Below are 57,671 nucleotides of genomic sequence, written 5' to 3'. Positions count from 1 at the left end.
GTCGCTCGATTACACCTCACCGGACTTCGGCGGACGCCGCCCGGACCTACCCTTTTCGGATGAGGCCGGAACCGGCGTTCACGGGTTCACCGAACGGCATCCGCCGAGACGCACGACACCGCTTCCGTGCGGTCGAGGTCACCGCCTCCAACAGCGAGCGTTATATTCTGCTTGCTGCAGGTGACAACAGCGACGGTCTTCTACGGCGTCAGGGTCGGGCGGAGTCAACGGTGTCAGACGAACTGGCGGACGGTTCCGGAGTCGGTGACGCACCGGGGCCTGCGTCGATCACCGGAACCATCCGGGTGTTCCTTCTTGACGACCACGAGGTGGTGCGTCGCGGGCTGCGGGATCTCCTCACCGACGAACCCGATGTGGAGGTGGTCGGGGAGGCCGGGCGGGCCGATGAGGCGGTCGCCCGGATCCTGGMTCTCCAGCCCCACGTCGCGGTGCTGGACGCACGCCTGGAGGACRGCAGCGGTATCGAGGTCTGCCGGCAGGTCCGGTCGAGCGATCCACGGATCGCCTGCCTCATCCTGACCTCGTTCGACGACGAGGAGGCGCTCTTCACAGCGATCATGGCGGGCGCGGCCGGCTACGTTCTCAAGCAGATCCGGGGAACCGCCCTCGTGGACGCGGTGCGCCAGGTGGCGGCGGGCAAGTCTCTGCTCGATCCCGCGGTGACGCCCCGGGTCCTGGTGCGGCTGCGGGAKGGACCGGCCGAGGACGAACGGCTCTCCGGGCTCACCGACCAGGAGCGGCGCATCCTCCGGCTGATCGCGGAGGGGCTCACCAACCGCCAGATCGCCAGCCGGATGTTCCTCGCCGAGAAGACCGTGAAGAACTACGTCTCCAGCATGCTGTCCAAGCTCGGGCTGGAGAGCCGGACCCAGGCCGCGGTGTTCGCCACCAGGCTGAACCCCTGAACCCCTGAACCCCTGAGACTCTTGAGACTCTTGAGACTCTGAGGCCCGGGGCTCCCCGCAACCCCGCCGCACCCGCTAACCGAGGACGCCCCATCCCTCGCCGGAGTGCACGCGAAGCTCGGGCAACGGCGCGATCACTGGAACCTGCCAGGTCATGGTGGTGCCGATGCCGCCCGCTCCCGGGCCGAACTCCATCCGGCCGCCGAGGTCGAGCGMACGGTGTCGCAGGTTGGCCAGCCCGCTGCTGCGCGAGGCCTTGCCAGGGCCGCGGCCGTCGTCGCGCACCTCGACCAGGAGGTCAGCGTCGGTGACCCGCAGCAACACGTGGATCCGGGAGGCCCGCGCGTGGCGGGCGATGTTGGACAACGCCTCGCGCAGCGCCGCGAGCATGTGCGGGCGGATGGCCGCGGGGACCCCGCGGTCGATCGGTCCGTCCAGCCGGACCGTCGGGGTGATTCCCAGGGCCCGTTCGGCCTGGGCGATGACCGCTTGGATCTCGGCGCGCAGATCGGTCTCCTCAGCAGCGTTGGAGGTCAACGAGAAGATCGTCTGACGGATGTCGGAGATGGTCTGGTCAAGCTCGCCGGCGGCGGCGTCCAGCCGCTCGGCCGCCCGGCTGTCCACGGCCCGGGCGAGGCTCTGCAGGTGCAGACCGGTGGCGAACAACCGCTGGATCACGACGTCGTGCAGGTCCCGAGCGATGCGGTCCCGTTCCTCGAAGACGRCCAGACGCTCCCGGTCGCGGTGCACCCGGGCCAGTTCGAGGGTGAGCGCGGCCTGCCCGGCGAAAGCCGCGGCCATCTCCAGGTCCAGACCGCCGAAGGAGGCCGAACGCCCACCCGAGCCGAGGACAAGGATGCCCAGCGCCCGGCCACCCGCCATCAGCGGCACCACCATGCCGACCTTCACCGGGAGGTCGGCATGGTCCGCGCCGAACAGCGGACCGCCCGGGGAGTCGGCGGGCACGAGCACGGCCCGGCCGGTGCGCATGGCCTCGTTCAGGCGGCGGTTGTCGGCGAAGACCCGGCCCCGCAGGTCGTCGTCCCCCTCCCCGTCGACAACCCCGACGACCAGGCCGGCCTCGTCGGGGACGAGGATCGCGGCGAGCCGGGCCGCAGTCGCCTGACGGGCCCGCCGGGCCACCAGGTCGAGCGCCTTCTCGGGCTCCGCAACCGACAGCAGCGCGGTCGTGATCTCCGCGCTGGCCGAGAGCCAGGCCTGCCGGCGCCTGGTCTCCTCGTACAGCCGCGCGTTCTCGATCGCGAAACCGACCGCGGCCGCCAACGCGCACGCCAGATCCTCGTCCTCCTGGGTGAACTCGCCGCCGCCGCGCTTCGCGCCGAGGAACAGCGTTCCGAACGCCGCGCCCCGCACCATGATCGGGACGTTGAGGAAGGTGTCGAACCGCGGGTGCCCGCCGGGAAACCCGATCGCGACGGGATGACGGGCGACGTCGGCCACCCGCAACGGCCGCGGGTGGCRCAGACTCTCCCCGATCAGGCCGCGCCCCTCGGGAAGCCTGCCGATCATGGTGGGCACCTCGTCAGGGAAGCCCACGTGGATGAGCTCCGAGATCTCCCCGTCGTCGCCGATCACCCCGAGGGCGCCGTACTTGGCCCCCACGAGCTGGCAGGCGGCCTGCGCGATCCGGCGCAGGGTGACCGGCAGGCTCAGTTCCCGGGCCACGTCGACGACCGCGTCGAGCAGGCCACGCATCCGGGTCTGCACGGACGCCACTTCGTTCACCTGCTCGGAGAGCTGGATCAGAAGCTGTTCGAGCCGCGTGGGATCGACATCGGGGACGGGTCCGCTCATCGGCCCAGGCCCAGGGCAATGACCGAACCTTCGTCCGGGTATCGACGGAATTCGACGAAAACCACCGCGCGTGGCACCTCATTTCCGGTCCCTCGCTCCAGCAGGGTGACGCGCGGGCGCCTGCCCAGGCGGAAGGATTGCCTGCCATGCAGGATATCCGGCAAACACCCACTCCGTGGAGCCGCGGGCGGAACGCCATGACGGGCACCGGCCGGGTCTCGGGAGGCCACAACGCGCCGGGCTACCTCCAACGTAGAGTGTTGTTCATGGCAGTGCCCCACCTCTTCCTGCACCGCGACCGTGTGACGGACCTGAGCCGGGTCGTCAGCGCGGCGTGTACCGGGCGGGCCTGAGCCAGCGTCATCCTCCCGCGGCGCCGCCGGCGGCGCCGGTGGCTCGTCGCCTGCCGTCCCTGGCTGGCTGATCGGCTGGTCCAGCTGACAGTTCCGTCGCCCCGCCCCGACGATCCGTCGGCCGCGCGACGCCACGCTCAGCCCGTTCGCACCGTGATCTCCACCGCTCCGCGCCGTCGCGCTCCGTGCCTGCGTCGCGGCGGGCCAACGCCGGCAGGACATCACCATCGTGCTCATTCGATGCGGTGACCCGGCGCCTCAGTCCCGCGCGCGGCACCGCTTCTCCMCGCCCGGCCGTGTCCGGCAGTGTGCCGGCGAACGCCACCGGCATCACCCGCGTCCCGGCATCACCCGCGTCCCGGCATCACCCGCGTCCCGGCATCACCCGCGTCTTGGGAGTGACCCGTGCCCCTCCTMCACCCGGTCCTCATCGCCGACCCCATCCGCATCGCCGACCCCACCTGCATCGCCGACCCCACCCGCAGCGCCGACCCCTTCGTGCCGGCCTCGTGCCTGAGCGATGAGCCGGGCCTCATCGACCTGGTGACCCTGTGCGAACTGACCGCCGCGCTCGCGGCGACACCCGAGGTCTGGCGTCCCGTCATCCGTCACCGTCCCGACCGCCGGTGGTACACCCGGCTGCTGCTCTCCGCGACCGTGGAGGTGTGGCTGATCGGCTGGTATCCGGGGCAGCAGACGGAGGTACACGATCACGGCGGCGCGCTGGGGGCGCTGACGGTCGCCGAGGGTTTCGTGGAGGAGGACCAGTACGACCGGAGCTGGACCAGCTCCCAGGTGCACCGGCACGGGACCGGGGCCGTGGTCGGCTTCGACCCGACCCACATCCACCGGGTCGCCAACCGCGGCCGGCAGGTCGCGACGACGATCCACGCCTACTCCCCACCGGAACTGTCGATGCGGTTCGCGCCGGCGCCGGCCGATGGCGGYCGGGCGGAGGATCCGCGTGCCGTCGAGATCCCACCCGCGGCCGCGGCAGCCGCGACGGTCCTGGGCCCGGCCGTCACCATCGGCGCGGYCACCGCGGCGATGGAGGCGGGCAGGGGCGACCGCAGGGCTCCGACCCACGCGGTGGCCGGGAGCGGCGCATGACGGCAACCGAGCACGCCACAGCCACACCACCGAGCCGGATTGACGCGATGCTCGCGGCGGCCCGGTCCCGGCTGCACCGACTCGAACCGGCGCAGGCCGCGCGTGCCCTGGCCGAGAACGGCGACGCGGTGCTGGTCGACATCCGACCCGCGGCGCAACGCGCCGCGGAGGGGGAGATCCCCGGCGCCGTCATCGTGGAGCGCAACGTCCTCGAATGGCGGTTCGACCCCACCAGCGACGCGTGCCTGCCACTGGCGACGGGGGACGATCTGCAGGTCATCGTGATCTGCTCAGAGGGTTACACCTCCAGCCTCGCAGCCGACTCGTTGCGACAGCTCGGCCTGTGGCGCGCCACCGACGTGATCGGCGGATTCCACGGCTGGGCGGCGACCGGGCTCCCCACCTGCCCGGCCCGCTGACCGCCGCGACCCGCCGGCCCGACCGAGGCTTCGACCGGGCCGGCGGGTTTACCCAGAGGGTCTACCCGGGGGGTCTACCCGGGGGGATCCCGGTCGTGCCGGCCACGTCATCGCCGCCCCTGCACCCCGCAGAGGTCAGGGGCGCATGCAGCGGCAAAAGCATCGGATGTGGTTCTGCGCACATTTCTCTACCGAAATCATCCCCCGAGAACCGGGGTAAGCGGACCTTCGCGGGATCGTCACCCGTACGCAATCGAACCCGGGTACCGCTCCAACCTTGATCGACGATGCCCCGCCGACGCCCCTCCCGGGCCGCGCCGGCCATCCGGCAACGATCTTCATGCAGGMTGTTTCCGCTGTCCAGTAGCGCTTCCCCGCCCATCCGGCGGTACCCGGCGAGCCCGGCACCGGCCGCCGTGGCGACCGAGCCCGACCGACGGCAACACCGATCCCGCCCGACGGCAGTCATCTCGGAACGCGCACGGTGCGTGACCATCTACCTCGGCACACGCCGGTACGGAGCCCCGGACGTCCGCGTTCCGGAACCCTTGCTATCCGGTCGAGAGACGTCTACGTTCCTCGGTTAACGAGACGAGACGGGATCGTTTCCGAGCGGGGCTCCGGCCAYGGTAGGCCAACCGAAAAGGCAGCGTCGACGGATTCCACCCGGAACGCCCGAGGGCTTCTCGGCTCGACCAGGTCGACCTGCCTGTCTGGGTGTAGACAACACCGGATTCGGCGGTCTGGAAAAGCAGTGTGTCCGCCTTTGCAACGTCAGCAGGAGACGGTATGCCCAGTCAGCCCAGCGTGCTACCCGCTCGAAGCTTCGCCACGCTCAGCTCCCTGTCCGCCGCGTGTCACCACGTGTCCGGCGGTGCACGATGAGCGCCGGCGTCCCGGTTCTTCCCGGCCGTGATCTGCCGCCACAGCCGTTCGGAGCTGGTTGGCCCGCCTACTGGCGCCAGGAAGCGGCATGCCGCGACGGCGACCCGGACGCATTCTTCCCGCCGGACGGYCGCAACACGAAAGCCCGGGCCGCGGCCGAGAGGCGGGCCCGCAAGATCTGCTCCGACTGCCCGGTGCAGCGCCCATGCCTGGCCACCGCGATCTTCTGTCAGGAAGAGCACGGGGTGTGGGGCGGCCTGACCTCGGACGAGCGTGCTTCCGTCGTCCCCCGCGGGCGGCTGAGCGCGGACGACGCCCTGGTCTTCGCCGACCGGCTGCTGCTGTCCGTGTCGGTCGCGAGCTGAGCGGACCGCGCCCGGTGACCCCGGGCGCGTCCCGCAGCGGTGATCGCCCCCTGGTCACGCGGTGGCTCCTCACGCCGGCCGATCTGCCCGGATATCGGCGGCGATGATCAGGATCATGGTTCCAGACGGCTCGGCCGCGACGCCCTCGCTATCCGGTCGGGCCATACCTCATTGACGGACCCRGCCCATCCTGGGCAGTCTGCATGTCATCACCTCACGCCGCGGGGCGTGCGGCGCGGCGGCGCGGGGACCGGACGCGGGAGGGCGCGGTGGGCACGGGTATGGCTCCCGGCGAGGCCGGATTCGACGATCCGGGCGGTGGCGGCAAGAAACCCCGGGCCGTGCTGCCACAGATAGACCCTGGGAAATTCGCCGGAAAATTCTTTTCCCTGAATATCATACTTTATATCGAACCAGCCCTGCAGGGTCCTGCTCGCCGTTCCGCGCCCGCCACGCCAGGTACGGATTCCCGGCAACTCCGGCTGGAACGGCAATTCCGGCTGGAACGCGACGGACGTCGCGCCGTCGATTTCCTCCCCGTACGGCGGAGAGTTCGCTCGTGAAACCACGGCGGCGCCTTCTTCTGCTGCGGCACGCAAAGTCGGACTGGGCCGAAGGGTCAATCCACGACGCCGATCGACCGCTGTCCGGATCGGGCCGGCGGGGCTGCGAGCTCATCTCGCGCTACCTCACGGACAACAAGCTCGCGCCCGACCTCATTCTGTGCTCCTCCGCGCTGCGGACCCGGCAGACCGTCGAGGGCCTCGCGGATGCGCTCCCCCCGAACGTCCCGGTCCTGACCGAGGACCGGCTCTATCTGGCCGAGGCGCAGGACCTGCTGGACCGGCTGCGTGAGATCGACGACGGAGTGCCCAGCGTGATGCTCGTCGGRCACAATCCCGGTATCCACACGCTGGCCGTGGCCCTGCTGCCCCCGGYCGAGCGATACCGGATCTCCACGTTTCCGACGGCGGCACTCGCCATCCAGGATCTGACCGTTACGCGCTGGGCGGAGCTGGGTCAGGACTCGGCCCGGCTCGTCTCCTTCGTCACGCCGCGGGGCCTGCGGGAGGCCGTCGGACCGGCAGGGGCCCCGAAACCCGGCCCGCCGGCCTGAGTCGGGAACGCCGCCGGCCTGAGCTCGGCCGGCGGCCGAGCGCCGCGGCGCGGCAGCCCGATGAACTGGTAGGTGCCGCGCCAGGCCTCGTGAACCAGATCGGCACTGCACTCAGTAGGCCTGCTCCATGATCTTGGATGCGAGGGCGAAGACGCCGCCAACGACCAGCAGTGCGCCAGCCGCGATCCACAACGGCACCGAGGCGAGCGGGAGGGCGAACGTCCCGACAACAAAGCCTACGATGATCAGAAGTACCGCGGCCCACGAACCCGTGTTGGCCTTGTGGTGACCGGTCTCACTAGCCACGTCCACTCCCGTTCGTCCTCATCGGGGCCGCCCGGCGACCCGATGCACATCGTTTTCCGGTGCGAGACTACCCGCGATCGGCATGTCCGATCCCGGATGGCGATGTACCTTTGCCCAATCTCGCCATTCTGCCCGATCTTGCCATTCCCTTCCCGCGCCGGGAGCCCGGTCACCCGAATCCGGCGACCCGCCGCAAGTCCACCAACTGGTCGTCGAGCCAGCGCCGCACGTCGTGGGTGCGGACCTGTCTGGCGGCCGCGGCGAGCCGACGATGGCGCTCCTCCATCGGCATCGTCAGCGCGGTGTACAGGGCGTCGGCCATCTGCTGCACGTCGAAGGGGTGCAGGGTAACGGCGAACTCGCCCAGCTCCTCGTGCGCCCCGGCCATCTCCGACAGCGCCAGCACGCCGCCACGCCGGTTGACGACCGCGACCTCCTTCGCGACCAGGTTCATCCCGTCGGCGATCGCGTTGACGATCAGAACGTCACAGATGGAGTAGGCCGCCACGGCGAGCKGGAAGTCYTCGACCATCCGCAGGTCGATCGGCTGGCGCCCCTCCTTGGTATGCCGGGCGTTGATCTCCGCGACGACCGCGCCGATCAGGGCGATGTAGTCGGCGTACTCCGGCACGTCGGTGCGGCTGGGCTGCAGCAGCGCCAGGAAGCTGACCTTGCCCACCAGCTCCGGATGCTGATCGAGTAGGGTGCCGAAGGCCAGAAAGCCACGCACGACGTTCTTGCTGGGGTCGGTGCGGTCCACCCGCAGGATGAGCTGACGGTCATCGTCGAGGAAGATGTAGCGCAGCATCGCCACATGCGCCGCCACCTCCTCAGAGGCCTGCGTAGCGTCCAGCGCCGCCGGGTCGACCGAGATCGGGTGGTACCGGGCGCGGACCACCCGATCCGCCACCGTCACCGTCAGCTGCTCCAGGTCGATCGGCAGRCCGAGCAGCTCCTGGGCGCACAGGACGAAGTTGCGGGCGTAGCGCCGGGTATGGAAACCGACCACATCACTACCGAGCAGCCCGCGCAGTAGTCGCTCCCGGATGTCGGCGGGCAGGATGCGCCACTCGTCCGGCCCCGGCCAGGGAATGTGGATGAAATGCGTGAGCACCGCATCCGKGCACTGCTCCCGCACCCAGTCAGCCACGAGGTAGAAGTGGTAGTCCTGCAGCAGGACAAGCGCCTTGCCACCCCGCGCGCGCACCTCGTCAACCACCGCGTCGGCGTAGGCCCGGTTGACCGCCGCGTAGCCGTTCTCGAAGGCGTCGTGCTCGGCCCGGGTGAACACCGGTGACAGCGACCGGCCGTAGAGGCCGTGCTGGATGAACCACAGGACCGGGTTGGACCACACGCTGTAGAAGTCGGCGTAGGCGGTCGGATCGGTAACGACGAGCCGGACCCGGATGGCGGGGCCGTCCGGGTCGCCCTCCACGAGCCGGGGCGAGGGATAGGTCTGGACGAGGATGGAGCTCCCGGCGCTCTCCCCGGCGACGGCGACGTCCTCCTCGCTGGCTGCGCCGCACACCCACACCGCGTCGTCGAGATGCTCGGCGAGTCCGGACAGGGCCGAGACGAGGCCGCCCGCCCCCCTGGTGACGGTACGACCGGTGGCGTCCCGGTCGAACCTGACCGGACCGCGATTGGACAGCAGCACGAGCGGCAGGTCGAGCGACAGGTCGAGCGGGTTGAAGTCCGACACGGCGGATGCGGCCTCCTGGTCACGGGCGGTACTCGGCGTCCGGCACCGCTGAACCCGAGCGCCCGAGCGCACGGGGACAATCCRGACTGTAGTAAGCCCGGCTTTCGGATGCACCGCGTTGYAACGCGGCTAGGACGTTGTTACCCAGACCTTCATCTGGTTACTGCTCTCACCCGAAAGGTGTCCTCCTGTAATCAGATGCCCCGGCAAGCCGCAACGGGGAGATCCCGTYCCACGTCGGGAGGCGTGCCGTGCCTCACCCCAGCCGTCTACAGACCGTCCCGGTAGTCCCGAACCTCCTGCACGGCCGATCCCAACGACGCCAGCGACGTCTGCAATGTGTCGCGTGTCTCCACCAGCGCGCTGGTCAACTGTTCGACCGCACGGTGCTCACTGCCGTCGGTCGCCGCGATCACCATCGCCTGCGCCTCCTCGATCATGCTCAGCGCGCCCTCCAACTGCCCGGCCACCTCCTCGGTGCGCCGGAACGCCTCGTCGAGCTGCGCCTTGACGTCGGCGATCGTGCCTGACACCCGTCCTCATCCCTTCCTGGAACCACCGCTCCTGGAACCACCGCTCTTCGATGCGCCGGCCGAAGCCTGCCCGCCGCCGAGGCCGAGACCGAAGCGGACCGCCACCGCGAGCGCGGCCAGCGACGCGATCACCCCGACCGGTTCCATCGGGGCGAGCCGGAACGTAGCCAGCACCATCACCGCGGCCGTGCCCGCGCCCAGGGTGCCCGCCCGCAACACCGCCTTCGCCCCATCCTCGCCGCCGGCCCCGAGGGCGACCAGAACGGCGGCGGCCACTGTCGACCCGACCAGGCATGGCAGCGCGGGCGCGGCGACGAAGGCCCGCAGAAGTCCGACGATCCCGAGGATGAGCAGGCAGGCGAGGGCGGTCAGCAGCCCGGCCGACGCCGGGCCGGTGCCCTTGGAGACGGCCCGCAGCTCGGCGGCCTTGCTCATCGCGTCCAGGCAGAGCTCGTATGCCTGGCGCGGCGCGGTCCGCGGGTCCACCTGCGCGGCGGACGGCTCGTGCGGGCCGCCGGCGCGGCCATCCCGCGCAGCCCGGCCCGCCCCCAGCGGCAGGCCATCCGACCGGTGCCGCTGCCGCGCGAGCCCCCGTCCCGTGCGGTCGGCCTCCCGTCCGGCCTGTGCCAATGATCGGCCCCGCCGATCGCCCGGTTCGGCCGGGACGTACCCGCCCCCGTCGCGGTAGAGGCCGCGATCCGCCGTCCCCTTCTTCGCCAGGCCGACCCGCGGGACGGCGGCAGCCGCTTCGGCCGAGGCGTCGCCGRCCGCCGAGCGCAGCTGGTCGAGCTCGGTGAGCCCATACTGGGCGAGGGGCTCGGCGACCTGGTCCCAGACACTGCGGACCCTGGCCCGGATGTCCTGGGCGGCGTCCCGGTGCCGACGCGCGGCCGCCCGGCCGTCCTGCCGTCGGTCGCGGGCGTCGCGGCCGGCCCGGGCCCGGGCCTCGTCGGACGCACCGAGCAGGCGCCGGTACTGCATCGCCGCCTTGGCCGGATCGTCAAGATCCGGGTCGCCAAGGCCCGCGTCGCCAAGGCCCGCGTCGCCAAGGCCCGCGTCGCCGAACAGGTCGGCGAGATCGGACGCATCCACCGGCACAGATCCAGCCACGATCCCGTTCCGTCCTCTCCCGGCGCCTGCTCGGCCGTCGATCCCCACGTCGCCGACAGCCGCCACGTCGCCGACAGCCGCCACGTCGCCGACAGCCGCCACGTCGCCGTCGCTTCCCGCCCCGTCGTCGGTCCGCATCGGACTACCCCTGATCCAACGGCGCGAACGGCACCACGGTGCGCGGTTCGGCCTGGACGTGCCGGTCGAACAGGACCGCCCGATTCGGCATGGTCCCACCGGTCACCGACCGGTGTCCGGCCAGGACGAACAGGTCGCTGCCGGGTACCCCGGCCGCCACCCACGCGGCGATGTCGTCCCGGTTACCCGGACCGAGGTCCTCGGCCAGCCGGGACACTCCCCGCCACCAGCCCAGCAGGTGCACGCGCTGCGCCGGTCCCCGGCGGGTGAGCGTGCGCAGGTCGTCCAGTCCGGTGCGACGGGTCACCGGGTCACGCGCCTCCAGCCCGGCCCGGCCAGCGTCCATCGCAAAGACGACGACGAGCCGCAGCGGCGGCGCGACCGGGCCCACGCTGCCGGTGAGTGCGGACTCCTCCCGGACACGGGTCTCGTCGGCGGCACCGGCCAGCACCGACCGCAGGCCGGTGACATCGGCGACCCGAACGGGATGCCCGGCCCGGCGCACGCGCGCCGCGAGCACCTCCGCGGCGGCGAGCGCCATCGGCTCCGCGACGATGATCTCGACCACCAGTCCACCGGCCGGGACCTGCGCGGCGACGCTGGCCGCCGCCGCCTGCAGGATGCCGACCGCCTCCCGACGCAGCGGACCGAGCACGGCGAGATGCCGGCCGGGCAGCGCGGCGAGCCGTACCCCGACCGCGGGCGGCGCGAGGTCCAGGGGCACGCCAACCAGCGCGAGGGGATCGACATCGTTCTCGGCACCGTCCCCTGAGCCGCTCCCGGAACCGCAAGCACGCCCCGGCGACGCATCGCCCGCCAGCAGGCTCGGACCGGTTTCGCCACCGTCGCCGATGATCGCTTCGGCCGCAACCGCCTCGACGGCCGTCGGCGCCGGACGCCCGTCCAACGCCTGGTAGATCGGGTTGTCGTCAAGAACCGCGGGGGCGTGACCAGCAAAGACCCGCGGGGGCCTCGCATTCGGCACACTGCGCGCGGTCGTGGCCGCCAGCCGCCCACGCAGCACGCCTATCGCCGCCGGATCCGGGAAGGCGACCCGGACGAGTTCGTTGCCCGCAGGATGGCCGTTGCGCCGGTTGACGATAGCCTCCCCGACGCCCGAGAGCGCGCCGGCAGCCTCGTTCGCCGTGGACAGCAGGACCCGTGACTCCGAGATCGAGGTACGCAGCGCCACGCGCAACGCGAACTGCCCGAAGATCGAACCACGCTTCCCGGCGGTGGCATCGAGCGCGTCGATACCGGACAGCGTCTGGCTGGCGAGCAGCAGATGGACCCCGTAGGCGCGGCCCTGGCGGGCCAGGACCTCCAGGTGCGCGACGGCCTCCCGCGCCACCGAGTCCATCGGGGTGAGCATCACCTGGAACTCGTCGACCACGACGATGATCCGCGGCCAGGCCGAGCTCCGGTCGGCCGCCCGCAGGCCTCGCAGGTCGCGGGCGCCGACCGCGCGCATCGCCACGGCGCGGCGGCGCATCTGTTCACGGACCGCCCGCAGCACCGCGACGCCGAACTCGCGGTCGCTCTCGATGCCGACGGTGTCGGCGTGCGGCAGGTAGAACGGGTCCGTCGGACCGGCGGCAAACTGGGCGAACTCCAGCCCCTCCTTGAAGTCGAGCAGATGGAAGCGGACCTGGTCGGGCCCGTAACGCGCGGCGATCCCGTAGATCACGTCGAGGAGCAACGTCGACTTGCCCGACCCGGCCTGGCCGCCGACGAGGGCGTGCACGGTGTCGTCGTCGAAGGTGAACCCCACCGGCCCGTCGGGGCCCTGCGCCACCTCGACACCCACCCCGGCTGCGCTGTCGAACTCCCACAGGCCGCGGGGCAGCATGTCGCTGATGGCGGGCGGGCGGGCGGCCTCCCGGGTGGYCGCCGCGGCGACCTGAGCCGCGACCGCTGCGACCAGCATGGAGTGCGGCGGCGGGTCCAGCTCGACCCGCAGCAGACCGGTCAGCGACGTGCGCCAGCCTCCCGCGGCGGCCCCGCGCCATCCCGGCCGATCGGCGAGGAGCTCGACCGCGGTGAACACCACCGACCTCGGCAGGGGTTCCGTCACCGAGTCCTCGTCCTCGTCGGCTCCCAGACCGCCGACGTCGGGATCCAGCGGCGTCACCGCATCGGGATCGTCTCGCGAGCCGCCCAGGACCGGCTCCACGCCGGACGGCCGGACCTCCACGATGGAGATCACCACCACCCCGCAGGACGGGCCCTGGGCCGCGATGGCGGCGAGCGCCCGCGCGCCCTCGTCGTGCAGCCGGGGCTCACCAAGCAGCACCAGGACGCGCCAGGGCTCCGAACGCGGAAGCCCGGCCTCCTCCCGCTCCCGCAACGAGTCGAACCGGCCACCGAGCCGGTCCACGGTGATTCTTCCCACCTCCGCCGACAGCTCCGCGAGGACCTCCTCGAGCCGGGCCCGCGTCGTGAGCGTGGGGGTGGCCACACCGGCGGCACGCAGCGGCGCAAAGCCGGCGAGCCCGGCACCGAACTCGTGGGGATCGTAGACGACGAGTCGGACCCACCCGGCCGGCGCCGCGGCGAGGACGCGGGTCAGCAGGCCACGCACGAGGTCGACCGCGGCGGGCCGGCTGGACCGGGTCGTCTCGATCCGCAGGTTCAGGCCGTCCAGCAGCGGGATGGCCAGTGGCACCGTCCGGTGCTGCGCCGTGGGATCGTCGGGCGGCACGATGACCTGACCGACCTGCCACAGAGCGGGCCGGAAACGAGCCCGGTCGCCGACCGGGGCGACGCCGAAGGGGCCGTGCCGCCAGTCGGGCGCCGCCCAGGACGCGCCGGCGAATCCACGCGCCCGGGAACGGGCGATCACGGCGGCCCGGGCGAGCTCCCCGGCGACGTCGAGCCGCCCCGCGCCGGACTCACCGGGGCCACCGACCTTCCCCGAGGCACCGGCCTTCCCGGAAGCACCGGAGCCCACCTCGGTCTCGATCCGGTCCGCCTGCTCATCCAGCCGGTCGGCGAGCGCCAGTGCCGCCCCCAGCGAGGACTGGATGCCGGCCACGAGCGTGCGCGCCCGCCGGGTACCCGACACGTCGACCTCCCCACACTGTGTGTTGCCGTGCTCGGCGTCGAGCCCCCCGACGACCATGACACGTCCGACGGAGCAAACATCCCAGAACGCGCCGACCGGCCGAACTGGCCTGCCGGCGCGACGGTCTGGACACAGGGACATCGCCGGACGAAAGCATGCGACGACATCGGCGACGTTATCGGTACAACCACCCRCCGCCTGGCCGTTCCGGACGACGGCGACGCCGGGACCACCCGAGCGGGCCACCCCCGACCGGCACCAAACCAACGGCGCCGCGCGTGTTCAATGATCCGTCGGGGCAACCGTCCCGGTCAGGTAAGCCAGCGCACCGATCGAAGGGGCGAAGGTCGGCGATGAGCAGGTGGAAAGGGAACGTCGGTGACGGACGCGGCTGACACGGCTGACACGGCGGGCCGCACGGAGACGGCGGGTCCGGCAGGTACGGCAGGTACGGCAGGTACGGCGGCGAAACAGCGACCGCTCGCCRTCATCGACGTCGACGGGGTGGTGGCCGACGTCCGACACCGATTGCGCTTCCTGCGCGCCAGTCCCAGCGACTGGGAGGCGTTCTTCGCGGCGGCGCCCGCCGATCCCCCCCTGGCCGAAGGGGTGGAACTGGCCCGCAAGCTGGCCCGAGACCACGAGGTGGTATGGCTGACCGGCCGGCCGGAGCGTTCCAGAGAGGCGACGCGGCGCTGGCTGACCGAGCAGGATCTGCCGCCGGGTGAGCTGCGGATGCGTCCGGACGCCGACCGTCGGCCGGCTCGGGTGTTCAAACGCGCCGAACTTCGCGAGCTCGGCGCCGGCCGTCGGGTCGCCGTCGTGGTCGACGACGACCCCGCCGTGGTGGACCTGCTGCGCGCCGACGGCTGGCCGGTCCTGCGGGCCGAATGGCTCGCCTACGAGGCGACGCTGGGCAACGCCCAGGAGACCGAGGGCCGCACCTGACCATGAGCCGCGCCTCGGCGATGTCGGGTACGGCCCGCGTCCGGCGGTCGGGCCCGCCGGTCAGCGCGAGGCCGACCGCCGGTACACGCGCGCGGCGAACGGCCCGAACACCACCAACAGACCCAGACACCAGGCGAGGGACTGCAGGAGGACGGAGACGACCGGACCGCCGAGGAACAACGCCCGCACGGCGTCGACGGTCACCGTCACCGGCTGATGCCGGGCGAACGCCTGCAGCCAGCCCGGCATGGTCTCCACCCGGGCGAAGGCCGAGCTGGCGAAGACCAGCGGGAAAATCCAGATGAATCCCGCCGACTGCGCCGCCTCCGCGCTACTCACCGACAGCCCGATGACGGCGGACAGCCAGGAGAAGGCGTACGAGAACAACAGCATCAGCCCGAACCCGGCCAGCGCCGCCGGCACCGTGGTCTCCCCGAACCGGAATCCCACGGCCAGACCTACCAGAAGCATCACCACGACGATGAAGACGTTGCGGGCGAGATCGGCCAGGGTACGGCCGGTGAGCAGCGCCGACCGGCTCATGGGAAGGGAACGGAACCGGTCGATCAGGCCCCGCTGACGGTCCTCCGCCAGCCCCACGCCGGTCAACATCGACCCGAAGATCACCGTCTGTAGGAAGATGCCCGGCATCAGGTAGTCCACGTACTTGACCCCGTCACCCACGTTGATCGCRCCACCGAAGACGTAGGTGAACAGCAGGACGAACATGACCGGCTGGATGGTCGCGAAGATGACGAGCTCGGGTATCCGCCAGGTCTGGATCAGATTGCGCCGGCACATCACCCACGCGTCAGCGACGGCCCACGACAGCCGCCCGCGCCCCGCCGGAGTCAGCTCGATGGTGCTCATATGGTCACCATGTCCTTGTCATCCTTGTCATCCTTGTCATCCCGGTCGTCCTTGTCATCCCGGTCGTCCCGGTCATCCCGGTCATCCCGGTCATCCCGGTCATCCCGGTCATCAGGGTTGCCGGTGTCGCCACGGCCGTCGCCGCCCGCACGTGCGGGCGGCGTCTCGCTGCCGGCCGAAGCGCGCCCGGTCATGGCGAGGAAGACGTCGTCCAGCGACGGCCGGTGCAGGGCGACGTCGGAAATCGGCACCCCCAGCTCGTCGAGACCCCGGACCACATCGGACAGCACGCTCGCGCCCGGTACCGGCACACTGACCCGACGCGTCTCCCCGTCGGCCGTCGCCGCGCCGGATCCGAACCGGGCGAGCACCGCCCGGGCGGCCTGGACATCCTCGGCGGCGTCACCACCGACGACGATGTCCAGCCGGTCGCCACCGACCTGCGACTTCAGCTCGTTCGGGGTACCCCGCGCGATGACCCGGCCGCCGTCGACCACCGAGATCCGGTGGGCCAGCCGGTCGGCCTCCTCCAGGTACTGCGTCGTGAGCAGGACCGTCGTGCCGTCCCGCACCAGATCGGCGATCACCCTCCACATCGCCGAGCGGCTGCGGGGATCCAGTCCGGTGGTCGGCTCGTCGAGGAACAGCACCGCCGGGTTGATGATCAGACTGGCCGCGAGATCGAGCCGCCGCCGCATCCCGCCCGAGTAGGTACGCGCCTGCCGACCGGCCGACTCGGCGAGCTCGAACCGCTCGAGCAGCTCGACCGCGCGGGCCCGCGCGACGCGGCTGCGCAGACGGTAGAGCCGCCCGAACATCTCCAGGTTCTCCAGGCCGGTGAGCCGCTCGTCGACCGCCGCGTACTGGCCGGTCAGACCGATCCGGGCACGCAGCGCGTCCGCCTGCCGGACGACGTCCAGACCGAGGACCCTGGCCTGGCCGCCGTCCGGGCGCRGCAGGGTCGACAGGATGCGTACCGCCGTCGTCTTGCCGGCTCCGTTGGGCCCCAGCACACCGTGCACGGTGCCGGCATCGACCCGCAGGTCCAGGCCCACCAGCGCTCGTTTGCCGCCGTAGCTCTTCTGCAGGCCCTCGGTGAGGACCGTCGGGTTGTCTGTCACGAGGCGGACCGTACGACGAACCACCGACAGTTCGGAACCGAATAAGGGCGGGGGGCTAGGCCGAGCTCCGCCGGATCCGACGACTGGCCAGCTCGTCGCCGGGATGGGTCGCCGGCGGATGACCAGGCCGCTCGCAGGGCAGTTCGGCCAGCTGGCCACGCATGTCGCGCAGGGCTCGGCCGACGGCGATGGCGAACACGCCCTGTCCACCCCGGACAAGATCGATCACCTGATCGTCCGAGGTGCACTCGTACACGGTGGAGCCGTCGCTGATCAGGGTGAGCTGCGCCAGGTCGTCCACGCCGCGGGTACGCAGATGTTCCACCGCCACCCGGATGTTCTGCAGCGACACACCGGCCTCAAGCAGCTTGCGGACCACGCGCAGCACCAGGACGTCACGAAAGGAGTACAGCCGTTGGCTGCCGGAACCGGACGCGTCGCGGACGCTGGGGACGACCAGAGCGGTCCGAGCCCAGTAGTCGAGCTGGCGGTAGGTGATGCCCGCCGCGGCGCAGGCCGTCGGCCCCCGGTACCCGACGTCGTCCCCCGGCGGTTCGRGAATCTCATCCGGAAAGAGCTGGCCCTGTTCGATCATCGCTGTACGCACTTCGCCGCCATGCCAGCCCCATCCTCTGGACCGTTCCGGATCCGTCCCGACCGCCGACGTCACCCGACGCCGCCATCCCGGACACCCGGCCCGATCGAACCGTTTCCACTGTCGTGCGGCCTGCCACGATCACCTCGACCRCACGACTCCCCGACCACCGACGGCCGGCGAGGCCGCGGCGTGGCACCCCTGTGCCCGTAATCCGGGACCGCCCGTCCACCCGTCGGCACGGAACCGGGCAGAGCACATCACGCCGTTGCCACGGCCCGGCAAGGTCAGAGCCGGAGAGAGCCCGTTCCGCCACGTCTACCGCGGGCAGGGGCACGAACTCTACGGTCGGGCTCTCCCGACCGTAGGAGCGACGCGCGGTTCCTTCAATGATCTAAGCCGGCGTGTCTGGAGTCCAGCGGACGTCATTCAACAGATCGGTCAAATCGGAAGCTCGCCCCGATACTGCCCGCACTGTGGATCACAGTGGATCACAGCCGACCTCGGCCACGGCTCGCTGAMAGTCTCAGCGGCCGACCTGCTCCCAGGCGGGCACGCCAAGGGCTGGGAAGCCTCGGGAGCCGGGAACCCTCAGGAGCCGGGGGTGTTGAAATCCTCCGGGGAGATCGTGTCAAGGAACTCCCGGAACTTCTCCAGCTCGCTCTCCTGTTCTTGTTCCTGTTCCTCGGGAACGGTGATCCCGGCCTCGGCCAGGACCGCCTCGACCCCGTAGACCGGCGCTCCCATCCGCATCGCCAACGCGATCGCGTCGGACGGCCGGGCGGAGACCTCCACCCCGTTGCCGAACACGAGCGTGGCGAAGAAGACGCCGTCCTGGAGGTCGGTGATGGTCACCCGGGTCAGGTCCGTCTGCAGCGCACGCAACACGTCCCGCATCAGGTCATGGGTCATAGGTCGAGCCGTCGTGATGCCCTCCTGGGCGAAGGCAATCGCCGTCGCCTCGACAGCACCGATCCAGATAGGCAGATACCGCTCACCGCCCACCTCCTTGAGCAGGACGATCGGCTGCTTCGACGGAAGCTCGACTCGCACGCCGACGATGTCCAGCCGATGCACCGATCTACCTCCTCGCAGGTGGGGCGGGGCGGGATGTTGTGACCGGAGCCAGAAAACCCCACAGGGGAGACAGTATCCCCGCTTCCGTCCGGCGTCAGCGCGCCCACCGGTTCGGCTGTCCGGCAAGGCACTMCGAGCGCAGCCCCGACAGCCTCCTCACCTTGGTCTCAACTCGATCGTCCCGCCGCCAGCCGGGAGCGCAACAGGGCCGCGTGCAAGCGGACCAGCAACGCCGCCAGCTCATCGGCGGTCTCGGCGTGCCGTCCCGAGCCCTCACCACCGCGCTGGCCCCGCAACGGGGCGACGGCGGCCTCGATGAGACCAGCCTCACGGTCGGCCACCGTACGGGCGGCCCGCAGATGCCGGGGCTGCACGCCGTGGCCGGCCAGCAGCGCCACGGTCCGCGCGACGAGCAGGGCGTCGGAATCGTAGTACCCGCCGCCGGCGATCGGACCCACCAGGCCGTGCTGTTCCAGCTCGGTCAGGGCCTCGTCGCCGAGCCCCGCGGCGGCGAGAAGCTCCCGGCGCGACATTCTGACCCTTTCCGCCCCGAGGAACGCGTCCAGGCCGGTAGGGGCCGGATGCGGGGGCAGCGCGCGGGGTCCAGGCCGATGCACCGGGGTCTCACCGCGGTCGAGCGACGCCAGCTCCTCCTTGATCACGCGCAGCGGAAGAAAGCGCTCCCGCTGCGCGTGCAGGACGTAACGGAGCCGGGCGACGTCGTCGACCGAGTACTTGCGGTAGTTCGCGCTGGTACGGGCGGGTTCGACGAGTCCCTCCGCCTCGAGATAGCGGATCTTCGACAGGGTGATGWCGGCGAAGTCCGCCCGCAGACGGTCGAGAACCTGGCCGATGTTGAGCACCTTCGCGTTCTGTCCGGCCTGGTCCGAGCGCGTTGCGCCCGAACGCGGGGCCGACGATGCCGCGGCGAGGCCGCCGCTCACCGTGGGTCCTTCCTCGTCACCGTGCCGCTGACCCCCCGTAGCTCGCGCCAGTCAGGAACACCAGTCGGAACTTGCCGATCTGTACCTCGTCGCCGCTGGTGAGCTCAGCCGAGTCGATCCGCTCGCGGTTGAGGTAGGTACCGTTCAGGCTCCCGACGTCGCGAACCGAGAAGCCCTTGGTGTACGGCGAGCGATGGAACTCCGCATGCCGACGGGAGACGGTCACATCGTCGAGGAAGATATCGCTCTCGGGATGGCGGCCGACGGTCGTCATGTCGGCGTCCAGCAGAAAACGACTMCCCGCATTCGGCCCCCTCTTGACGACGAGCAACGCCGAGCCGGGAGGTAGCGCGTCAACGGCGGCCACGGCGTCCCGCTCGGTCGACTCGTCGACGTGATCGCCCTCGATGCCGGACAGCGCGGCCGCCAGGTTCAGCGTTGACGTCTGCTCCGCGGGTCTCTCCGGCGCCACGGGCTCACCCGGACGTACCAGAGGAGACCCGCACCGCGCGCAATACAGCGCGTCGGACGGGTTCTGCTGTCCGCACCTCGTGCAGAACACAGTCGCGTCCGCTTCCTGCCGGGATCCCGCACGGGCGGGGTACCCCAGCCGCTTCGGCCGCCACCGGACGGGCGGCGGGAACGTCTCTGCCAACACTGCGATGGTGKTAGCCAGACGTCCGCAGCCCACCCCCATCACCAGGATGATCACATGGCGACGGTCGGGCCGTCCACGATCRTGCCCCGGTGCACTCCGAGGCTAGTGCATCGCGGGCACGGTCGTGAAAAGAGTGCGACCCGTGTTGTTCGGCGTGGCGTGGCCCACCACCCACCAGAAGCACCAACCAGATACTCTCAGTTTTCCTTCACGTGCTCCGCGTACTCTTCGGCGGTCAGTAGGCCGGTGACGTCGACGACATCCGCGACCGTGAGCTCGACGAGCCAGCCTTCCCCATAGGGATCAGAGTTGATCAGTTCCGGCGCACCGGCAAGTGCCTCGTTGCGCGCCGYCACCTCTCCGGCGATCGGCGCGTAGATCTCGGACACGCTCTTGGTCGACTCGACCTCTCCGAAGGACTCACCGGCCTGGACCGCGGAGCCGAGGTCGGGCAGAGAGACAAAGACGATGTCGCCCAGCGCCTCCTGCGCGTAGGACGTGATGCCGACCCGTGCCGTGCTCCCGTCGAGCCGGATCCATTCGTGCTCACGGGTGTACTTCAGGTCGTCCGGGTACACCGGAGATCGCCTCCCCTTGCTCTGACCACTGCGCGGACCGCTCTGCGCCGCCCGGCCCGACGCCATACCGTGCCGCGCCGCGCCGTGAACTCCACCAGGAACCACGTTCCTCGGCTGGCCCGGGGACAGGGGGTCTCCTATCCGGCCGGACGGGCGTAGCGAGGACTCGGAGCGGGTCGCAGCGCACGGATCTCGATGTGCTCGGAGGTCCGAACGGTCGCCTGCGCCCCGTCCCGTGCCGCTACCGTATCGAGCACCCCGCCGGGGATCCGCATCGCCTGGTCCAGCGTGTGGGCGTCGCCCACCACCCGCAGCACGTACGGCGGCGCGATCGACGTGCCGTCGACCACCAACCCCCGCCCGGGCTCGTCGGCCACGTAGGTCGAGACGACCGCTCGGACCCCGGCGATCTCGATCGCCTCGGCGCCCGCGTCCCGTAGCTCCTGCAGGGCGTCGACGAGGATCGAGGCGTCGACCGCGCGGTGAGGGTCCTGGATCGTCAGCTCGAGCCCCGATCCGGTGACCGGCACCATGCCGGTGAGGATCGCCAGCCGGTCGGCCTCGCGACGCACCTCGTCCGGCCCGGCCGCCGGGGCCGGCACCGACGTCGGCACGGGCGGCATCATCGGTTCCGCCTCCCGGCGGAGCTGCTGCTCCCGGGCTGCCAGGGACCGGTCGACGGCGCCGATCGCACCGAGGGTCGCGGCGAGCTCGTCCGGCCGCGCGGTGGCGAGTCCGAAGGACGGCTGCGCGGACCGGGTCGCGGCGACCGCGGCGAAACCGAGACCGGCGAGCAGGACCAGACTCAGGGCACGCCGCGTCCGGGCACGACCCGGCCGGACGTGCCCCGGAACCGGGCTCGGTGTCGGCTCCGACGCGACAGGGACCACGACGGGCGACGTGGGCGGGTCCGACGGCGCATCGGAGACCGGCGCATCGGAGACCGGCACCGGATCGGGCTTCGGATCGGATGCGGACTTCCGTCCGGGCCCGGATTCCGAAGGGTCGCCTGTCGATGTCACCGCCATCGTCAGACCTTGATCAGATGTTGGCGCAACGCGGTCGCGGTGGTGAAGATGCGGATGCCCAGCACCACGACCACCGCGGTGGACAACGCGCCGCCGAACCCGATCAGGTCGCCGAGCAGCACCATCAGGACGGCGATCGCGACGTCGAAGACGAACGAGACGATGAACACCCGGTCGTCGAACACCCTCTCCGCGACGGCCCGCGCGCCGCCGAGAGCAGCGTCCACCGCGGCCACCACGGCGACTGGGAGGTAGGGATCCATCCAGTCGGGGACGGTCGGGCCCAGCACCAGGCCGGCCGTCACGCCCAGGGCAAGGGCTACCACGGCGATCATGATTCGCTCCGTCGAGCATGCCGCAGCACCTGGGGATCGGCCGCGGGCAGGGTCAGGTTTCTGACGGTGACGACCGACAGGGAGGTCACCGGTGAGTCGGGACGATGCCGCAGCCGGTCGATCACGGCGGACTCCTCGAGACGCCGCACGAGATCGTCCGGATCACCCACCGCTTCGACGGTGTACGGCGCGATCATCGGTACGAATCCGACGAGAATGAGATCACCGGCCGCCCGGATAGCGCTRAGARCCGTCAGGCGGACGCCGTTGACCGCGACAGCCTCGGCACCCGAGATCCACAGCACGTTGACGAGATCGGCAAGATCTCGATCTTGAATCCGGGTCCAGCCGGACGCCGGTGCGGGGTGGGGACCGGCGAGCCCGGTCAACGGGCGCAGCGGGGTGGGTGCCGTTGACGCACGAGGTGCCGACGGTGCCGACGGTGCCGACGGCCCGGGGGCGGTCCGGTCCGCGAGCTCGATCCGGGCACCCGGTCCACGCACGGGGGACCAGCCTGCCGCCGGCCCGAGATCCGACAGCGCCGCCGTGGCCCAGGCCAGCTCACGCTCGGCCCGGGCGCGCTGTTCCCGCGCCGTCTTCACCCGCAGGCGCAGCTCGCCGACCCGGGTCGCGGCCGCAGTGGTCACGGCGGATCGCTCATGTATCTTCGCGCGCAGGGCCGCGACGAGCTCCGCACGTTCCCCGGCCGTCGTCGCGGCACGCCGGGCCCCGGTCGCGATCACCAGGCCGAGCAGGCCGAGGACGAGGGCCAAGGCGAGGGGACGCTGCCAGGGGCGACGGGGCCGCCCGGAGACGCCGCAGGGATCCGAAGGGCCGGCGGCCCCGGGGCATACCGGCCCTCGGCGTGGCCATCCGGTCCGTTCTCGCACATTCGGCATTCTGACCGACCGGACACCGAGCGCCGCCGACCAAGGCCTCGCCGCGCGTGCCGCGGCTACCGCGCCTCGACCACCTCGACCCAGCGCCGCAGCAGCACGTGGGCCTCCTCGATGTCGGCGCCCTCCGACCACAGGTGGGTGACCGCCTCGCTCGGGTCAGGCAACACCAGGATCCAGGAGCCGTCCGGACCGACGATCCGAACCCCGTCCGTGGTGTCGATGACATACCCCGTATCCGGGTCGACCGACTCCACCACGCGACGCATGACGGTGCCCTTGACCGCCCACGGGGTGGGCACTGAACGGCGCAGGATCGCCACCGAAGGTATCCGGGCGTCGATGGTGCTGAGTGTCAGCCGGGTCCGTGCCACCAGGGCCAGCAGTTTCACGAACGCCGCGATCCCGTCGATCGCGGGGGCGAACTCGGGGACGATGAAGCCGCCCCGCCCGTCGGCGGCGAAGACGATGCCGTCGTCACGGGCGACCCCGGTCAGCGCCGCCGCCGACAGGGAGGTCCGGCGTACCGTCAGCCCGTGGAAGCGGGTGACCTGGTCGGCTACCCGGGTGATGGTCACCGGGAGGGCTACCTCCGCGCCGGGATTCTCCGCCGCGACGAGGTCGAGGAACACCAGCAGGGCCCGGTCATCGTCGATAAGGTCCCCCCGCTCGTCAACGATCGTGACGCGCTCGCCGACATGATCGAACCGCACGCCGAAGGCCGCCCCGGAGCTGGCGACGAGGGCGCCCAGGCGGTCGGTGGCCCGCAGATCCTCCAGGGCGCTGCGGGGCGGGATGGTCTCGTCAACGCGTCCGTTGACGGTGAGCACGTCAACGCCGAGCCGGCCGAGCAGTGTCGGCAGCACCAGGGACGCCGAGCCACCCGAGGAATCAACGACGATCTTGAGATCCGCCTCGGCGACGCCGGCGGTATCGACCCGGTCGAGCAGATCCTGGATGTAGAGATCCATGGTACGGGCCGGGAAACGCAGGTCACCGATCTCACCGGGAAAGGCCCGGCGGAACTCCTGGCGGGAGAAGACCCGGTCTAGCTTGCGCTGTGCCACCGGGGAGAGGTCGTCGCCGTCGGCATCCAGGAAGATGATGTCGATGCGTTCCGGGTCTCCGGGGGTGGTGCGCAGCATGATCCCCCCGGCGGCGTTGGACGAGCGGACGTCGAAGCGGGTGACYGGCATCGGTGCCACCTCGAGATCACGGACGTTGATGGCGCCGGCGGTCAACGCGCTGATGACGGCCCGCTTGAGGGCCCGGGCGGCGCGGGAACCGTCCCGCGCGGTGGTGACGGTGGCCCCCTTCTTCAGGGTCGTGGCGTAGGCGCCGGCGAGGCGCACCACCAGCTCCGGGGTGATCTCCGCGTTCACCAGGCCGGACACCCCGCGCGGCCCGAACAGGGTCCGCTGGCCGCGGGACTCCCAGATGACGGAGGTGTTGACGACCGCGCCGGCCTCGATCGTCTTGAACGGATACACCTTCACGTCATGGGAGACGAACGCCTCCTCGCGGACGACRCACTCGTCTCCGACGACGGCGCCCTCCTCGATCCTGGCCGCCCGCAGCACGTCGGTGCTCTTGCCGATGACGCAGCCGCGCAGGTTCGTCTGCGGGCCGATGAGCGCGTTGTCCTGGACGATCGCCCGGTGCAGGAACGCGCCGCTCTTCACCAGCACGTTGCTGCCCAGCACGGAAAACTCCCGCAGCTCGGCGCCGGCCTCCACCTTGCTGTAGTCACCGACCACGAGCGGCCCCTTGAGGATCGCCTCCGGATGGACCTCGGCGTCCTCACCGATCCACACCCCGGGGGACACCTCGAAACCGCCGATCTCCACGTCGACCTGGCGGTTGAGCACGTCGGCCTGGGCCCGTTGGAAGCTCGCGATGGTGCCGACGTCCWCCCAGTACCCGGACGCCACGTAGCCGTACACCGGGGCACCCGCCTCGACCAGCCGGGGGAAGATGTCGCCGGACCAGTCCACCGCCTCGCCGGGCGGCACCTGGGCAAGCACCTCGGGCTCCATCACGTAGATGCCGGTGTTGACGGTGTCGGAGAACACCTGCCCCCAGGTCGGCTTCTCCAGGAAGCGCTGGATCCGTCCGTCCTCGCCGGTGATGACGATGCCGAACTCGAGYGGATCGGGGACGGATTTCAGCGCGACGGTGACGAGCGCGCCCTGACGCCGGTGGAAGGCAACCAGGTCGGTGAGGTCGATGTCGGTCAGCGCGTCCCCGCTGATGACCAGGAACGCCTCGTCCCGCAGGGCGTCCTCGGCGTTCTTCACGCTGCCGGCGGTGCCCAGCGGGGTCGTCTCGGTGGCGTACGACAGGTGCATCCCGAGCTCGTCACCGGAACCGAAGTATGTCCGGATCATCGAGGCCAGAAACTGGACGGTCACCACCGTCTCGTCGAAGCCGTGCCGTTTGAGTAGGCGCAGCACATGCTCCATGATCGGCCGGTTGACGACGGGGAGCAGTGGTTTGGGCAGGTTCGCGGTCAACGGACGCAGCCGGGTGCCCTCGCCACCGGCCATGACGACGGCTCTCACCGGTCACCTCCCACTTGCGCTGGTCCGGGCGTCCGCCCGGAAGCGCCGGACGAGCTGGCCGGCCTGGACGAAGTACAGAAGACCAGACCACCAGTACAGGGCAGTACCCCAGATCGCGAACGCCCATCCGACCGGGCGTGCCGCGGTGGCCAGCCAGGAATCCCCGGCGGACAGCAGCAGGAGAGGGAAGGCGTACAACAGGTTGAACGTCGCAGCCTTGCCCAGGTAGTGCACGGGCAGCGTGACGCCGACCCCGATCCTGCGCAGCAACGGCGGCAGCGCCAGCAGCGCCACGTCGCGGGCAAGGAGCAGAACCGCGAACCAGACCGGCACGATCCCGCGGAGGGTCAGAGCGACGATGGTGGCGAGGATGTAGAACCGGTCGGCGAGGGGATCCAGCAGGACGCCGAGGCGACTCGTCTGGTTCAGCACCCGCGCGAGCTTGCCGTCCAGGTAGTCGCTGATTCCGGCGAACGCGAGAACGCCGAGCGCCGCACCGTCCGCCTTCGGACCCAGCACCAGCCAGAGGAAGACCGGCACGCCGAGCAGCCGCAGGGCGGACAGYGCGTTCGGAACCGTCCAGATCCGGTCCGAGGCGGTGGGCATGGTCATGCGGCCGTCTCTCCTCCACCGGTTGGGCGGCGCGACGCGCCGCGAAGGCGGTGAACGGCAGCCCACCGCACCCGGCGCTCCCGCAGGTCCCCACCCGACGGGTTCGGCGCCAGTGGGGACGTCCGGGCCCGGTGGGGGCCGCAACGCCCCGCCGACGGGCCGGACATCGCTGACGCTAGCGGATCGTGGGACACGGGGAGCGGAGAGGGATCCGCCGGCGGGGTACCCCGGCGTTCGGACCGGGTCGGATGGGACCGGGCTCAGAGGATGCGGCCGACCTTGTAGGTGGAGCTGTAGATGGGCCGCAGCGACACGACACCGCCGGTCTGCGGGGCAGCCCACATATACCCATTCCCGGCATAGATGCCGACATGGTAGATATTCCCAGGAGTACCGTAAAAGATCAAGTCGCCGGRCTGCTTGCCGGACTGGGGCACCTTCATCGAGACCCGGTACTGGTCCTCGGCCACGCGCGGCAGCGAGCGGCCGAGTTGTTTGAAGACGTACTGGACGAGTCCGGAGCAGTCGAACGAGTACGGACCCTCCGCGCCCCAGACATACGGCTTACCCTTGTTCAACGACGCGAGGTAGACGGCCTTCTCCCCGATCGAGCTACCCGGGATGACCTTTGGGATCGCCTGGTCGATGACGGAACCCGACCCTCCCGAACCCGACCCTCCCGAACCCGACCCTCCCGAACCCGACCGTCCCGGACCCGTCGGACTCGCGATCGTCACCGTGGCGGCACCGGCCACGGAGGGACGCAGGGCGTTCGATCCGTCGAAGACCGCGGTGATCGTCGTCGTGGAGAGCAGGCGCGCGGTGATCTGCGCGGCGCCGTTCGCGTCGGTCCGCAACCTCGTGGAGGTCTRCCACTGGGGACCGTTCACCACGACGATACGGACGTCCTGGTTCGCGAGCGGGGTGCCGCTGTCCGATTCCAACGCCCGCACCGTGAGCACCACCGGGGTGTTGGGCGCGACCGAGGTCTTGTCCGCGGCGATCGAGACGCTGGTGAAGACGGGGTCGTGGTCCGCGATGGCGGTGGCCAACGGGGCGAGCCTGCGGGCCGAGGCCGCATCGCCGCCGGTGGCGTGGTGTCCCGGGACGAGCGCGGCTTCCTGGGTGAGGGAGTTCGACTCCAGTGACGAGGTTCCGTCGGCGCCCCCGGGGACGGTGGCCGCGAAGGCGGCGGTCGAGGCCGCGATCGTCCCGGTGGTGAACGCGGCGATGGTGACCGCGCGTCGCGGAGGAGGAGTGGTACGGCGGCGAGCCGCGCCGGAGCCTGAGGAGCCGTGGGGCGCCGGCGGGCGCTGACGATTCCGGACGAACTGGTCCCAGTCCTCCGGAAGCCAGGCCATACCACGACGGGGCAAGACGTGTCCTTCCCGTGCGCCTACGAGGGAGCTGTCGGGTTCGGGCTGRCCAGCCCGGCGGCCGACGACCCGGTCAGTGCCGTCACCGCCAGAACGCGGCCGGATCCRCCGGCCACACCCGGAACCACGGCTCCCCGCACCTGCCCCGACATACTCGGAGGGGCCGCCGAACCGGGGGCAGGACCAGGCACATCGGTCCGACGGGTATCTCTATCAAAATAGGTATATCTGTATGACATGTAGCAGACACTTCATAATCCGGACACCTATGGATCGGTAGAACAGAAGTGCCGTTGATGACCATAGTGGACATACCCGGGCGGCTCGCAATCACCCCCACCCCAACGCTTGAACACGGCACCAGAAGACCGTCGCTACTCGGCAAGAAGTACGGATGCCGTCACGCCGGGTGTCCGTCGGCGGCTTGATCACGCCACCTCGCGTCAGGTCGTCACGACGCCCCGAGCATCGACGTGTCGTAGATCTCGCCGGCTGTCTCGTCGGCGATCCGGCAGCGGAACGGGCCGGGTCGTCAGGGTGCGGGCGGCGGGTTCACGCTCGGGACGGAACCGACCTGCGCCGGCGGCTGCCCGGGCGACGGCTGCCCGGGCGATGGGTGCCCGGGCGATGGGTGCGCGGGCACGGGCCCCCGCGACGGATCCGGCGGAAGCACGCTCGCCGCAGACCGGGCCGGCACGACGGGCGCGGCTCCTGCCGAGGATTCGGCGTGCGCGTACACCACCAGGTTGTTGAGATAGTGCCTGGCCTTCCGGTCGAAGGCGCCCCCGCAGGTGATCAGGCGCAGTTCAGGGCGGATTACCGGTCCGTAGACCCGGTTCGTCGGGAACCTCGACTTCACCACGTTCTCCGCGCGATCGACGACGAACGTCGTGGACACGCCGGTCGGCGAAGCGACCTCGATACGGTCGCCGGGCACGAGCTCGTGCAGCCGGTAGAAGACCGCCGGGCCGGTGGTGGAATCGTAATGGCCGACGAGCACGGCAGGGCCGATGCCACCAGGCGCCGGACCGCGGTCATACCAGCCGACATCTCCCCATGCCTTGGGCACCCCGAGCGTGCCATCCGGGTTCAGACCCAGATGAATGATCGGAGCGTCCACCCTGATCCGGGGGATGCGCAGCCGGGACGGATTGTTGACGACCACCACTGGCTGCTCGGGGACGGCGGGAGGTAGCCCGAACCGGCCGGTCGTCGGCACGGGGGTGGGCGGCGGCGGGACGTCGGCGATGTCGGCCGTCGCGTCCGCCCCGGGAGCGCCATGGACGGCATCGAACGCCGGTTCCGCCAGCCGGAAACCGCTGCCGAGGACGAGGACCGCCCCGACGAGGAGAAGCCACCGCCAGAGCGGGATGCGCCGACCCGCGACGGGTGTCCGGACGGAGAAGGCCGTCGGTGCGCCGTTCGCGGGCCGCTGGTTACCGCCGCCCGTCCCACCTTTCACAGCTCCTCCCGCCATCCCGCCCGTCGATCGTCCACGTACGCGTGCGGATCGCTCCCGAGGTGGATCGTCCGGCGCCCCGCCCGCGGCTCCGAACCGTCACGTGCCAGGGTCACGAAACCACCGACGGTGACTCTACCAATCAGTGAAGATACTTTCCGTGAGCGGCATGCTTGTGAGCGAGGTGTACCGGTCTCAACGATTCCGAGATCACCGAAAACTGGACGAACTAGACCGAAAAAGCAACCCGATCGCCGCCACAAGGAGGTCGATCCGGCCGCACCACGCCCGGGCGGTTAACCCGCATCCCCACACTCAGTCGCTATGGTATCACTCGCAGTAACGAATAGATCACCGTACGTGAGAGAGGGGACCAGATGAAGAAAGGTATGGGTCGAAGCGCCGCCGTTCTCGCGATATCAAGCGCGGCGAGCGTCACCCTAACCTTCGGGCCCGGCCTGGCCGCTGCCCACRCCCTCGACGACAAGGACAACCACCGGTGCGACGACAAGAAGGACGGGTGGGGCCTCTTTGGCGACAAGGACAATCTGGACGRCAAGGACCGCGACCGCGATGACAAGATCGACGGCGACAAGMGGATCCGGGCCGATCGGATCGACGACGGCAGGGACGGCCTGGACGGCAAGAACGGCAAGGACGGTCTGGACGGCAAGGACGGTCTGGACGGCAAGAACGGCAAGGACGGCAAGGACGGCAAGGACGACTGGTTCAACTGGGACGACAAGAAGCGCGACTGCGCCATTGCCGGCGTCGGTGCCGGCGTCGGTGCCGGCGTCGGGCCGGGGGGCGGGCCGGGGGGCGGTGTCGCCGCAGGTGGCGGCGGGATGGCCGACCCCGGGTCCTCGCCCCTGCTCCCGCTGGCCGGTGCGGCAGTGGGCGCCCTGCTGATCGGCGCCGGGGTTACCCGACGGCGCGCCCAGGGTGCGAGCTGACCCTGCTGTTCGGCGGCCCTGCGGCGTGCGGACACCCTCGTGGGTGACGGCCTCGGCCTGGTCCCACGCGGGGCCCACGCACGAGGGTCGGGGGTCGCGTCGTCAACGACGCGACCCCCGGTCACCGTAGTGGTCGCCGGTACGGTAATGTGGCTGCTGTACGGGACGTGGCGCAGCTTGGTAGCGCACCAGACTGGGGGTCTGGGGGTCGCAGGTTCAAATCCTGTCGTCCCGACAGAGGTGGTAAAACCCGTTGCTCAGGCAGGTGAGCCTGCTCAACGGGTTTTTTCGTCGTAAGCCGCCGTCACGCCGGTCCGGCCGGACCGGAAAGCCCACCCGGCTGACGGCCGGAACCCGGTCCAACCGTCAGCCGCCGCCCCTGCGGTCGCCGCGTTCACGCACCCGCACCGAGATCGAGATGGGCGAACCGGCGAAGCCGAAGTCCTCCCGGAGCCGGCGTTCCAGGAATCGACGGTAGGACGACTCCAGAAAACCCGTCGTGAACACCACGAACCGCGGCGGGCGCACTCCGGCCTGGGTCGCGAACAGGACCTTCGGAACCCGCCCTCCACGTGCTGGCGGCGGGGTCGCGGCGACGACCTCACCCAACCAGGTGTTCAGCCGGCCGGTCGGGATCCGGGTACCCCAGGACTCCAGCGCGGTGCGCAGCGCGGGGGCGAGCCGGTCGGTCGCACGCCCGGTACGGGCCGAGACGTTCACCCGCGGCGCCCACGCGACCCGGCCGAGGTCACGGACGATCTCCCGTTCCAGGGTGAGCCGGCGGTCGGTGTCCACCAGGTCCCACTTGTTGAAGGCGAGGACGAGGGCCCGTCCCGCGTCGACGACCATCGAGATGACCCGCTGGTCCTGCTCGGTCACCGGCTCGTCCGCGGCGAGCAGGACGATGGCGACCTCGGCGGCTTCCAGGGCCGAGGCGGTGCGCAGCGACGAGTAGTACTCGGCGCCGGAGGCCTCCCGGACGCGACGGCGCAGCCCGGCGGTGTCGATGAACATCCACTCCTCGCCGCCGACCGTCACCAGCTCGTCGACCGGGTCCCGGGTGGTGCCGGCGACGTCGTGCACCAACGACCGCCGGCTGCCGGCGAGCTTGTTCAGCAGACTCGACTTGCCGACGTTGGGCCGGCCGATCAGGGCGACCCGCCGTGGGCCGTCGGACTCGGTGAGGATCTCGCGCGGCGCCTCGGGCAACGCGGCGAGCACGGCGTCGAGCAGGTCTCCACTGCCCCGGCCGTGCAGGGCCGAGACCGGGTGCGGCTCGCCGAGCCCGAGGCTCCACAGCGCCGCCGCATCAGCCTCGAATCGTACGTCGTCGACCTTGTTCGCCACCAGGATCACCGGCAGCCCGCAGCGGTGCAGCACCCGGGCGACCGCCTCGTCGGCGTCGGTGGCACCGGTGACGACGTCCACGATGAACAGCACCGCATCGGCGGTGTCGAGCGCCGCGCGGGCCTGCTCGGAGACCTGGGCGGCCAGCCCCGTCGCGTCGGGTTCCCAGCCGCCGGTGTCGACGAGGGTGAACCGCCGCCCGCTCCAGACCGCGTCGTAGGCGACGCGGTCACGGGTCACCCCGGGGACGTCCTCGACGACCGCGGCCCGCCGGCCGAGGATGCGGTTGACCAACGTCGACTTGCCCACGTTGGGTCGCCCCACGACGGCCACCACCGGTTGACCGATCCCGGGGCCCGCGAACTCGCCGTCGAGCTCGCCCGCGAACCCATCGGGGCCGCCGACGTCATCGCCGAGGCCACCGTCGGCAAACCGGTCGAACCCGGCCGCGCCGAGGTCCGTTGATAGGTCTTGTCCGCTCATCACTGTCACTGCCAACTGTCATCGTGGGACGGGGATCGCCTGTGATTCCCGGGCTCGGCGCCGGACACGCGAGCGTGGTCGGATCGCCGGGGGCTCTCACCCGCCCGTCCGGAGCGAGCAGCGATCTTGCTCAGATTACCCGGCGCCGGCCCGGTCAGCTCCGCCGGTCCCGCCCGCCTCGCCGCAGGCCTTTCCGGCCCGGACGGTCGCCAGATGGTCGAGCAGGCGCACCCGGATGTCCTCCGCGACGGCGGCCAGCGCCTTGCGCGAGCGTGGGTTCGCCGGGACCTCCACCGCGAACGGCGCACCGAAGACCACCCGGATCGGCACCGACCGGCGCGGCCAGCGCGCCCCCCGGGGCAGGGCGGCACCGGTGTTGATGCAGGCCACCGGTAGGACGCGGCAGCGGCCGTGCACCGCGAGGTAGGCGATGCCGTGCTGGACCGCCGCCATCTMCCCGCTGCCCCGGGTGCCCTCGGGGAACAGCCCGATCGCCCCGCCACGGGAGAGCTCGTCCAGCGCGGTGTGCAGGGCTTCCCGGTCGGCCCGATCACGATCGATCGGAATCTGACCGCTGAACAGCAGCGCCCGGCCGAGCACCCCCCGGTACATCTCGACCTTGCTCAGGCAGCGCACGGTCCGTGGGGACTCGATCACCACCAACGGGCCATCCAGCCAACTGCTGTGGTTCCCAGCGAAGATCAACGGCTCGTCGAAGGGGACGTTCTCAAGCCCCTCCAGGCTGATCTGCATGACCACCCGGTTGAGGAACCAGCGGACCCCGGGCTTGAGGACGCGGTGCGGGAGGTCGTTGTAGATCGGTGACGCGGCACCCCGGTGGACCGGTCCACGCGCCACCCGGGCGGCCCGCCGGGCCGCCTCCGCGGCACGTTCGCCGGCACCGTCGTCCGGCCGAGCGGCCTCAACGCGGGGCGCCTCAACGCGGGGGTTCGACGTGGTCATCTCGTCCGGTTCGGCAGCTGCTCGCAACGCCGAAGCACCTCGTCGACGACTTCGGACACCGACAGGGCCGTCGAGTCCAGAACCACCGCGTCGGGCGGGATGGCCAGCGGGTCCGCCGCCCGGTTGCTGTCGAGCGCGTCGCGCCGGTCGAGTTCGGCGAGGGTCCGGGCGACGTCGTCGACGCCCTTCTCCCCGAGCTGGCGGGAGCGACGCAGCGCACGGACCTCGGTCGAGGCGGTGAGGAAGACTTTGATCTGGGCGCCCGGCGCCACGACCGAGCCGATGTCGCGACCCTCCACGACGATGCCGCCGGCCGGCAACGCGGCGGCGATCACCTGACGCTGTTGGGTGACGAGCAACGCCCGCACCGCCGGCACCGCCGCGATCGCACTGACCGCGTTGGTCACCGCGCGGGTGCGGATCTGGGCGTCCACCCCGACACCGTCGATGGCGATCGAGGGCTCGTCCGGGTCCGTACCGACCGAGATCACCGCCCGCTCGGCCAGCTCCGCGACCGCCGCCGAGTCCTCGATGTCAATCCGCTGTTCCAGCGCGAGCTGGGTGACCGCGCGGTACATCGCCCCAGTGTCGAGGTACCGCAGGCCGAGGCGGCGGGCGATCTCGCGGGCCACGGTGCTCTTCCCCGACCCTCCGGGACCGTCGACCGCCACGATCAGACCCTCGGCCCCGCCTTCGTGGACCGCGGGACCATCTCCCTCGGACCCGAGCGGCGCAGACGTTCCCTCCCGGCTGTCGGTGACCGTGCTTCCCGCCGACAGCGCAGACCCGTGGTCGGGCTTCACCCGATTCCTCCGTCCCGGTCACATAAAGAGTCGTCGGATCGCGCCCCCGCGGATGCCGACATGTGYAACCCGGATCAGGCTACTCGGTACGGCATCAGGATCGCCGGTATGCCGTCCAGCCGTTGAGCGTCAACCGGTCGACGAGCTCGTCCGCGGCCGTCGGATCCACCGCGAGCTCGACGATGCCGGCGGGTGCGTCAAGGCTGTGCTCGAAGGGCCCGACATCCTCAATGTTGATCTGCCACTGGCTGATGAAGCCGACGAGCGCGGCGAGCTGGCCGGGTCGGTCGTCGAGCACGACCCCCACCCAGCCCCAGGACTGCGCCGGGGCGCCGGGCTTGCGCGGAAGCAGCGCACGGCCGGCCTGGCCGCCCCGCATGAGCCGGGAGACCGCGGCGGTGACCTCGTCACCGGAACCGGTGTCGAGGACGTCGGCGAGCGCGGTGAGCTGGGCGCCGAGGGAACGCACCCGCTCGGCGATCGGGCCGCGGTTACCCTCGATGATCCCCGACCACAGCTCGGCGTCGCTGTCGGCGAGCCGGGTGGTGTCGCGGAACCCCTGCCCGACGAAGGGCACGTCCCGTTCCGGCAGCCCGACGAGCGCCCCCGCGAGCGCGCTCGCGACGATCTGGGGCACGTGGGAGACCGACGCCATCGCCGCGTCGTGACGCTGCGGGGTGGTCCGCACCGGCGTGGCCCCGCAGGCGAACGCCAGCGCCACCGTGGCGTGCACCGCGGCCGACCCGGTGTGCGGGACGGGACAGACCGCCCAGACCCGCTCGGCGAACAGGTCCGCCCGGGCGGAGACGGCCCCGTGCCGTTCCCGGCCGGCGATGGGGTGGGCCGGGCACCACGTCGTGAGGTCGCAGCCGAGCTGGACTCCCTCGACCAACGGTCGGACCTTGACGCTGCCGGCGTCGCTGATCGTGTCCGCGAGGCCGGAGCGGGCCAGGGCGCGTACCTGGACCGCGACACTCGGCAGTGGGGTGGCGACGACCGCATGATCGACCCGCTCCCCCGCCCACGGCCGCCCGGCCCCCATCTTCTCGGCAAGCGCGACCTGTGCCTCGTCCACGTCGCGGAGCAGGACCTCGACGCCCCTTGCCGACAGCGCGAGACCGATGCTGGTCCCGATCAGGCCCGTGCCGACGACCCCGACCCGGCGCAGGCGCGGAAGGCGTGCGGCATCCCATTCCAACCCGACCATGGCCTTGATCCTAAAGCCTCGGGCCTAGAGACCGACGCCGTGATACAGGGCGCCGATCTCGTGACGGGTGAGGTGACGGGCCCGCCCGGCGCGCAGGGTTCCCAGCGACACCGCCCCGAACCGGGTGCGCACCAGTCGATGCACCGGGTGGCCGACGGCGTCCATCATCCGGCGGACGACGTGCTTGCGCCCTTCGTGCACGACGACCTCGACCATCACCCGTCCGTTCGCGTTGTCGACGATGCGCGCCGAGTCCGCGCGCACCGGGCCGTCGTCGAGTTCGACCTCCGCGCGCAGCTGGCGCAGGACGTCACGGCGCAGCGGACCGGACACCTCGACGAGGTAGGTCTTGGGGACGGCGAACGAGGGATGGGTGAGCCGGTGCGCGAGCTCTCCGTCGTTGGTGACGAGCAGCAGCCCCTCGCTGTCGGCGTCGAGCCGGCCGACGTGGAACAGCCCGCCGCCGAACTCCGCGAGCAGATCCGCGATCGTCGGCCGACCCCGGTCGTCCGACATCGCCGAGAGCACCCCGCGCGGCTTGTTCAACGCCAAGTGGACCAGGCCCGTCCGGGTGACGATCCGCTCACCGTCGACCTCGATGAGGGCGGTTTCGGGATCGACCCGGCGGCCCTGCTCGCGCACCACGGTGCCATCCACCCGGACCCGACCGGCAGCGATCAACTCCTCGCCGTGCCGGCGGGAGCCCACCCCGGCGGCGGCCAGCACCTTCTGCAGCCGGATGCCCTGGTCCTGGGGCCCGTCCGGGCGGTCACCGCTACTCATGACGGGAACCTGGTACTCATGACAGCAGCCCGATACTCATGACGGGAACCTGGTACTCATGACGTAACAATGTCATCAATCTCATCGATACCGGGCAGCAGGGGGGCAAGCGGCGGCAGTTCGTCGAGCCCGCGCAGCCCCATCCGTTCGAGAAAGTAGTCGGTGGTGCCGTAGAGGATCGCGCCGGTCTCCGGATCGTGCCCCACCTCCTCGACCAGGCCGCGGGCGGTGAGGGTGCGGATGACGCCGTCGGCGGAGACACCCCGCACCGCCGAGATCCGCCCCCGGCTCACCGGCTGCTGGTAGGCGACGACGGCCAGGGTCTCCAGCGCGGCCTGCGACAGCCGGGCCGACTGGCCGGCGAGCACGAAGCGCTCGACCCAGGGGGCGCACTCGTCCGCGGTGTAGAAGCGCCAGCCGCCACCGGTGTGCCGCAGTCGGAAGCCACGGCCGTCGCGGACATACTGCTCGGCGAGCTGCGCGAGCAGCCGCTCGACCTCCAGCGCCGGGGCGCCGAGGCCAGTCGCGAGCTCCGCGACGCCGACCGGCTTCTCCGCGACCATGAGGACCGCCTCGAGCAACGCGCCCAGCGGCGGCCGGGCCTCCCCGGCAGCCCCGGCCTCCCTGGTCACGACGCCACCTCCCGCGACTCCTCCTGCGCGTCCCCACCGTACCGATCAGATCCGAACAGCCCGTGGCCGATCGGCGGGGCGTCCGCCTCGACCGCCGGATCCAGGGCGATCCAGCGCACCGTCAGCTCGCCGAGCGGGACCTGCTGGTCGAAGGAGATCCGGCCCTCGCGGAAGAGCTCCAGCAGCGCCAGGAACCGGGCCACCACCTCGATGGTCTGCCGACAGCCGACGCACAGCATCCCGAAGGTCGCGGTGCCCACCTCGCGCAGCATCGCGATGACGGCGAGCATGTGCTCCCGCACGCTGATCCGGGGCAGGTGCACGTGATCGGTCGCAACCAGCGGCGGCAGCGGCGGCTCACGCAGCCGGGCCGCGAGCGCCGCGAGCTCCGTCGGGCCGATGCCGATCTGGACCTCCGGCAGCGCGGCGGCGTAACGGGGCTCCAGGGGTACCGCCCGGGGGGTGTGGCGCGCCTCCAGGGCCATGAGGCCGGCGAAGAGCGCCRCAGCCTCCTTGTACGCCTTGTACTGCAGCAGCCGGGCGAAAAGCAGGTCGCGGGCCTCCAGCAGGGCCAGGTCCGCCGACTCGTCCTCGGACAGGGCGCCCGGCAGCAGCCGGGCCGCCTTCAGGTCGAGCAGGGTCGCCGCGATCACCAGGAACTCGGTGGCCTGGCCGAGGTCGAACCGGTCCCCCAGCCGCCGGATGTGCGCGACGAACTCGTCGGTGACTTGGGAGAGCGCGACCTCGGTCACGTCGAGGCGATGCTTGGCGATGAGCGAGAGCAGCAGATCGAAGGGGCCGGTGAAGTTGTCGAGTTCGACGACGAAGGTCTCCGTGCGCCCACCACGACCCGTCGGCACGCCGGTGCGCGGGGCGGCCTTCCCGTCGGTCTGGTCAGCCGGAGCGGCCTGGTCAGCCGGGGCGGCGCGAGACCGGGTCATGGCGCCACGCTACGCCCCGGCGGCGTCGACGTGATCATCATCACCCCAGGTTGAGGCCTATCAGCGAGGCGAGTCCCCGCAGCAACGGGCCGATGAGCTGGCCGACGACCGAGGGGAATCCGACGAACAGCACCGGCAGCAGCAACAACGCCAGCAGGATGCCCAACCCGATGTTGCGCTCGGCCAACTGGTACCGGGCGTTGCGCCAGCCAGCCGTGGTCGGACCGAGCAGGAACAGCAACCGCCCGGCGTCTGTCGGGGGGACCGGGACGAGGCTGATGATGAACATCGACCCGAACGTGACGGCCATCCACAACGCGAGCTCGGCACCGAAGCTGTTCGGCACCGTCACCTCGGTGACGCGGTCACCGAGTCGCACCAGCCCCGGCTCGCCGAGCGGCTGGAACACCGCCAGGGAGGCCAGGGCGAGCAGGAGATACGTCAGCGGCCCGGCCAGGACGGCAGCGGCCACGTGGAACCGGCGGCGCCGCCACACGTCGTTCATGGGCACCGACTCGGCCCAGCCGTAGCCGACGACGAAGACGGCGACTGCGCTGAACGGGCTGAGCCGGTCCTTCAGGCCCGTCATCATCCGCCCCGAGCGCATCGGGGTCGGGTCACGGACCAGCCGGGCCACGAGCACCTGGGCGGCGTCGTGGGCGAAGATCCCGATGAGGAAGGCGAGGAGGATCCCGAGAAGCGCCGCGGGTTCGGCAAGGTGGAACAGCACGTCGCTACCTTTTCGCCCCGATCGCCTCGTTGTCCCGGTTCAGCCGACGGCTGGCGGCGTGTCGTGCCGGACCATCAGTTCCCGGGCGAGTCGCCGGTAGCCGGCAGCCCCCACCGACGTCGGGGCGTAGGTGGTGATCGGCTCGCCGGCCACCGTGGTCTCCGGGAACCGAACCGTCCTGTTGATCACAGTGTGGAACACCTCGTCCGGGAACCGTTCGACGACCCGGGCCAGCACCTCCCGGGCGTGCAGGGTGCGGGCGTCGTACATGGTGGCCAGAATGCCGGCGAGCTCCAGGCGCGAGTTGAGCCGCTCGCGCACCTTGTCAATGGTCTGCAACAGCAGCGCCACTCCCCGCAGCGCGAAGTACTCGCATTCCAGCGGGACGATGACGGCGTCCGCCGCCGTCAGCGCGTTCACGGTCAGTAGGCCGAGCGAGGGCTGGCAGTCGACGAGGATGACGTCGTACTCGTCGAGGATCGGCGCCAGCGCGCGGGCGAGGCTGTGCTCGCGGCCGACCTCGGTGACCAGCAGCACCTCCGCGGCGGACAGGTCGATGTTGCTCGGCAGCAGGTCGAGCCCATCGACCTGGGTCTCGACGATCACCTCGCGGACGTCGGCGTCCCCGCCCAGCAGGAGGTCGTGCACTGTCAGGTCGAACTGCATCGGGTTGACGCCGAGCCCGACCGACAGCGCACCCTGAGGATCGAAGTCGACGAGGAGTACCCGCCGGCCGTACTCCGCGAGAGCGGCACCCAGGTTGATCGTACTGGTGGTCTTGCCGACCCCGCCCTTCTGGTTGCACATCGCGACGATCCAGGCGGGACCGTGCGACGTCAGCGGGGGCGGGACGGGAAACGACGGCAGCGGCCGTCCGGTGGGTCCGGGCTCGCCCACCCCCGCATCGACACTCTCACCGCCGGCCTCGAGCCGCCCGTCCTCGGACAGGCGGGGATCACCGACCGTCACCTCCCCATAGAAGCGGCGGGTCGGTGAGGCGACGGACGACGTGTCGGTGAAACGGACCACTGAGGGATTGCTCCTTCTACAAAGAGCAGAAACGGACCGGTAGGAGCGTACCGACACCGACCCGTTCTCGGTGGCGCCGGGTGGCCGTAAAGCGGCGTGTCGCGCCATGAGCGGCGTGACCACGTTGGACGGACCCCACCTGTGTTGGACGGACCCCACCAACGGAGGTAGGAAATCAGACACCGGGGGGTGACCGCTCCGGTTCGACGAGGGATTCATCTCTCCGATCAGTGCTCGAGGAGACTCGAGGAGAAGGGATCCGGGATGGGCGCGCAGACGGTGGAAGCGGTGGTGGCCCGGGAGAAGGGCGCCGCGGTCTCGCTGGAGCAGATCGTTGTTCCAGATCCGGGTCCAGGCGAGGCACGGGTACGGGTGCGCGCCTGCGGCGTATRCCATACCGACCTGCACTACCGCGAGGGCGCGATCAACGACGACTATCCGTTCCTGTTGGGGCACGAGGCGGCCGGCACCGTCGAATCGGTGGGCGAGGGCGTGGTGGGTCTGGCCCCGGGTGACTACGTGGTGCTGGCCTGGCGGGCCCCCTGCGGAACCTGCCGGGCCTGTCGGCGCGGCATGGCCTGGTACTGCTTCGACTCCCGCAACGCGCGAAATCCGATGACCCTGGCGGACGGGACGCCGCTGGCGCCGGCGCTGGGCATCGGCGCGTTCACGCCGCTGACCCTGGTCGCCGCGGGCCAGTGCGTGCCGGTGGACCCCGCGGCCCGGCCAGAGGCGGCCGGGCTGATCGGCTGCGGGGTGATGGCCGGTTTCGGTGCCGCCGTGAACACCGGCAGGGTCACCCGGGGTGAGACGGTGGCGGTGATCGGCTGCGGCGGGGTCGGCGGCGCGGCGATCGCCGGCGCCTCGATCGCGGGAGCGCGGAAGATCATCGCGGTCGATGTCGACGACCGGAAGCTCACCTGGGCCCGACGCTTCGGTGCCACCGATGTCGTGAATGCCACGGCAGACGATCCGGTGGCGGCCATCCGGGCGCTCACCGACGGCTTCGGCGCCGATGTGGTCATCGATGCGGTGGGCCGCCCGGAGACCTACCGCCAGGCCTTCGACGCCCGCGACCTGGCGGGGCGGCTGGTCCTGGTGGGTGTACCCGACCCGACGATGACCGTGGAGCTGCCGCTCGCCGAGGTCTTCGGCCGCGGCGGTCACCTGTCGTCGTCCTGGTACGGCGACAGCCTGCCGAGCCGCGACTTCCCGATCCTCATCGACCTCTATCGCCGGGGCCGACTCGACCTCGACGCCTTCGTCACCGAGACCATCGGGATCGGCGACGTCGAGGAGGCGTTCACCCGGATGCAGCGCGGCGACGTGTTGCGCAGCGTCGTCATCCTCTGAGTCGTCGTTCACCGGGCCGCCATCTACTGAACCATCGTTCACCAAGCCTTTGCTCACTGGCGAGCTTCGTTGGCGGCGGGTCCACCCGGAGCCGGGAACCGCCGGATACGGTCGACCCCACCGGGTGCACCGCCGTCCGACGGCACCCGCGACACGCGCAGCGGGCAGCGGGCAGACCGATCGGGTCGAGGAGGGGACGCAATGATCGTCAATACCGGGCTTCGGGTGGATCGGGTGATCACACGCGGCGACTTCACGCTCGACGGTCAGTCGTTCACGGTCGACAACAACGTCTGGCTCGTGGGAAACGACGACGAGGTACTGGTCATCGACGCCGCGCACGACCCGTCGGTGATCGCGGCGGCCATCGGCACCCGCGTGGTCACATCGATCATTGCTACACACGGTCACAACGACCACATCAATGCGGCGACGGAGCTCGCGGACCTGGTCCGGGCGCCCATCGCGCTGCACCCCGCCGACGTGGTGCTGTGGAAGGCGATCTATCCGCACCGGGCGCCCGACCACGCGCTCGCGGACGGACAGCTCATCAGCCTGCCCGAAGGTGGAGCACTGCGCGTCCTGCACACCCCGGGCCACTCTCCCGGCGGGATCTGCCTGTTCGGGGAGATCAACGGCGACCCGGTCCTGTTCAGCGGCGACACGCTCTTCCGCGGGGGTCCCGGGGCGACCGGGCGATCCTACTCCGATTTCCCGACCATCCTRGCCTCGATCCGTACCAGACTGCTCACCCTGCCCGCGCACACCGTCGTGCACACCGGTCACGGCGACGACACGACCATCGGCGAGGAGGGTATCGACTACGACGACTGGGTGAGCCGCGGCCACTGAGCGGCCACTGAGCGGCCACCGAGCGGGCGCAACCGGCGCGGGCACGACCGAGCCGGTCAGCGGCCGCTGACCGGCCGCTTCCCCGCATCACCGCCTGGTGTGCGCACCGGACCCCGGGTGTGCGCACCAGGCTAGAGTCGGCCCGCGGTGCGCCGGGTGCCGCTGCTCTGCCCGCGACGCGCCGCCCACATCGGGGAGACGATCGCGACTAGCGCGACCGCGACACCAACCTGCAGGATGTGCCGGATCCAGTCGAAGCCGCCGGTGTGGCGCACGCCGAGCGCGCTCGCGATTACGTTACCCACCAGCGCGCCGATGATACCGAACCCGACCGTCAGCCAGAGTGGGATGTTCTGCCGACCCCGGACGATCAGACGGGCCAGAAGACCGATCACCAGACCGGCCAGAACGATCCAGAGAATTTGGAACACCGAACACCCTCCAGAGCCTGAGTCTGCCTCCTCTTCGTCTCCATGAACCCGGCTGCACAAACACCGCGGGCACCCGACCTGCACCGGATGCACAAACCTTCCTTAYTTGGTTTTTTCCTGGAAAATAGGCCCAATCCGGCGGAACGCCGCCCGTCCGTCAACGCGGAAGATCCCGGACGTCGACGGCCCGCAGATTGATGTTCGCGAATCCCTGGTGCATTCCGGGTACCAGGTCGACCCAGAAATAACCACGCAGCCGGTAGGAACCCTGCACGTAGCCGAAGGAAGCACCGCTGTGCGCCATCTCGGCAAGGCGGTACGTGCTCCCGAAGCACTCCTTCCCCGGCTCGAAGCCGGGCGGCTCCCCCGGCCCGAGCGCCCCGCACGCGTCGAAGAGGGTGAAGTTGGGCCGGTTGTCCCCCCCAAAGTCCGGTCCGGGGTAGAAGGCCCCTTCGTTACCCTCGGCGAGGGTGGAGATGTCGAGGAAGATGATCTGGGTGTCGTGGGCGGCGACGAAGTCGGTGAACGCCTTGGCCTGTGTGAGCTGGCCGACCGTGCCCCGGAACCCGGGGATCGGCCGCCCCGACGACAAACCGGCGGGAGGAACGATGACAGAGGGTGAGGGGAGCCCCAGTGGCCCAGGAGTACGTCCCGATCGGGCCGGGACGTCGTCACGCGACGACGGGGTGGGTGGCACGTCGTGCGGGCCGGGCTCCAGTTCCCCGCCCGTCGCCCGGGAGCTGGCGGCCGTCCCGGGGGCCCGCGGACCGAGGTCGCTGGCGGCCTCGGATGCGCTCAGGGCGGCCAGGCCCGCGAGTGTCGCGGCCAGGGCGGCCAGACCCGCGGTCCGGCGCGGGTGGCGTCGGGCGCGGGCCCGCCGGCCGGACAGGGGCCGCTTCGCCCCGGCGGAAGCTACCTCGGCGGAAGCGGCCACATCATGATCATCTCCAGTCGGCCGGCCACCGGCCGGACCGTCATCCTCGCCGGGCGCGGACCCGCGGACCCGCCCAAGCTCGCCAACCTGCCCAAGCTCGCCAACCTGCCCGGACTCGCCAACCTGCCCGGACTCGCCAACCTGCCCGGACTCGCCCGCCGGACCACCGGTCCCGAGTGGCGCCCGGTCCGCTGTCCCCGCGCCGTTTGTCCCCGCGCCGGCGCTCTCCGGCGCATCGAGGCGGATCTGCGTCTTGGCGTCGTGGGTATCCTCCTCCACGGCCGGCAGAAGGCTCCTCACACGGGTCGCCACCGGTGGAGCGAGCCAGGCGTCCCGCAGTATCCGGCGTGTCTCGCGCCCCGGGTCGCCAGTAGACCCGATCAGCACGCGCAGCAACGCGTGGGCGCTCGGCCGGGCCATGGGCTCCTTGAGCAGCGCCGCGCGGACCGCTGGGCGCAGGGCCGGCGGAACATCCCCGGTGTCGGCCTCGTCGTGGACCACCCGGTACAGCAGTGCGTCGGGCCGGCCGGTGCCGAAGGGGGGTCGCCCCGACGCGGCAAACAGTACCGTCAGGCCCCAGGCGAAGACGTCCGCCGGCGGGCCGATCTCGCCGCGTCCAGTGACCTGCTCCGGGGCCATGTAACCCGGGCTGCCCAGCAACACCCCCGTCCTGGTAGCGGCCGTCGCGTCGACCGCCGCCGCGATGCCGAAGTCGAYCACTTTCGGGCCGTCCTCGCTGAGGATCACGTTGCCCGGTTTCAGGTCCCGATGGACGATGCCGGCGTCGTGGATGGACTTCAGGGCCTCGGCGAGCCCGGTCGCCAGCGCCATGACGACCGGCATGGCCAGCGCGCCCCGGTCGGCGATCGCCTCGGCGAGGCTCTGGCCGTGGATGTGCTCGGTTGCCATCCACGGATCCTCGGCGTCGGGATCGGCATCGACCAGCCTCGCGGTGCAGGCACCGTCGACCGCCCGGGCGGCCGCGACCTCGCGACGGAACCGGCTGCGGAACTCGGGATCGGCCGTGAAGTCCGACCGGATCACCTTGAGGGCGACCGGCCCTCCGGTCTCGTCGTCGATGCCGAGGTAGACGACTCCCATACCGCCGGAGCCGAGCCGCGCGGTGAGCGTGAACCGGGCGATCCGCTCCGGATCGCCAGAGCGCAGCGACATCGCCGGCACCGCGCCCTCCCTTCCGTCGAGCTTTCCGCCGCGAGCCGACCGACAGCCGGCGAGGATTGGCCGCCGGGGCCGACCGCAGCTCCGAACGTTCCGACGCAGTGGCCGAGGCAACGGTCGATGGAGCATCCCGACAGGCCCGGAGCTCCCGGCCGAGGCACAAGCGGTCGATCCCGACCGATCGGCCTGGCCTGCCGGTTCCAATCAGTTCCGGGGAGCCGACCCAACGACTCGATCCCGGTTGCCACGTCCACCGTGCCAGCTAAATCTGTGACGGATCTGTGACGGAGATGTGACGGTCCGCGCGGTCGAATCACAGCGAGCAAACGAGTCCTGCCCGTGAGCGGATTCCGAGATTCGGAGATCAGGAGATTCGAAGATCAGAAAATAGTTTGATGTTCGCGTAGCCGGATCAGGTCCGGATCCTGCTCKATCGCCTGGATGTCCTCGGCCCGGGCATGGGTGACGAAGTGCTCCATGGGTACTTCGACGAACAGCCCTCGGGCCCGGACCGCGACCCGTCCGGTAGGGCTGTTCAACCGTCCCTCGCCACTGGCGTAGACCCGCCGGCCGAGCACGCCCTCGACCCGCGCGCTCAGGTGCAGGACAGTGCCCACGGGTACCGGCCGCAGGAAGTCCGTCTCCAGCCGGCCGGTCACCAGGCTGGTCCGGGTCAGATGCCCGAGCGCACCCAACGCCTCGTCGAGGGCGCAGCTGAGCAGGCCCCCGTGGGCGAGGCCCGGCGCTCCCTGATGATGCTCGGTCACCTCGAACGTCGCGCACAGCGCGAGCCCGGCATCGGCGTCGACCCGTAGGTGCAGTCCGTGGGCGGACTGGTCACCGCAGGCGAAGCACCGCACGTAGTGGGACGGCAGCACGGTGCCAGGCGCCGGTGCGTTCGCTGGACGTGGCGGGAGTTGTGCTCCYGGTGGCAGATCTGTTCGCAACGGCGTCACGACCCGGACTGTACCGACGCGGTGGGATCCGCCTGGCATCTTGCCGACGTCCCTTCCACCAACCGGCTACACCAACCGGCTACCRGCCGACCCGCGGCCAAGGACTCCGCTCAGCTACCGGCGGCTGGCCGCGCGACGCAGGTGGCGCAACTCGCGGCGCAGCCTGATCTGAGGAATGACACCGATGAGTAGGCCAACGACGAGACCGGCGGCGGCCGAGGCGGCCAGTGCACCCGCGACCGACATCTGCTTGGTCGAACCGAACAGCCAGATGCTCACGCGCGCGTCGTTCTGCACGACGAAGACCACGACAGCGATCGCGATGAGCAGCACCAGCACGGTGATCGCATAGGTGGTGTAGGCAACCCCGCGACGCGGGGGCCGGGCGCCGCCAGTGGGCGCACCCGGGACGCCGGGAGAATCCGGTGCGCCCGGGTGGACCGGCTGGTGCGGCACGGGCGCCACCTCGCCTGAACCACCCGGACCGCCCGGACCGGCTCGACCAACCGAACCAACCGGAACCTGGCCGGCGGGCGTTCCAGGAGGCGAGGCCGCGGGGGTCTGCCCGGCCGGCGCAGGCGCCGCGGGCGCGGACGGAACGGCGGACGGAGAGGCCACACGCCCCGCGTCGCCGAACCCTTGGCCCGGCTGCTTCGGTCCCGTCATGATCTTCCTGTTCCTCGACCCGCCGCCATCCCGCCCGATCGGCCGGCTCCGCGCACCGACAGCCCGATCAGCCCTACGCCCAGGAAGCGTGGACCGGGAAGCACTCTATACTGAAGGAAGCGGACGAGTTGGCCGGGCGGCCGCGTCGGCGCCGGCCGGTCCGGCGTCGCCGAGGAAAGTCCGGGCTCCACAGGGCAGGGCGGTGGGTAACACCCACCCGGGGTGACCCGCGGGACAGTGCCACAGAAAACAGACCGCCGGTGCCGGTCCCGGCGCCGGTAAGGGTGAAACGGTGCGGTAAGAGCGCACCAGCGCCCAGGGTGACCTGGGCGGCTCGGTAAACCCCGCCCGGAGCAAGGTCAGAAGGCCCGTGGCCGTCACAGGTCGCGGACCGCGCAGGCGTTCGAGGGCTGCCCGCCCGAGCCTGYGGGTGGACCGCTGGAGGCTGCCRGCAACGGCAGCCCGAGAGAGATGGTCGCCGCCGGCGAGCCGTGAGGCGAGCCGGTACAGGACCCGGCTTATAGGCCACCTCGTCCGCCTCAGCGGCCCGACCGCTCCCCGGTTTGTACAATCTGGGGATGAGTGAGATGCCGATCAGCGAGGCACGCGACCACCTCGGCGAGATCGTCTCCAAGGCGGAGCACGCCCGGGAGCGGATCGTCCTGACCCGTCACGGTCGCGCGGTCGCGGCAGTAATCTCCATAGAAGATCTCCGTGAGCTGGAAGCGGCAGAGGACGAAGCGGATCTCGCCGTCGCCCGAGAGGCGCTGGCCGCCGAGGAGCCTCGCGTACCCCATGCCGACGTCCTCGCCGAGTTMGGCCTGAACTGACGTGGCGCACACCGTCGAGTGGGCGACTGCGGCGCTGCGAGAGCTGCGCAAGCTCGACGCCTCCGCCGCTCGACGGATCCTGATCGCGGTGACACGACTCGCGGCGGAACCCCGCCCCTCCGGGGCCCGGGCCCTCACCGGCCAACCCACCGGGATACTGCGGATCAGAGTTGGTGAATATCGGGTGATCTACCAAGTCGACCACACCCGCGTTCTCGTCACGATCGTTCACGTCGCCCATCGACGTGAGGTGTACCGGCACCTCTGACCCGAGCGACTCGACACAGTGATATCAAGATCGCCCATCACCTGCCTACGTCCACGACAGGGCCGCTGTCCATGGCGCGCGTTCTATCGACGGATCGGGCCGAACCTGGTCATCGGTGTCGAGGCCGACACCGATCCGAAAAGCCGTCAGGTCGGCCGAAGAACGTCTCGACGACGTGGAGGGTGACGCATGAAGCTCGCAGCTCTCAAGCCTCTCGACCAGGTCATTGAGGACAACCGCGCGGATGCCGAGTTCCGTGACGCACCGGACCGCAGGGCTTTCGCCCGCGACGTTGCGAACAAGGTGGTGCGATACCGCACCGAGCACGGTCTAAGTCAGCGTCAGCTGGCGGCTGTCGTCGRCCTGGTGCAGCCCCAGATCGCCAGGCTGGAGAGAGCCGACCACCAACCMTCCTCCGACACTCGGCGCTGATCATCTCTGGAGGGATCGAAACGCTGGGTCGCCGTCCTCACCTGACTGGTCGTTTCTAGCCATGATGTGGTGACACTGCTACGGTAGGTGGCAATGTCGATCGAACGGCCGGATGCGAGCGTCGATGCGCCGGCCGCTCCCTGGAGACCGGGGGCTGGGCCGAGCCAGGCCGAGGTGAAGGCGCGGCTGCTCGACCGGCTCACATCACCGGAGGCAGGCTCCCCCGTTTCCGCCGACGGCACCGAATCCGATGGCTTGGCATCCRCAGGCTCGGCCCCTGAAGGCTCGGCGCGGCCGGAGACGGAACGTTCCAGGATCGACGCCAAGCTGGACGCGCTCGACCGCCGGAACACCTCGGATGATCGTGCCCCGTGGCCGGCCGACCGTCGGTCGGTAGAGGACACGCGGTCCGCCGATCCTTCGCCGGTGGAACGCAAGCTCGCGCTGCTCGACCGCGGGCCCGGCGGTGAGATGGACGCGGCCAGGAAGCAGGATCGGCCGGCCGGACCGGAGAAGCTGGGGTGGCGGCTCACGAGGATCTGGCGGGAAAGCCTCCCGACTCGAGATGGACGCGCCTTCTTCGAGAAGTCCGACACGGACATGCGGAGGACCGCGATGGCCGCCGAGCCGGTCCCGGGAACCTACACAGCCGACCTGCATGGCGACCCGTCGGGATTCCGGGTCGGCAAGGTCGCGCTCGACGCCCGGCAGCTCGGCGCGCTCATCCGCGCCGACGAGAACTGGCGCGGCCGACCGGTGCGGCTGCTGTCCTGCGAGACCGGGCAGGGCGACAACCCCGTGGCCCAGAAGGTCGCGGACGAACTCGGGGTCGCGGTGACGGCACCGACCGAGCTGGCCTGGGCCGACGACCGCGGTAACGTGTGGACGACATCAAGACGCCGTAACGAGTTCGGTGTCCTGGAAGAGACCATTCCATACGATGGCGCCTGGATCGACTTCCATCCGAAGACCAAGGGTGATGACAATGCCTCTGATTCGCGGTGACCTCAAGGTAGCGAAGGTCTTCGACGGCACAGCGGACGGAGTTCCCTTCATCGTCGACCGCCTAGACCTGCCGGCTGGTCGTGAGCGTTCCGATTTCCTCGCCTACCTGCGGCAGGGTGCGGTCATCATGCGCGCCGCCGGTCTCGATGTCGACCAGYTGGACGAGTCACGCGAAAAAAGAGTGCCGATTGCTCTCCTGACAGACGGGGAATGGGTCTGGGACGCATCGATCGCCTATTATCTGGAGGAGCACGATCTTCCGCCGGAGCCGGCGTTTCTCGACTATCTCCGCGGCCGGGACTTCACGTATGTGGCGCCGACGGAGGAACAGGTCAGCGCCGCGGCGGCGGCCCTGCGGGCGCGGTAGCGCCGCGGGGCCGGCAGCCTCGGCCCTGACCCCGCATCAACCCGCCTGAGCTGCCCCTATTCGCCGTAGATCGTCTGGCCCGCCAGGTGATGGGTGTCGTTGAACCCGCGTAGCACCGCCGGGCCGTCGGAGTACCAGTCGATGGTCGTCATCGACACCAGATCCAGGTGGAGGCGGTAGAGCACGGCCGGTTCCGCCGCCAGCGCCAGCTGGGCCAACCCCTTGATCGGCGTGACGTGTGAGACGATGAGGACCCGCCCGCCTGGCTGCTCGGCGAGCAGCCGGTCACGCACCCGCGCTACCCGGGCCACGGTGGCGATCAGGCTCTCCCCGCCGGGCGGCGGGACGTGCGGGTCGGCGAGCCAGGCATTGAGCTCATCGGGGAACTTCTCACGCACCTCGGCGAAGGTCAGCCCCTCCCAGGCGCCGAAGTCGGTCTCCCGCAAATCGTCGACGACGACGTAGTCGCGGCCGAGGGCCTCGGCGGTCTGCCGGGCCCGCTTCAGCGGCGAACTGACGACGAGATCGAACGGCTCGTCGCGCAGCCGGTTCGCTACGGCCGCGGCCTGGCCGAGCCCGACGTCGGTCAGGGCCGCCTCGACCGTCCCGCTGAAGCGCTTCTCCACCGAGAGCGGGGTCTGCCCGTGACGCAGCAGCACGGTCGTCGTCGGCGGTGCGGGCGGCGCCATCCAGCCGGAGAGCCGGTTCGTCGTCGGCGCGTGGTGCGGGACCGGGTCCGGGGACTGCGGGACCGCGGGTTCCCAGGCCCGCCCGGCGGCGGCGGCGTCCATCGCCTCGTTCGCGAGCCGATCGGCGTCGGCGTTGCGCGCGCGGGGCACCCACTGGAAACGGACCGCGGGGAACCGGGCGGCGAGTTCCGTCGCCTCGGCCACCAGCGGCCGCATCGCCGGATGCTTGACCTTCCACCGGCCGCTCATCTGCTCGACGACGAGCTTGGAGTCCATCCGGACCTCCAGCTCGGCGTCCGGGGCGATCTCAGCGGCGGCCCGCAGCCCGGCGATCAGCCCGGAGTACTCGGCGACGTTGTTCGTGGCGCGCCCGATCGAGTCCGCGCGCTCGGCCAGCAGCTTCCCCGAGCCGGCGTCGCGGACCACGGCCCCGTAGCCCGCCGGGCCCGGGTTACCCCGCGACCCGCCGTCGGCCTCGATGACCAGCCTGCGCACGGTGCCCATCTACATGCTCCCCTCGTCTACCCCCGAGGCGGGGGTCCCGCCGACGGTGTTACAGCCCCGATTCGGGGGTACGGACCAGGATGCGCCGGCACTCCTCACAGCGCACCACCTCATCCCCCGGCGCCGCCGCCACGGCGCGCAGGTCGCCGCCCGACAGCTCAAGATGGCAGCCCTGGCAGCGGCGGCGCAGCAGGGCCGCGGCGCCCACTCCGCTGGAGGACGCCCGGATCCGCTCGTACAGCGTGACCAGCGCCTCGGGCAGCTCCGGGACGAGAGCGTCGCGGTCATGGCGCAGCCGCGCCACCTCGGCATCGARCTCGGCGTAGGCCTTGTCCCGCGCGGCCACCGCCGCGTCGAGCTCGGCCTGCAGGGCTGATCGCTGCTGGGACAACGCGGAGAGCCGGCTCTCCAGGCCCTCGACGATCTCCATCTTCTCGAGCGCGTCGTCCTCGAGCACGCCCTGACGACGGGTCAGCGAGGCGAGCTCCGCCTGCAGGTTCTCCAGCTCACGCGGCGTCGAGACGGCGCCGGAATCAAGCCGCTGGGAGTCACGGGCCGAACGGGTCCGCACGAGGTCGATCTCGTTCTCCAGCTTGCGCTGGGCACGCGCGACGTCGCTCAGCTCGGTCCGCACCCCGACGACCTCACCGTCCAACGAGGTCAGCGCGGCGGTGCGCTCGGTGATGACGGCGTGCTCCGGCAGACCGCGTCGGCGGGCCACCGACCGGTCGATACCGGTGTCGAGCGCCTGCAGATCGAGCAGGCGGAGCTGAACTGCTGGATCGGCCTTCATCGATTCCTCACTGGTACGCCTGAACGACTACACCTGGCCGACCTGACCAGACCCGACGCGGCGCCCTCCGTGACCCGGGCCTCCGCGTGACCCGGGCCTCCGCGCCGCCGGCACCGCCTACCGGGACGGAACGTGCACCCGCCAGGGATCGGTCACGATAGCGGATACCGACGTGCTCACCGTACGTCCCCTCGCACGCAGACCGGTGTGCAGGCGGGTGGCGGCCTGGCTCAGCCAGGGCCATTCACTCGCCCAGTGGGCGACATCGACCACCACGACCCCATGCGCACCGACGGCGTCGAGGACGTGGTGATGCCGGCCGTCCGCGGTGACGAGGACGTCCGCTCCCGCGGCCTCGGCTRCGGCGACCAGTTCTCCCCCCGAGCCGCCGCACACCGCGATCCGCCGGACGAGCCGGTCCGCGGTACCCGTCGCCCGGACCCCGCCCGCCGTCGCCGGCAGCGCTCGGACGACCCGGGCGCAGAACCGTTCCAGGGACTCGGCCGCGGGCAGGTCACCGATCCGGCCGAGGCCCCAGCACACGCTCGCCCCGCCGACACCGCCCTCATCACCGACACCACCCTCATCACCGGCGCTGCTCCCGGCACCGCCCTCGTCGGCCCCGGCACCGCCCTCGTCGGCCCCGGCACCGCCCTCGTCGGCCCCGACGTTCGCYGGGGCGGACAGCGGGGCCGGGGCGGACAGCGGGGCGACGTCACGCAACCCCAGCGCGTCGGCAAGCGCGTCACTCACGCCCGGCGCGGCGACATCGGCGTTCGTGTGCACGGTGTACAGGGCGACGCCGGCCCGGATCAGGGTGGCAACGACCCGCCCGCCCGGACCGGTCTCGGCGACGCCGTGCACTCCCCGCAGGAACAGCGGGTGGTGGGTGACGAGCAGCTGAGCTCCCGCCGTGACGGCCTCGGCCGCCACCTCGGGGGTCGGATCCACCGCGAACAGGACCGCCGAGGCCGGCGCGTCCAGRTCACCCACCGCCAGTCCCACCGCGTCCCAGGACTCGGCCCAGGACGGAGGGAAGAAACGCTCAAGCACGGCCACACAGTCACGCACTGTCGCTGACGGAAAGGTCACCACCGTGACCCTACCCGCTTCGTCGCAGCGACCTGCCAGCCGGTCACGCTGTCCGGTGCCACACCCGGGCGCCGTGGGGGCGGTCGTTCCGGCCCCGTAACGTCACCGGTGGCAACACGCCTGCGATGTGCTGGCGAGCCGCGAGGAAAGGGCAGTCGTCATGGCGGACGTTTCGGTGCGATTCCAGGTGGCGGGGGATGCCGAGATCGTGCTGAACCTCGCGACCCCGCAGGCTGTCCGGCTGGTGGAAGCCATCATGCGCAAGGTGGCCGAGGCCATGGGTGCGCCGGAACGGCCCGCCGTCGGGGCCATGTGGCCCGACGTGCCATCGGCGCAGGCATCGTTCGCTCCGGACCGGCGCTGAGGCGCTGAGGCACTGAGACGCTGAGACGCCGAGACGCCGAGACGCCGAGACGCCGAGGCACTGAGACGCCGAGCCACCCGGGCGGCTGCCCGGCTCCGGCCGGGTGGACGCCCGCCGCCGGCTATGTTGGCGCAATCCCTCTAAACAAAGCAGGCGAAGGCACCAGATCGGCACTCTGCGTACTTGTTTCCACAAAAGCCGGCACAACAAAGCCGCAACACGATACAACTCCGCACAGCCATCCCCACCGAAAGGAAAACGATCAAGTATGGCGGGGGACGTACCGGCCGACGAACACGCGCTCATCATCTCGGCCGGAGGGGAGACGGGCCGAGCACTCCGTGCGGCGTTCGCGGCGATCRCACCCACCGACGCGTCCTCGGATGACGGGGTAGACCAGACCGCCGAGGGCGACGGCTCGCCAGCCGATCCCACCCTGGCCAACGAACGACGGCCGCTGCACCGCTACGGCAGGGTCCACGTGTTGGGCCAGCCTCGGGGCACCTCCACGGCGACGGCGGAGCGCACCGCCGCCCGGCTGGCGGCGGCGGTACTCCCCCCCGCGGACGGCAGCGTCGTGTCGACCACCGGGGTGTCGCCCGGGCTGAACCGCGCCGAGACGCTCGGGCTGGACGCCTTCCGCCTGCGGGCCAGCGCCGCCTACCGGCAGCTCAAGCAGGAACGTCCCCGCGACGGCCGGCCATGGGACATGGACCGGCCCTGCACCGACATCCCGCCGCCCCGGGGCAGCTCGCCTGATCCGGACCAGCCGACACCACATGCCCAGCCGACACCACATGCCCAGCCGACACCGCATGCCCAGCCGAACGGGCGGGCCGAGGCCCAGAGCCCGACCTCCGCGCCCACGGACACCCGGGCCACGGACACCCGGGCCACCGCGCAGATCGCCCAGGCGTCCTCCCCCACCAGCGCGGCGCTGGAGGGATCGGTGGCCGTCGGGCTGATCCTCGTGGAAGGGCCGACCACCGCGCTGCAACTGACCGCCGCGGAACGCACCAAGATCGTAGCTGAGGTGCAGAACGGGTTGTCCTGGTACGCAACCACGAACCCGGCTGCCGACCTGACCTTCCACTACGACATCCAGATCGTGCGGCTGTCCGTCCCACCGGACCCGAACGCGCCCGACCTCGAGGCGCTGTGGCGTGACCCCACCATGAGCCGGCTCGGCTACGCGGCCAGCTTCGACGGCGTCTACGACTACGTCGACGCGCTCCGGTCCCGGCTCGGCACCCGGTCCGCCTACTGCGCGTTCTTCACCAAGTATCCGCTGGGATACTTCGCGTACTCCTCGGTGGGTGGCCCCCGGCTCGTGATGTCCGTCGACAACGACGGCTGGGGACCGGACAATATCGACCGGGTCTTCACCCACGAGACCGGCCACATCTTCGGCGCTCCGGACGAGTACGCGGGCGCCCAGTGCGACTGCGGCGGTCGGTGGGGGGCGTTCCACGCCCCGAACGGCAACTGCGACGCCTGCGCGCCCGCGCCCGTCGACTGCCTGATGCGCTCGAACAGTTTCGCGCTGTGCCGCTACACCCCCAGCCACATCGGCTGGGGCCACGGAGTAAGCGGCAACCCGGCGCTCGTCCAGGCCAGGGGGCTCGGCCAGATCGGCAACTTCGACGCCGTCGTCCCGTCGGCCTTCGCCGGGCTGACCCACGTCTGGCGGGACAACGACGCGGCTGGCTTCCCCTGGATGGCCCCGTGGCAGACGGCTCAGGAGCTCGGCCGGATCGATGCCGCCACCATGATCCAGAGCACCCTGGCCAGGCCGGGACCCCTCGAGGTCGCCGTCCGGGTCGGCTCGACGCTGTACTTCCTGTGGCGGGACTCCACCGGCGCCTTCGCCTGGCACCCGCCGACCCGCCTCGTCCAGGGGGTGGGGGGCGTTCCGTCGCTGGTGCAGAGCCGGCTGGGCACCAAGGGCAACTTCGAACTGCTCGTGCCCGCCGCGGACGTCGGCATCCTGCACCTGTGGCGCAACCATGACATCCACGGATTTCCGTGGAGCACTCCGAAGCTGTTCGGCGCGAACCTCGGGCGCGTCGACGCCGTCAGCCTCATCCACGGCACGCTGGGCGGCGGCAACGGGATGCTGGAAGCGGTCGCCCGGGTCGGCAACCGGCTCGTGCACCTCACCCGCGACAACGGGGCGGTCTGGCGCACCGGCCCCGTCTTCGCCGAGGGCGTGACGGGCAATCCGGCGCTCATCCAGAGCGCCTTCCCCGACGGCTCCCGCAACTTCGAGGTGGTCGTCCCCGCCGCGGACCGCGGGCTCATCCACTTCTACCGGAACAACGGCGCGCCCTCCCCGGGCTGGAGCGGACCGCGGCCGTTCGCACCGGAGCTGGGCCGGGTGGACGCCGTCTCGATGATCCAGAGCAACTTCGACGGGCATCTGGAGGTGCTCRCCCGCGTCGGCGACCGGCTCCACATGGTCTGGCGTTCGTCGGGCCCCGGTGCAAGCTGGTCGGTCCCCCGGCGCGTGTTCTGAGCCGCCGCGCGTGTTCTGAGCCGCCGCGCGTGTTCTGAGCCGCCGCGCGGGGTCATCCGGCCGGCGCCGCCCCGGGTGGCCGGTCGGGCGGGAGGTACCCCGGCGTGTCCCAGGGCTCACCACCTGCGGGATCGCGGCGCTTGGCGCCCCTCCGCGCCAGCCAGCCGTCGACGAACAGGCTCTCGGCTGCGGTGAGGGTCTCCCGCAGCGCCGGGGGAACCTGATCGATGAAGACCCCGCACACCCCGGGCAGGGCAGCCACCTCCGGCGCCCGGGAGGGGGGCAGCGCCACGAGAGCCAGCCGGGGGCGCAAGGCCGAGGTCACGGTGCCGAGGACGGCCAGTTCGGCCAGTGGGTCGACACCCGTGCCGGTCGAGAAGCCCCGGTCCGGCCGATGGAAGACGACCAGTAGCTCCGGCYCGGTTTCCCACACCGGGCCATTGTCCCGCGAACGAACCCGGATGGAAGGTCCCCAGGCACCGACGGTCCACCGCCCGGGCTCCCGGTCCACCGCCCGAACCCGCGCCCGGTGAGAATCACAGCCCTTCGTGGATGGACACCATGGCTACCGGGGGACAGGGTTGGGACAAACGTCCGACTCCTGGTCGTGGACCCGCCCCAGGCGGTCCTCGCCCGACCGCCGCCGGCCGCTTCCGGTCCCGTCCGGGGCCGGAGAGGGCAGGGCAGGAAGAAGGCACCGCAGTTGAGCGAGCGGCTTCCTCTGTTCCCGCTCGGGACGGTCCTGCTCCCCGGGCTGGTCCTACCCCTGGAGATCTTCGAGGAACGGTACCGGATCTTGGTGCGGAAACTGCTCGAGCAGCCCGCCGACCAGGTCCGACGGTTCGGAGTGATCGCCATCCGGCGAGGCCGGGAGGTGGGTCCGGCCCTGCCGGCGATCCACGACGTGGGCTGCACCGCCGTGCTGCGGCGCGTCCAGGAACACTCCGACGGGCGGTTCTCGCTCATCACGGTGGGCGGTGACCGGTTCCGGATCCGCACGGTGGACCGGCACAGCGAGCCCTACCTCGTCGGGGATGTCGACTACCTGCCGGACGACGTCGGCGACACCGACGACACCGACGACACCGTTCCGGCAGTCCAGCGTCTGCTCCGAACCTACGCCGACCGGCTCGCCGCCACCGGCACCGTGCAGATCTCGCTGCCGGACCTCCCCGACGACCCGATCGCCCTTTCGTACGTGATCGCCGCCGCCGCCGTCACCGACGTCACCGAACGTCAGGGGCTGCTCGCCGCGCCGGACGCGGCCAACCGACTGCGGGCCGAACGGGCGCTGCTCCGCCGGGAGATCGGCCTCCTGGAAAAGATCACCACCATCGGATCGAGCGAGTTGCGCCGGGTCGATCCCAGCCCGAACTGACCCCCGCCCGAACTGACCCCAGCCCGAACCGTGGGACGTTCGCCACCCGGGGGATCGACGCTCAGTCCCCAGCCCCGACCTCAGCCCCAGCCCCGTGGCCGGGCGCGTCGCCGGGCGCGGTCGGACCCCGCCTGTCCTCGGCGGCGTCCGACTGGGCCCGCGAGGTCACCCACAGCCCGACGAGGAGTACGAGCAGGGCGGTCACCGGCATGACAAAGTAGAGCCCGCCCGCGCGGACCTTCATGTCCACCAGGTCGGTGAGCAGCGGAGAGGCGTCCTTCGGCAGCGCGTGCAGCAGCTGGGGCGAGCGCCGCAGGTGGCCGATCCAGCCGGCGATCAGCGAGCCGCCGATACCGCCCGCGGCGAGCCCGACCGGGACCGGCCATCCCGCGTCCCGGACCCGCCAGCACGCCACGGCACCGCCGATCACGCCGGCGACCGCGCAGATCAGGGCGAACCGGACGTCGATGTCGCTCTGGACCGTAAACGCCGATTCATGCCCGTCCAACGCCACGGCAAGATCCAGATGCGGCGCGGTCGCGGCCCAGAGCAGGCCGAGCGGGAAGCCGGCGAGCGCCATCGCCGCCGCGCAGATCAGGCCGGCGACGGCCGCCGAACGAGCACCGAACGCCCGGCCCGGGTTCCGCCCGGGCGGCGCCGGTTCACCGGCCGCGGGGACGGCGATCGCCGGATCGAGGGTCGGCTGACCAGGGTGGTGCGGCCCGTCCCCGGGTGGGACGTCCCCGGGTGGGACGGACAGYGCGACCGGCTCGACTCCGCGGATGCCCGACGACCGCTCCATCATGACGCGCTTTCTGCCACTGGCTGTCTGTCTCCTCGTCCCCGGCCTACCAGCATCCCCGGCCTACCAGCGCGTTGTCGCCGACCGGCCGCAGGCCGTTGACCCTACCGCGCCGGTCGGTCCCGCAGCAGTCCTGCTACTACGCTGGCCCCGCTAACTATGACGCCCTCAGGACGTGCCGACACGGCGCAGTGCCATCGCCGCGACAGACAGCGCCACCATCCCGACGGCGGCGCAGATCCCGAGGTCGAGGACCACCTTCGCCCAGTCGACACCGGGTTGGAAGGCGGCCGCGAGGGCGTCCACCGCGTAGCTGCTGGGCAACGCGTCCCGCGCCCAGCGGCCGACCTCGGGCAGCCGGCCGGAGGGGATCACACCGAAGAACAGCACGATGCTCATTCCGAGCTGGCCGGCGACGGTCGCGAGCTCCGGCCGAGGGGCGAGCAGGCCGATCGCCGCCCCGAGCCCGGACAGGCAGATCCCGGCGAGCGCCACGACGGGCAGCAGCAGCCACAGGCCGGACAGCGGCAGCCCGTAGAGCAGCGCCCCCAGCACCGCGGTGACGACAGTGCCGGGCGCCGCGAAGGTCGCGTACGAGGCCGCCGTGCCCAGCACCACCGCGACGCCGGGCACCGGCAACGTGAGGTAGTAGTCCAGGGCACCGGCCGCCCGCAGCGCCCCGAACCGCTGGGCCAGCAGGTTCAACGCGACGAAGGCGACCACGAGCACCGTGGAACCCGCCACGACCTGCCCGGCGGCCGTGGTGTCGCCGACGTCGAGGATCCCGCGCAGCAGCACGAGGATCCCGACCGACTGGAACGACGCGACGAACAACAGGGGGATCCGTCCCACCTTGGAGCGGGCGAGCTGCCCGCGGTAGACCGCACCGAACGCGGTGCGGAACGACGTCGGCGGCGGCAGCTGCGGCGGGGCACTGCTCGGCGGGGCGGAGGCCGACACCGGCCGCGTGGCGGGAGCCGGGCGGCCATCCGCGACCGATGGCGCCGGCACCCCGGGTGCCCCGCCACCGGGTGCCCCGCGCGCGTCCGGAACGACGGTCACCGGAAAATCACGATCATGCGCGCTCCAGGTCCCGCGACCTGCCGCCGAGGGTGAGGTACACGTCCTCCAGCGAGGGGGTGGCGAGACTGAAATCGTCCAGCGCGGCGAACGCCGGGCCGGCGGTCAACCGGCCGAGGGCGTCACGGGCCGCGGCCGGAGCCAACCGGATGGTCCACCGCCGTCCGTTGACCACGGCGAGCGCGGCCAACGTCGCGACGGTGGGGTCGTCCGCGGGCGGGTCGTGGCGCCACGCGAGGTCGAGCCGGACGTCACCGGACAACGATGCCTTGAGCTGGCCCGGAGTGTCGCAGGCGATCACCCGCCCGGCATCCAGGACGGCGACCCGGTCAAGCACCGACTCCGCCTCGAGGACGTTGTGCGTGATCAGCAGGACGGTGACACCGACGGTGTCCCGGCGACGTTGCAG

The 57,671-nt window shown here is 71.1% G+C and carries 58 protein-coding genes, 1 tRNA gene and 1 other RNA gene (1 of these 60 only partly in view); 19 read left to right on the top strand and 41 right to left on the bottom strand.

All coding sequences use genetic code 11. From position 1 onward, the window contains the following. Positions 1 to 230 precede the first annotated feature (230 nt). Positions 231 to 926, top strand: coding sequence for a response regulator transcription factor (locus tag CcI156_RS03255; RefSeq protein ID WP_139341405.1), 696 nt, complete (start codon positions 231 to 233; stop codon positions 924 to 926). Between the two features lie 75 nt (positions 927 to 1,001). Here the strand turns inward: CcI156_RS03255 and CcI156_RS03250 are convergent, their stop codons facing one another. Continuing rightward, entirely contained in the window at positions 1,002 to 2,741 is a 1,740-nt protein-coding gene (locus CcI156_RS03250) for a GAF domain-containing sensor histidine kinase (RefSeq protein WP_076804247.1), read from the bottom strand. Between the two features lie 758 nt (positions 2,742 to 3,499). Here CcI156_RS03250 and CcI156_RS03245 point away from each other — a divergent pair. From CcI156_RS03245 to CcI156_RS03235, 3 genes are all read left to right on the top strand, one after another. After that, on the top strand, positions 3,500 to 4,204 hold the full coding sequence (locus tag CcI156_RS03245) for a cysteine dioxygenase family protein (RefSeq protein ID WP_076804246.1): 705 nt from the start codon (positions 3,500 to 3,502) through the stop codon (positions 4,202 to 4,204). Then, a complete protein-coding gene (locus CcI156_RS03240; RefSeq protein ID WP_011435922.1) occupies positions 4,201 to 4,623 on the top strand; it encodes a rhodanese-like domain-containing protein in 423 nt (140 codons plus the stop codon). Before CcI156_RS03245 ends, CcI156_RS03240 begins: the two co-directional genes overlap by 4 nt. A gap of 881 nt (positions 4,624 to 5,504) precedes the next feature. Further along, positions 5,505 to 5,873 (top strand): WhiB family transcriptional regulator, encoded by a 369-nt coding sequence (locus tag CcI156_RS03235; RefSeq protein ID WP_011435921.1) that lies wholly within the window; start codon positions 5,505 to 5,507, stop codon positions 5,871 to 5,873. Positions 5,874 to 6,082: 209 nt separating this feature from the next. Here CcI156_RS03235 and CcI156_RS24435 read toward each other — a convergent pair whose 3' ends face one another. Then, the gene (locus tag CcI156_RS24435) at positions 6,083 to 6,442 is read right to left on the bottom strand and encodes a hypothetical protein (protein ID WP_133056945.1); all 360 of its coding nucleotides are present in this window, start codon (positions 6,440 to 6,442) and stop codon (positions 6,083 to 6,085) included. Here CcI156_RS24435 and CcI156_RS03230 point away from each other — a divergent pair. Continuing rightward, positions 6,433 to 6,990 carry a histidine phosphatase family protein gene (locus tag CcI156_RS03230; RefSeq protein WP_076804245.1) on the top strand — a complete coding sequence of 186 codons (558 nt, stop codon included), beginning with the start codon at positions 6,433 to 6,435 and terminating at the stop codon, positions 6,988 to 6,990. The genes CcI156_RS24435 and CcI156_RS03230 overlap by 10 nt on opposite strands. Positions 6,991 to 7,101: 111 nt before the next feature. Here the strand turns inward: CcI156_RS03230 and CcI156_RS03225 are convergent, their stop codons facing one another. From CcI156_RS03225 to CcI156_RS03205, 5 genes are all read right to left on the bottom strand, one after another. Next, positions 7,102 to 7,296 (bottom strand): hypothetical protein, encoded by a 195-nt coding sequence (locus tag CcI156_RS03225; RefSeq protein ID WP_369807830.1) that lies wholly within the window; start codon positions 7,294 to 7,296, stop codon positions 7,102 to 7,104. A gap of 169 nt (positions 7,297 to 7,465) precedes the next feature. After that, the gene (locus CcI156_RS03220) at positions 7,466 to 8,998 is read right to left on the bottom strand and encodes a trehalose-6-phosphate synthase (protein ID WP_076804244.1); all 1,533 of its coding nucleotides are present in this window, start codon (positions 8,996 to 8,998) and stop codon (positions 7,466 to 7,468) included. A 269-nt stretch (positions 8,999 to 9,267) separates the two neighbouring features. Beyond that, on the bottom strand, positions 9,268 to 9,531 hold the full coding sequence (locus tag CcI156_RS03215; RefSeq protein WP_011435917.1) for a hypothetical protein: 264 nt from the start codon (positions 9,529 to 9,531) through the stop codon (positions 9,268 to 9,270). 6 nt (positions 9,532 to 9,537) lie between these two features. Beyond that, on the bottom strand, positions 9,538 to 10,779 hold the full coding sequence (locus CcI156_RS03210) for a hypothetical protein (RefSeq protein ID WP_076804243.1): 1,242 nt from the start codon (positions 10,777 to 10,779) through the stop codon (positions 9,538 to 9,540). 4 nt (positions 10,780 to 10,783) lie between these two features. Further along, positions 10,784 to 13,900: an FtsK/SpoIIIE domain-containing protein gene (locus CcI156_RS03205; protein ID WP_254847246.1), complete on the bottom strand. Its 3,117-nt coding sequence runs from the start codon at positions 13,898 to 13,900 to the stop codon at positions 10,784 to 10,786. 321 nt (positions 13,901 to 14,221) lie between these two features. On the opposite strand from CcI156_RS03205, the gene CcI156_RS03200 reads away from it, so the two are divergent. Then, the gene (locus tag CcI156_RS03200) at positions 14,222 to 14,791 is read left to right on the top strand and encodes a hypothetical protein (RefSeq protein ID WP_076804242.1); all 570 of its coding nucleotides are present in this window, start codon (positions 14,222 to 14,224) and stop codon (positions 14,789 to 14,791) included. A 60-nt stretch (positions 14,792 to 14,851) separates the two neighbouring features. Here the strand turns inward: CcI156_RS03200 and CcI156_RS03195 are convergent, their stop codons facing one another. The 14 genes from CcI156_RS03195 to CcI156_RS03130 form a co-directional block, all read right to left on the bottom strand. Next, a complete protein-coding gene (locus tag CcI156_RS03195) occupies positions 14,852 to 15,661 on the bottom strand; it encodes an ABC transporter permease (RefSeq protein ID WP_011435913.1) in 810 nt (269 codons plus the stop codon). Next, positions 15,658 to 16,782, bottom strand: coding sequence for an ATP-binding cassette domain-containing protein (locus tag CcI156_RS03190; RefSeq protein WP_076804241.1), 1,125 nt, complete (start codon positions 16,780 to 16,782; stop codon positions 15,658 to 15,660). Before CcI156_RS03190 ends, CcI156_RS03195 begins: the two co-directional genes overlap by 4 nt. A gap of 55 nt (positions 16,783 to 16,837) precedes the next feature. Continuing rightward, complete coding sequence (locus CcI156_RS03185; protein ID WP_139341404.1) at positions 16,838 to 17,377, bottom strand: MerR family transcriptional regulator; 540 nt, start codon at positions 17,375 to 17,377, stop codon at positions 16,838 to 16,840. A gap of 591 nt (positions 17,378 to 17,968) precedes the next feature. Beyond that, a complete protein-coding gene (locus CcI156_RS03180) occupies positions 17,969 to 18,454 on the bottom strand; it encodes a bifunctional nuclease family protein (RefSeq protein WP_009739504.1) in 486 nt (161 codons plus the stop codon). A gap of 167 nt (positions 18,455 to 18,621) precedes the next feature. After that, the gene (locus CcI156_RS03175) at positions 18,622 to 19,398 is read right to left on the bottom strand and encodes a MerR family transcriptional regulator (protein ID WP_076804239.1); all 777 of its coding nucleotides are present in this window, start codon (positions 19,396 to 19,398) and stop codon (positions 18,622 to 18,624) included. Positions 19,399 to 19,414: 16 nt separating this feature from the next. After that, positions 19,415 to 19,960, bottom strand: a complete 546-nt coding sequence (locus tag CcI156_RS03170) for an FHA domain-containing protein (protein ID WP_009739506.1) — start codon at positions 19,958 to 19,960, stop codon at positions 19,415 to 19,417. Positions 19,961 to 20,253: 293 nt separating this feature from the next. Next, positions 20,254 to 20,634 (bottom strand): glycine cleavage system protein GcvH, encoded by a 381-nt coding sequence (gene gcvH / locus CcI156_RS03165; protein WP_076804238.1) that lies wholly within the window; start codon positions 20,632 to 20,634, stop codon positions 20,254 to 20,256. Positions 20,635 to 20,771: 137 nt separating this feature from the next. Then, complete coding sequence (locus CcI156_RS03160) at positions 20,772 to 21,524, bottom strand: DUF881 domain-containing protein (protein ID WP_232234940.1); 753 nt, start codon at positions 21,522 to 21,524, stop codon at positions 20,772 to 20,774. Between the two features lie 140 nt (positions 21,525 to 21,664). Further along, positions 21,665 to 21,997, bottom strand: a complete 333-nt coding sequence (locus tag CcI156_RS03155) for a small basic family protein (protein ID WP_011435907.1) — start codon at positions 21,995 to 21,997, stop codon at positions 21,665 to 21,667. Beyond that, positions 21,994 to 22,770: a DUF881 domain-containing protein gene (locus CcI156_RS03150; protein WP_254847245.1), complete on the bottom strand. Its 777-nt coding sequence runs from the start codon at positions 22,768 to 22,770 to the stop codon at positions 21,994 to 21,996. Before CcI156_RS03150 ends, CcI156_RS03155 begins: the two co-directional genes overlap by 4 nt. A 182-nt stretch (positions 22,771 to 22,952) precedes the next feature. Next, positions 22,953 to 25,439, bottom strand: coding sequence for a mannose-1-phosphate guanyltransferase (locus tag CcI156_RS03145; protein ID WP_076804236.1), 2,487 nt, complete (start codon positions 25,437 to 25,439; stop codon positions 22,953 to 22,955). A gap of 18 nt (positions 25,440 to 25,457) precedes the next feature. Beyond that, the gene (locus CcI156_RS03140) at positions 25,458 to 26,066 is read right to left on the bottom strand and encodes a CDP-alcohol phosphatidyltransferase family protein (protein ID WP_011435904.1); all 609 of its coding nucleotides are present in this window, start codon (positions 26,064 to 26,066) and stop codon (positions 25,458 to 25,460) included. Positions 26,067 to 26,326: 260 nt separating this feature from the next. Further along, complete coding sequence (locus tag CcI156_RS03135; RefSeq protein WP_076804235.1) at positions 26,327 to 27,442, bottom strand: C40 family peptidase; 1,116 nt, start codon at positions 27,440 to 27,442, stop codon at positions 26,327 to 26,329. Positions 27,443 to 27,974: 532 nt separating this feature from the next. Next, positions 27,975 to 28,904: a class F sortase gene (locus tag CcI156_RS03130; RefSeq protein WP_011435902.1), complete on the bottom strand. Its 930-nt coding sequence runs from the start codon at positions 28,902 to 28,904 to the stop codon at positions 27,975 to 27,977. A 386-nt stretch (positions 28,905 to 29,290) separates the two neighbouring features. Between CcI156_RS03130 and CcI156_RS03125 the strand changes: the two genes are divergently transcribed. Beyond that, a complete protein-coding gene (locus tag CcI156_RS03125; RefSeq protein ID WP_254847244.1) occupies positions 29,291 to 29,854 on the top strand; it encodes a hypothetical protein in 564 nt (187 codons plus the stop codon). Positions 29,855 to 30,015: 161 nt separating this feature from the next. Further along, positions 30,016 to 30,089, top strand: a tRNA-Pro gene (locus tag CcI156_RS03120). 131 nt (positions 30,090 to 30,220) lie between these two features. Here the strand turns inward: CcI156_RS03120 and der are convergent. The 9 genes from der to CcI156_RS03075 all read right to left on the bottom strand — a co-directional run bounded on the left by der (position 30,221) and on the right by CcI156_RS03075 (position 38,772). Further along, positions 30,221 to 31,684: a ribosome biogenesis GTPase Der gene (der, locus tag CcI156_RS03115; protein ID WP_011435900.1), complete on the bottom strand. Its 1,464-nt coding sequence runs from the start codon at positions 31,682 to 31,684 to the stop codon at positions 30,221 to 30,223. Between the two features lie 135 nt (positions 31,685 to 31,819). Continuing rightward, positions 31,820 to 32,647: a 1-acyl-sn-glycerol-3-phosphate acyltransferase gene (locus CcI156_RS03110; protein WP_076804233.1), complete on the bottom strand. Its 828-nt coding sequence runs from the start codon at positions 32,645 to 32,647 to the stop codon at positions 31,820 to 31,822. Continuing rightward, the gene (cmk, locus tag CcI156_RS03105; RefSeq protein WP_011435898.1) at positions 32,644 to 33,450 is read right to left on the bottom strand and encodes a (d)CMP kinase; all 807 of its coding nucleotides are present in this window, start codon (positions 33,448 to 33,450) and stop codon (positions 32,644 to 32,646) included. Before cmk ends, CcI156_RS03110 begins: the two co-directional genes overlap by 4 nt. Positions 33,451 to 33,544: 94 nt before the next feature. After that, positions 33,545 to 34,657, bottom strand: a complete 1,113-nt coding sequence (locus CcI156_RS03100) for a prephenate dehydrogenase (protein WP_011435897.1) — start codon at positions 34,655 to 34,657, stop codon at positions 33,545 to 33,547. Positions 34,658 to 34,681: 24 nt separating this feature from the next. Beyond that, a complete protein-coding gene (locus tag CcI156_RS03095) occupies positions 34,682 to 35,440 on the bottom strand; it encodes a pseudouridine synthase (protein ID WP_023840520.1) in 759 nt (252 codons plus the stop codon). Between the two features lie 56 nt (positions 35,441 to 35,496). Beyond that, a complete protein-coding gene (scpB, locus tag CcI156_RS03090; protein WP_011435895.1) occupies positions 35,497 to 36,072 on the bottom strand; it encodes an SMC-Scp complex subunit ScpB in 576 nt (191 codons plus the stop codon). After that, on the bottom strand, positions 36,069 to 37,013 hold the full coding sequence (locus CcI156_RS03085; protein ID WP_076804232.1) for a ScpA family protein: 945 nt from the start codon (positions 37,011 to 37,013) through the stop codon (positions 36,069 to 36,071). The genes scpB and CcI156_RS03085 overlap by 4 nt, the downstream gene beginning before the upstream one ends. A gap of 40 nt (positions 37,014 to 37,053) precedes the next feature. Continuing rightward, the gene (locus tag CcI156_RS03080; protein WP_011435893.1) at positions 37,054 to 37,743 is read right to left on the bottom strand and encodes a M50 family metallopeptidase; all 690 of its coding nucleotides are present in this window, start codon (positions 37,741 to 37,743) and stop codon (positions 37,054 to 37,056) included. A gap of 39 nt (positions 37,744 to 37,782) precedes the next feature. Next, positions 37,783 to 38,772 (bottom strand): ParA family protein, encoded by a 990-nt coding sequence (locus tag CcI156_RS03075; RefSeq protein WP_011435892.1) that lies wholly within the window; start codon positions 38,770 to 38,772, stop codon positions 37,783 to 37,785. 264 nt (positions 38,773 to 39,036) lie between these two features. Here CcI156_RS03075 and CcI156_RS03070 point away from each other — a divergent pair, with 264 nt between their 5' ends. Both CcI156_RS03070 and CcI156_RS03065 read left to right on the top strand, forming a co-directional pair. Continuing rightward, positions 39,037 to 40,125, top strand: a complete 1,089-nt coding sequence (locus CcI156_RS03070; protein WP_076804231.1) for an S-(hydroxymethyl)mycothiol dehydrogenase — start codon at positions 39,037 to 39,039, stop codon at positions 40,123 to 40,125. A gap of 201 nt (positions 40,126 to 40,326) precedes the next feature. After that, positions 40,327 to 40,977 (top strand): MBL fold metallo-hydrolase, encoded by a 651-nt coding sequence (locus tag CcI156_RS03065; protein ID WP_011435890.1) that lies wholly within the window; start codon positions 40,327 to 40,329, stop codon positions 40,975 to 40,977. Positions 40,978 to 41,108: 131 nt separating this feature from the next. Here the strand turns inward: CcI156_RS03065 and CcI156_RS03060 are convergent, their stop codons facing one another. The 4 genes from CcI156_RS03060 to CcI156_RS26530 form a co-directional block, all read right to left on the bottom strand. Then, on the bottom strand, positions 41,109 to 41,408 hold the full coding sequence (locus CcI156_RS03060) for a GlsB/YeaQ/YmgE family stress response membrane protein (protein ID WP_011435889.1): 300 nt from the start codon (positions 41,406 to 41,408) through the stop codon (positions 41,109 to 41,111). A gap of 157 nt (positions 41,409 to 41,565) precedes the next feature. Beyond that, positions 41,566 to 43,515, bottom strand: coding sequence for a serine/threonine-protein kinase (locus CcI156_RS03055; protein ID WP_254847250.1), 1,950 nt, complete (start codon positions 43,513 to 43,515; stop codon positions 41,566 to 41,568). Between the two features lie 386 nt (positions 43,516 to 43,901). Then, a complete protein-coding gene (locus CcI156_RS03050) occupies positions 43,902 to 44,516 on the bottom strand; it encodes a PaaI family thioesterase (protein WP_011435887.1) in 615 nt (204 codons plus the stop codon). A gap of 75 nt (positions 44,517 to 44,591) precedes the next feature. After that, entirely contained in the window at positions 44,592 to 44,933 is a 342-nt protein-coding gene (locus CcI156_RS26530) for a lipopolysaccharide assembly protein LapA domain-containing protein (protein ID WP_023840523.1), read from the bottom strand. A gap of 334 nt (positions 44,934 to 45,267) precedes the next feature. On the opposite strand from CcI156_RS26530, the gene rnpB reads away from it, so the two are divergent. From rnpB to CcI156_RS03015, 6 genes are all read left to right on the top strand, one after another. Continuing rightward, an RNA gene (gene rnpB / locus CcI156_RS03040) (RNase P RNA component class A) lies at positions 45,268 to 45,680 on the top strand. A gap of 41 nt (positions 45,681 to 45,721) precedes the next feature. Then, a complete protein-coding gene (locus CcI156_RS03035; RefSeq protein WP_254847243.1) occupies positions 45,722 to 45,973 on the top strand; it encodes a type II toxin-antitoxin system Phd/YefM family antitoxin in 252 nt (83 codons plus the stop codon). Position 45,974: 1 nt separating this feature from the next. Further along, the gene (locus CcI156_RS03030; protein ID WP_023840524.1) at positions 45,975 to 46,241 is read left to right on the top strand and encodes a type II toxin-antitoxin system RelE/ParE family toxin; all 267 of its coding nucleotides are present in this window, start codon (positions 45,975 to 45,977) and stop codon (positions 46,239 to 46,241) included. A gap of 189 nt (positions 46,242 to 46,430) precedes the next feature. Further along, positions 46,431 to 46,673, top strand: coding sequence for a helix-turn-helix transcriptional regulator (locus tag CcI156_RS03025; protein ID WP_076804229.1), 243 nt, complete (start codon positions 46,431 to 46,433; stop codon positions 46,671 to 46,673). Positions 46,674 to 46,766: 93 nt separating this feature from the next. Next, the gene (locus CcI156_RS03020) at positions 46,767 to 47,678 is read left to right on the top strand and encodes a hypothetical protein (protein ID WP_076804228.1); all 912 of its coding nucleotides are present in this window, start codon (positions 46,767 to 46,769) and stop codon (positions 47,676 to 47,678) included. Continuing rightward, on the top strand, positions 47,659 to 48,045 hold the full coding sequence (locus CcI156_RS03015) for a hypothetical protein (protein WP_023840527.1): 387 nt from the start codon (positions 47,659 to 47,661) through the stop codon (positions 48,043 to 48,045). Before CcI156_RS03020 ends, CcI156_RS03015 begins: the two co-directional genes overlap by 20 nt. Positions 48,046 to 48,101: 56 nt before the next feature. Here the strand turns inward: CcI156_RS03015 and CcI156_RS03010 are convergent, their stop codons facing one another. The 3 genes from CcI156_RS03010 to CcI156_RS03000 form a co-directional block, all read right to left on the bottom strand. Further along, entirely contained in the window at positions 48,102 to 49,238 is a 1,137-nt protein-coding gene (locus CcI156_RS03010; protein WP_011435880.1) for a bifunctional RNase H/acid phosphatase, read from the bottom strand. A gap of 49 nt (positions 49,239 to 49,287) precedes the next feature. Beyond that, positions 49,288 to 50,031 carry a zinc ribbon domain-containing protein gene (locus CcI156_RS03005; protein ID WP_076804227.1) on the bottom strand — a complete coding sequence of 248 codons (744 nt, stop codon included), beginning with the start codon at positions 50,029 to 50,031 and terminating at the stop codon, positions 49,288 to 49,290. 117 nt (positions 50,032 to 50,148) lie between these two features. After that, positions 50,149 to 51,123, bottom strand: a complete 975-nt coding sequence (locus tag CcI156_RS03000; RefSeq protein ID WP_371681751.1) for a Nif3-like dinuclear metal center hexameric protein — start codon at positions 51,121 to 51,123, stop codon at positions 50,149 to 50,151. Between the two features lie 160 nt (positions 51,124 to 51,283). Between CcI156_RS03000 and CcI156_RS02995 the strand changes: the two genes are divergently transcribed. After that, positions 51,284 to 51,487, top strand: a complete 204-nt coding sequence (locus tag CcI156_RS02995; protein ID WP_011435877.1) for a hypothetical protein — start codon at positions 51,284 to 51,286, stop codon at positions 51,485 to 51,487. Positions 51,488 to 51,755: 268 nt separating this feature from the next. After that, positions 51,756 to 54,002, top strand: a complete 2,247-nt coding sequence (locus tag CcI156_RS02990) for a hypothetical protein (protein ID WP_076804225.1) — start codon at positions 51,756 to 51,758, stop codon at positions 54,000 to 54,002. Between the two features lie 52 nt (positions 54,003 to 54,054). On the opposite strand, the gene CcI156_RS02985 is transcribed toward CcI156_RS02990, so the two are convergent. Beyond that, entirely contained in the window at positions 54,055 to 54,435 is a 381-nt protein-coding gene (locus CcI156_RS02985; RefSeq protein WP_076804275.1) for a hypothetical protein, read from the bottom strand. Positions 54,436 to 54,705: 270 nt separating this feature from the next. On the opposite strand from CcI156_RS02985, the gene CcI156_RS02980 reads away from it, so the two are divergent. Beyond that, on the top strand, positions 54,706 to 55,380 hold the full coding sequence (locus CcI156_RS02980) for an LON peptidase substrate-binding domain-containing protein (protein WP_011435874.1): 675 nt from the start codon (positions 54,706 to 54,708) through the stop codon (positions 55,378 to 55,380). A gap of 61 nt (positions 55,381 to 55,441) precedes the next feature. On the opposite strand, the gene CcI156_RS02975 is transcribed toward CcI156_RS02980, so the two are convergent. The 3 genes from CcI156_RS02975 to CcI156_RS02965 form a co-directional block, all read right to left on the bottom strand. After that, entirely contained in the window at positions 55,442 to 56,185 is a 744-nt protein-coding gene (locus CcI156_RS02975; RefSeq protein WP_011435873.1) for a hypothetical protein, read from the bottom strand. Positions 56,186 to 56,350: 165 nt separating this feature from the next. Further along, positions 56,351 to 57,244 (bottom strand): ABC transporter permease, encoded by an 894-nt coding sequence (locus CcI156_RS02970; RefSeq protein WP_076804224.1) that lies wholly within the window; start codon positions 57,242 to 57,244, stop codon positions 56,351 to 56,353. Positions 57,245 to 57,257: 13 nt separating this feature from the next. Then, positions 57,258 to 57,671: the 3' end of an ABC transporter ATP-binding protein gene (locus CcI156_RS02965; protein ID WP_076804223.1), read on the bottom strand. The gene runs 549 nt beyond the window's last position; 414 of the gene's 963 nt are visible here — the last part of the coding sequence; the start codon falls outside the window, past its right edge — the gene reads right to left on this strand; it ends in the stop codon at positions 57,258 to 57,260.

It is taken from the genome of Frankia sp. CcI156 (assembly GCF_001983015.1).
Taxonomy (GTDB): Bacteria; Actinomycetota; Actinomycetes; order Frankiales; family Frankiaceae; genus Frankia; species Frankia casuarinae.
Note: the sequence above shows the minus strand (reverse complement) of the source record. Positions and strands in the feature narration are given on the sequence as shown.

Coding starts and splice junctions, on each gene's coding strand:
- CcI156_RS03240 (WP_011435922.1), top strand. CDS start 4,201: ATGACGGCAACCGAGCACGCCACAGCCACACCACCGAGCCGGATTGAC.
- CcI156_RS03010 (WP_011435880.1), bottom strand. CDS start 49,238: ATGGGCACCGTGCGCAGGCTGGTCATCGAGGCCGACGGCGGGTCGCGG.
- CcI156_RS02995 (WP_011435877.1), top strand. CDS start 51,284: ATGGCGGACGTTTCGGTGCGATTCCAGGTGGCGGGGGATGCCGAGATC.
- der (WP_011435900.1), bottom strand. CDS start 31,684: ATGAGCGGACAAGACCTATCAACGGACCTCGGCGCGGCCGGGTTCGAC.
- CcI156_RS03095 (WP_023840520.1), bottom strand. CDS start 35,440: ATGAGTAGCGGTGACCGCCCGGACGGGCCCCAGGACCAGGGCATCCGG.
- CcI156_RS03100 (WP_011435897.1), bottom strand. CDS start 34,657: ATGGTCGGGTTGGAATGGGATGCCGCACGCCTTCCGCGCCTGCGCCGG.
- CcI156_RS03155 (WP_011435907.1), bottom strand. CDS start 21,997: ATGATCGCCGTGGTAGCCCTTGCCCTGGGCGTGACGGCCGGCCTGGTG.